The organism is Polynucleobacter sp. UK-Mo-2m-Kol15 (assembly GCF_018881505.1).
Taxonomy (GTDB): domain Bacteria; phylum Pseudomonadota; class Gammaproteobacteria; order Burkholderiales; family Burkholderiaceae; genus Polynucleobacter.
Genome location: NZ_JACVQC010000001.1, coordinates 168,533 through 223,951, shown reverse-complemented (window position 1 = coordinate 223,951; position 55,419 = coordinate 168,533). Strand labels below are relative to the sequence as shown.

General features: G+C 44.5%; 64 protein-coding genes, 1 tRNA gene and 1 riboswitch (2 of these 66 only partly in view). Of the genes, 43 read left to right on the top strand and 22 right to left on the bottom strand.

From position 1 onward, the window contains the following. Positions 1–1,782: the 3' portion of an OsmC domain/YcaO domain-containing protein gene (locus ICN43_RS01205; protein ID WP_216196854.1), read on the top strand. It extends 423 nt beyond the left edge of the window; only the last 1,782 of its 2,205 coding nucleotides appear in the window; the start codon falls outside the window, past its left edge; its stop codon occupies positions 1,780–1,782. A 58-nt stretch (positions 1,783–1,840) separates the two neighbouring features. Here the strand turns inward: ICN43_RS01205 and ICN43_RS01200 are convergent, their stop codons facing one another. Beyond that, complete coding sequence (locus ICN43_RS01200; protein WP_216196853.1) at positions 1,841–3,625, bottom strand: FUSC family protein; 1,785 nt, start codon at positions 3,623–3,625, stop codon at positions 1,841–1,843. 445 nt (positions 3,626–4,070) lie between these two features. Here ICN43_RS01200 and ICN43_RS01195 point away from each other — a divergent pair, with 445 nt between their 5' ends. Together ICN43_RS01195 and ICN43_RS01190 are read left to right on the top strand one after the other, a co-directional pair. Then, positions 4,071–4,301, top strand: a complete 231-nt coding sequence (locus ICN43_RS01195) for a hypothetical protein (protein ID WP_216196852.1) — start codon at positions 4,071–4,073, stop codon at positions 4,299–4,301. A 156-nt stretch (positions 4,302–4,457) separates the two neighbouring features. Then, positions 4,458–4,533 (top strand) — tRNA-Phe (locus tag ICN43_RS01190). Between the two features lie 45 nt (positions 4,534–4,578). Here the strand turns inward: ICN43_RS01190 and ICN43_RS01185 are convergent. Continuing rightward, positions 4,579–4,758, bottom strand: coding sequence for a hypothetical protein (locus ICN43_RS01185; RefSeq protein ID WP_216196851.1), 180 nt, complete (start codon positions 4,756–4,758; stop codon positions 4,579–4,581). 226 nt (positions 4,759–4,984) lie between these two features. Here ICN43_RS01185 and ICN43_RS01180 point away from each other — a divergent pair, with 226 nt between their 5' ends. After that, entirely contained in the window at positions 4,985–5,203 is a 219-nt protein-coding gene (locus ICN43_RS01180) for a hypothetical protein (RefSeq protein ID WP_216196850.1), read from the top strand. Positions 5,204–5,210: 7 nt separating this feature from the next. On the opposite strand, the gene ICN43_RS01175 is transcribed toward ICN43_RS01180, so the two are convergent. After that, on the bottom strand, positions 5,211–5,534 hold the full coding sequence (locus tag ICN43_RS01175) for a helix-turn-helix domain-containing protein (RefSeq protein ID WP_216196849.1): 324 nt from the start codon (positions 5,532–5,534) through the stop codon (positions 5,211–5,213). Between the two features lie 446 nt (positions 5,535–5,980). Between ICN43_RS01175 and ICN43_RS01170 the strand changes: the two genes are divergently transcribed. From ICN43_RS01170 to ICN43_RS01145, 6 genes are all read left to right on the top strand, one after another. Next, positions 5,981–7,435 carry an ATP-binding protein gene (locus ICN43_RS01170; RefSeq protein ID WP_216196848.1) on the top strand — a complete coding sequence of 485 codons (1,455 nt, stop codon included), beginning with the start codon at positions 5,981–5,983 and terminating at the stop codon, positions 7,433–7,435. Positions 7,436–7,582: 147 nt separating this feature from the next. Then, a complete protein-coding gene (locus ICN43_RS01165; RefSeq protein WP_216196847.1) occupies positions 7,583–7,876 on the top strand; it encodes a BrnT family toxin in 294 nt (97 codons plus the stop codon). A 5-nt stretch (positions 7,877–7,881) separates the two neighbouring features. Then, entirely contained in the window at positions 7,882–8,097 is a 216-nt protein-coding gene (locus ICN43_RS01160; protein WP_370623139.1) for a BrnA antitoxin family protein, read from the top strand. A 209-nt stretch (positions 8,098–8,306) separates the two neighbouring features. Next, positions 8,307–9,305 carry a tripartite tricarboxylate transporter substrate binding protein gene (locus tag ICN43_RS01155; RefSeq protein ID WP_216196845.1) on the top strand — a complete coding sequence of 333 codons (999 nt, stop codon included), beginning with the start codon at positions 8,307–8,309 and terminating at the stop codon, positions 9,303–9,305. A 353-nt stretch (positions 9,306–9,658) separates the two neighbouring features. Beyond that, the gene (locus ICN43_RS01150; RefSeq protein WP_216196844.1) at positions 9,659–10,342 is read left to right on the top strand and encodes a haloacid dehalogenase type II; all 684 of its coding nucleotides are present in this window, start codon (positions 9,659–9,661) and stop codon (positions 10,340–10,342) included. Positions 10,343–10,352: 10 nt separating this feature from the next. Then, positions 10,353–10,847: a DM13 domain-containing protein gene (locus tag ICN43_RS01145; protein ID WP_216196843.1), complete on the top strand. Its 495-nt coding sequence runs from the start codon at positions 10,353–10,355 to the stop codon at positions 10,845–10,847. A 213-nt stretch (positions 10,848–11,060) separates the two neighbouring features. Here ICN43_RS01145 and ICN43_RS01140 read toward each other — a convergent pair whose 3' ends face one another. After that, positions 11,061–11,726 carry a cupin domain-containing protein gene (locus ICN43_RS01140; RefSeq protein WP_216196842.1) on the bottom strand — a complete coding sequence of 222 codons (666 nt, stop codon included), beginning with the start codon at positions 11,724–11,726 and terminating at the stop codon, positions 11,061–11,063. 69 nt (positions 11,727–11,795) lie between these two features. On the opposite strand from ICN43_RS01140, the gene ICN43_RS01135 reads away from it, so the two are divergent. The 4 genes from ICN43_RS01135 (at position 11,796) to ICN43_RS01120 (ending at position 15,727) form a co-directional block, all read left to right on the top strand. Next, positions 11,796–11,951 (top strand): carbonic anhydrase family protein, encoded by a 156-nt coding sequence (locus ICN43_RS01135; protein WP_216196841.1) that lies wholly within the window; start codon positions 11,796–11,798, stop codon positions 11,949–11,951. Positions 11,952–12,145: 194 nt separating this feature from the next. Further along, positions 12,146–13,312, top strand: a complete 1,167-nt coding sequence (locus tag ICN43_RS01130; protein ID WP_216196840.1) for an MFS transporter — start codon at positions 12,146–12,148, stop codon at positions 13,310–13,312. A gap of 306 nt (positions 13,313–13,618) precedes the next feature. Beyond that, on the top strand, positions 13,619–14,725 hold the full coding sequence (locus ICN43_RS01125) for a patatin-like phospholipase family protein (protein ID WP_216199805.1): 1,107 nt from the start codon (positions 13,619–13,621) through the stop codon (positions 14,723–14,725). A gap of 159 nt (positions 14,726–14,884) precedes the next feature. Further along, the gene (locus tag ICN43_RS01120) at positions 14,885–15,727 is read left to right on the top strand and encodes an alpha/beta hydrolase (RefSeq protein WP_216196839.1); all 843 of its coding nucleotides are present in this window, start codon (positions 14,885–14,887) and stop codon (positions 15,725–15,727) included. Between the two features lie 129 nt (positions 15,728–15,856). Here the strand turns inward: ICN43_RS01120 and ICN43_RS01115 are convergent, their stop codons facing one another. Further along, entirely contained in the window at positions 15,857–16,843 is a 987-nt protein-coding gene (locus ICN43_RS01115; RefSeq protein ID WP_216196838.1) for a tripartite tricarboxylate transporter substrate binding protein, read from the bottom strand. A 174-nt stretch (positions 16,844–17,017) separates the two neighbouring features. Here ICN43_RS01115 and ICN43_RS01110 point away from each other — a divergent pair, with 174 nt between their 5' ends. The 8 genes from ICN43_RS01110 (at position 17,018) to ICN43_RS01075 (ending at position 22,050) form a co-directional block, all read left to right on the top strand. Next, on the top strand, positions 17,018–17,710 hold the full coding sequence (locus ICN43_RS01110) for a fumarylacetoacetate hydrolase family protein (RefSeq protein ID WP_216196837.1): 693 nt from the start codon (positions 17,018–17,020) through the stop codon (positions 17,708–17,710). 144 nt (positions 17,711–17,854) lie between these two features. Then, positions 17,855–18,370 (top strand): DUF1003 domain-containing protein, encoded by a 516-nt coding sequence (locus ICN43_RS01105; RefSeq protein ID WP_216196836.1) that lies wholly within the window; start codon positions 17,855–17,857, stop codon positions 18,368–18,370. A 29-nt stretch (positions 18,371–18,399) separates the two neighbouring features. After that, on the top strand, positions 18,400–18,966 hold the full coding sequence (locus ICN43_RS01100; RefSeq protein ID WP_216196835.1) for an SRPBCC family protein: 567 nt from the start codon (positions 18,400–18,402) through the stop codon (positions 18,964–18,966). A 30-nt stretch (positions 18,967–18,996) separates the two neighbouring features. Then, positions 18,997–19,557: a peroxiredoxin gene (locus tag ICN43_RS01095; RefSeq protein ID WP_216196834.1), complete on the top strand. Its 561-nt coding sequence runs from the start codon at positions 18,997–18,999 to the stop codon at positions 19,555–19,557. A gap of 228 nt (positions 19,558–19,785) precedes the next feature. Then, entirely contained in the window at positions 19,786–20,343 is a 558-nt protein-coding gene (locus tag ICN43_RS01090; RefSeq protein WP_216196833.1) for a phasin family protein, read from the top strand. A 143-nt stretch (positions 20,344–20,486) separates the two neighbouring features. Further along, on the top strand, positions 20,487–20,852 hold the full coding sequence (panD, locus tag ICN43_RS01085; RefSeq protein WP_216196832.1) for an aspartate 1-decarboxylase: 366 nt from the start codon (positions 20,487–20,489) through the stop codon (positions 20,850–20,852). A gap of 136 nt (positions 20,853–20,988) precedes the next feature. Beyond that, positions 20,989–21,738, top strand: coding sequence for a transporter substrate-binding domain-containing protein (locus ICN43_RS01080; protein WP_370623138.1), 750 nt, complete (start codon positions 20,989–20,991; stop codon positions 21,736–21,738). 72 nt (positions 21,739–21,810) lie between these two features. After that, positions 21,811–22,050: a hypothetical protein gene (locus tag ICN43_RS01075; RefSeq protein WP_216196830.1), complete on the top strand. Its 240-nt coding sequence runs from the start codon at positions 21,811–21,813 to the stop codon at positions 22,048–22,050. Between the two features lie 45 nt (positions 22,051–22,095). Here ICN43_RS01075 and ICN43_RS01070 read toward each other — a convergent pair whose 3' ends face one another. The 3 genes from ICN43_RS01070 to ICN43_RS01060 form a co-directional block, all read right to left on the bottom strand. Continuing rightward, positions 22,096–22,743, bottom strand: a complete 648-nt coding sequence (locus ICN43_RS01070; protein ID WP_216196829.1) for a histidine phosphatase family protein — start codon at positions 22,741–22,743, stop codon at positions 22,096–22,098. 77 nt (positions 22,744–22,820) lie between these two features. Beyond that, entirely contained in the window at positions 22,821–23,258 is a 438-nt protein-coding gene (locus tag ICN43_RS01065; RefSeq protein WP_255533373.1) for an MOSC domain-containing protein, read from the bottom strand. A 53-nt stretch (positions 23,259–23,311) separates the two neighbouring features. Then, positions 23,312–23,518: a hypothetical protein gene (locus ICN43_RS01060; RefSeq protein WP_216196828.1), complete on the bottom strand. Its 207-nt coding sequence runs from the start codon at positions 23,516–23,518 to the stop codon at positions 23,312–23,314. A gap of 126 nt (positions 23,519–23,644) precedes the next feature. Here ICN43_RS01060 and ICN43_RS01055 point away from each other — a divergent pair, with 126 nt between their 5' ends. Both ICN43_RS01055 and ICN43_RS01050 read left to right on the top strand, forming a co-directional pair. Further along, positions 23,645–23,872: a DUF2798 domain-containing protein gene (locus ICN43_RS01055; protein WP_216196827.1), complete on the top strand. Its 228-nt coding sequence runs from the start codon at positions 23,645–23,647 to the stop codon at positions 23,870–23,872. A gap of 35 nt (positions 23,873–23,907) precedes the next feature. Further along, complete coding sequence (locus tag ICN43_RS01050) at positions 23,908–24,156, top strand: hypothetical protein (RefSeq protein ID WP_216196826.1); 249 nt, start codon at positions 23,908–23,910, stop codon at positions 24,154–24,156. 2 nt (positions 24,157–24,158) lie between these two features. Here ICN43_RS01050 and ICN43_RS01045 read toward each other — a convergent pair whose 3' ends face one another. From ICN43_RS01045 to can, 4 genes are read right to left on the bottom strand one after another with little or no spacing between them, the layout of a single operon-like run. Next, a complete protein-coding gene (locus ICN43_RS01045) occupies positions 24,159–25,787 on the bottom strand; it encodes a peptide chain release factor 3 (protein ID WP_370623189.1) in 1,629 nt (542 codons plus the stop codon). 49 nt (positions 25,788–25,836) lie between these two features. After that, positions 25,837–26,574 (bottom strand): pseudouridine synthase, encoded by a 738-nt coding sequence (locus ICN43_RS01040; protein WP_216199802.1) that lies wholly within the window; start codon positions 26,572–26,574, stop codon positions 25,837–25,839. A gap of 45 nt (positions 26,575–26,619) precedes the next feature. After that, complete coding sequence (locus tag ICN43_RS01035) at positions 26,620–27,507, bottom strand: lipid A biosynthesis acyltransferase (protein ID WP_216196825.1); 888 nt, start codon at positions 27,505–27,507, stop codon at positions 26,620–26,622. A gap of 8 nt (positions 27,508–27,515) precedes the next feature. Then, entirely contained in the window at positions 27,516–28,181 is a 666-nt protein-coding gene (gene can, locus ICN43_RS01030) for a carbonate dehydratase (RefSeq protein WP_216196824.1), read from the bottom strand. Between the two features lie 25 nt (positions 28,182–28,206). Between can and ICN43_RS01025 the strand changes: the two genes are divergently transcribed. Next, positions 28,207–28,500 (top strand): DUF167 domain-containing protein, encoded by a 294-nt coding sequence (locus ICN43_RS01025; protein ID WP_216196823.1) that lies wholly within the window; start codon positions 28,207–28,209, stop codon positions 28,498–28,500. A 3-nt stretch (positions 28,501–28,503) separates the two neighbouring features. On the opposite strand, the gene ICN43_RS01020 is transcribed toward ICN43_RS01025, so the two are convergent. Then, positions 28,504–29,406, bottom strand: coding sequence for an aspartyl/asparaginyl beta-hydroxylase domain-containing protein (locus ICN43_RS01020; protein ID WP_216196822.1), 903 nt, complete (start codon positions 29,404–29,406; stop codon positions 28,504–28,506). Positions 29,407–29,569: 163 nt separating this feature from the next. Here ICN43_RS01020 and ICN43_RS01015 point away from each other — a divergent pair, with 163 nt between their 5' ends. Both ICN43_RS01015 and ICN43_RS01010 read left to right on the top strand, forming a co-directional pair. Then, positions 29,570–29,935 (top strand): hypothetical protein, encoded by a 366-nt coding sequence (locus tag ICN43_RS01015; RefSeq protein WP_216196821.1) that lies wholly within the window; start codon positions 29,570–29,572, stop codon positions 29,933–29,935. Positions 29,936–30,046: 111 nt separating this feature from the next. Beyond that, positions 30,047–30,331, top strand: coding sequence for an HU family DNA-binding protein (locus ICN43_RS01010; RefSeq protein ID WP_015422181.1), 285 nt, complete (start codon positions 30,047–30,049; stop codon positions 30,329–30,331). A 91-nt stretch (positions 30,332–30,422) separates the two neighbouring features. Here the strand turns inward: ICN43_RS01010 and rodA are convergent, their stop codons facing one another. Genes rodA through ICN43_RS00985 form a run of 5 tightly spaced genes read right to left on the bottom strand, consistent with a single transcriptional unit; the run spans position 30,423 to position 35,990 of the window. Further along, a complete protein-coding gene (gene rodA / locus ICN43_RS01005) occupies positions 30,423–31,574 on the bottom strand; it encodes a rod shape-determining protein RodA (RefSeq protein ID WP_216196820.1) in 1,152 nt (383 codons plus the stop codon). After that, positions 31,556–33,463, bottom strand: a complete 1,908-nt coding sequence (gene mrdA / locus ICN43_RS01000; protein WP_216196819.1) for a penicillin-binding protein 2 — start codon at positions 33,461–33,463, stop codon at positions 31,556–31,558. The genes rodA and mrdA overlap by 19 nt, the downstream gene beginning before the upstream one ends. Before the next feature lie 8 nt (positions 33,464–33,471). Continuing rightward, a complete protein-coding gene (mreD, locus tag ICN43_RS00995; protein ID WP_216196818.1) occupies positions 33,472–33,996 on the bottom strand; it encodes a rod shape-determining protein MreD in 525 nt (174 codons plus the stop codon). After that, positions 33,993–34,922: a rod shape-determining protein MreC gene (mreC, locus tag ICN43_RS00990; protein WP_216196817.1), complete on the bottom strand. Its 930-nt coding sequence runs from the start codon at positions 34,920–34,922 to the stop codon at positions 33,993–33,995. Before mreC ends, mreD begins: the two co-directional genes overlap by 4 nt. A 24-nt stretch (positions 34,923–34,946) precedes the next feature. After that, a complete protein-coding gene (locus tag ICN43_RS00985; RefSeq protein WP_216196816.1) occupies positions 34,947–35,990 on the bottom strand; it encodes a rod shape-determining protein in 1,044 nt (347 codons plus the stop codon). Positions 35,991–36,052: 62 nt separating this feature from the next. Between ICN43_RS00985 and gatC the strand changes: the two genes are divergently transcribed. The 12 genes from gatC to ICN43_RS00925 all read left to right on the top strand — a co-directional run bounded on the left by gatC (position 36,053) and on the right by ICN43_RS00925 (position 47,391). After that, on the top strand, positions 36,053–36,346 hold the full coding sequence (gene gatC, locus ICN43_RS00980) for an Asp-tRNA(Asn)/Glu-tRNA(Gln) amidotransferase subunit GatC (RefSeq protein WP_216196815.1): 294 nt from the start codon (positions 36,053–36,055) through the stop codon (positions 36,344–36,346). Further along, on the top strand, positions 36,343–37,860 hold the full coding sequence (gene gatA, locus ICN43_RS00975; protein ID WP_216196814.1) for an Asp-tRNA(Asn)/Glu-tRNA(Gln) amidotransferase subunit GatA: 1,518 nt from the start codon (positions 36,343–36,345) through the stop codon (positions 37,858–37,860). The genes gatC and gatA overlap by 4 nt, the downstream gene beginning before the upstream one ends. After that, a complete protein-coding gene (gatB, locus tag ICN43_RS00970; RefSeq protein ID WP_216196813.1) occupies positions 37,857–39,329 on the top strand; it encodes an Asp-tRNA(Asn)/Glu-tRNA(Gln) amidotransferase subunit GatB in 1,473 nt (490 codons plus the stop codon). The genes gatA and gatB overlap by 4 nt, the downstream gene beginning before the upstream one ends. A gap of 25 nt (positions 39,330–39,354) precedes the next feature. Further along, entirely contained in the window at positions 39,355–40,029 is a 675-nt protein-coding gene (locus tag ICN43_RS00965; protein WP_216196812.1) for a DUF484 family protein, read from the top strand. Further along, a complete protein-coding gene (locus tag ICN43_RS00960) occupies positions 40,010–41,011 on the top strand; it encodes a tyrosine recombinase XerC (RefSeq protein ID WP_216196811.1) in 1,002 nt (333 codons plus the stop codon). The genes ICN43_RS00965 and ICN43_RS00960 overlap by 20 nt, the downstream gene beginning before the upstream one ends. A 63-nt stretch (positions 41,012–41,074) precedes the next feature. Further along, a complete protein-coding gene (locus ICN43_RS00955) occupies positions 41,075–42,139 on the top strand; it encodes a GTP-binding protein (RefSeq protein WP_216199799.1) in 1,065 nt (354 codons plus the stop codon). A gap of 225 nt (positions 42,140–42,364) precedes the next feature. Continuing rightward, positions 42,365–42,742: an RNA polymerase-binding protein DksA gene (gene dksA, locus ICN43_RS00950; protein ID WP_216199797.1), complete on the top strand. Its 378-nt coding sequence runs from the start codon at positions 42,365–42,367 to the stop codon at positions 42,740–42,742. Between the two features lie 27 nt (positions 42,743–42,769). After that, positions 42,770–43,672 carry an acetylglutamate kinase gene (gene argB / locus ICN43_RS00945; protein ID WP_216196810.1) on the top strand — a complete coding sequence of 301 codons (903 nt, stop codon included), beginning with the start codon at positions 42,770–42,772 and terminating at the stop codon, positions 43,670–43,672. Between the two features lie 21 nt (positions 43,673–43,693). Then, positions 43,694–44,350, top strand: a complete 657-nt coding sequence (gene slmA, locus ICN43_RS00940) for a nucleoid occlusion factor SlmA (protein ID WP_216196809.1) — start codon at positions 43,694–43,696, stop codon at positions 44,348–44,350. Further along, positions 44,347–45,486, top strand: coding sequence for a homoserine O-acetyltransferase (locus ICN43_RS00935; RefSeq protein ID WP_216196808.1), 1,140 nt, complete (start codon positions 44,347–44,349; stop codon positions 45,484–45,486). The genes slmA and ICN43_RS00935 overlap by 4 nt, the downstream gene beginning before the upstream one ends. Then, positions 45,483–46,064 carry a methionine biosynthesis protein MetW gene (gene metW / locus ICN43_RS00930; RefSeq protein WP_216196807.1) on the top strand — a complete coding sequence of 194 codons (582 nt, stop codon included), beginning with the start codon at positions 45,483–45,485 and terminating at the stop codon, positions 46,062–46,064. Before ICN43_RS00935 ends, metW begins: the two co-directional genes overlap by 4 nt. A 4-nt stretch (positions 46,065–46,068) precedes the next feature. Next, on the top strand, positions 46,069–47,391 hold the full coding sequence (locus tag ICN43_RS00925) for an MFS transporter (RefSeq protein ID WP_216196806.1): 1,323 nt from the start codon (positions 46,069–46,071) through the stop codon (positions 47,389–47,391). Here ICN43_RS00925 and ICN43_RS00920 read toward each other — a convergent pair. After that, complete coding sequence (locus ICN43_RS00920) at positions 47,384–48,166, bottom strand: exodeoxyribonuclease III (protein WP_216196805.1); 783 nt, start codon at positions 48,164–48,166, stop codon at positions 47,384–47,386. The two genes, ICN43_RS00925 and ICN43_RS00920, sit on opposite strands and share 8 nt — an antisense overlap. A gap of 8 nt (positions 48,167–48,174) precedes the next feature. Here ICN43_RS00920 and pyrE point away from each other — a divergent pair, with 8 nt between their 5' ends. Further along, complete coding sequence (gene pyrE / locus ICN43_RS00915) at positions 48,175–48,843, top strand: orotate phosphoribosyltransferase (protein WP_216196804.1); 669 nt, start codon at positions 48,175–48,177, stop codon at positions 48,841–48,843. A gap of 38 nt (positions 48,844–48,881) precedes the next feature. Here the strand turns inward: pyrE and dapF are convergent, their stop codons facing one another. The 3 genes from dapF to ICN43_RS00900 are packed head-to-tail and all read right to left on the bottom strand — an operon-like array spanning position 48,882 to position 51,581. After that, positions 48,882–49,736, bottom strand: a complete 855-nt coding sequence (gene dapF, locus ICN43_RS00910) for a diaminopimelate epimerase (protein ID WP_216199796.1) — start codon at positions 49,734–49,736, stop codon at positions 48,882–48,884. A 59-nt stretch (positions 49,737–49,795) separates the two neighbouring features. Then, positions 49,796–50,695: a lipid A biosynthesis acyltransferase gene (locus tag ICN43_RS00905; protein ID WP_216196803.1), complete on the bottom strand. Its 900-nt coding sequence runs from the start codon at positions 50,693–50,695 to the stop codon at positions 49,796–49,798. A gap of 25 nt (positions 50,696–50,720) precedes the next feature. Beyond that, positions 50,721–51,581 (bottom strand): lysophospholipid acyltransferase family protein, encoded by an 861-nt coding sequence (locus ICN43_RS00900; protein WP_216196802.1) that lies wholly within the window; start codon positions 51,579–51,581, stop codon positions 50,721–50,723. Between the two features lie 204 nt (positions 51,582–51,785). Here ICN43_RS00900 and metK point away from each other — a divergent pair, with 204 nt between their 5' ends. The 3 genes from metK to metF all read left to right on the top strand — a co-directional run. Beyond that, a complete protein-coding gene (gene metK / locus ICN43_RS00895; protein ID WP_216196801.1) occupies positions 51,786–52,952 on the top strand; it encodes a methionine adenosyltransferase in 1,167 nt (388 codons plus the stop codon). 78 nt (positions 52,953–53,030) lie between these two features. Further along, a riboswitch (S-adenosyl-L-homocysteine riboswitch) is annotated at positions 53,031–53,142 on the top strand. 61 nt (positions 53,143–53,203) lie between these two features. Then, positions 53,204–54,649 carry an adenosylhomocysteinase gene (gene ahcY / locus ICN43_RS00890; RefSeq protein WP_216196800.1) on the top strand — a complete coding sequence of 482 codons (1,446 nt, stop codon included), beginning with the start codon at positions 53,204–53,206 and terminating at the stop codon, positions 54,647–54,649. Positions 54,650–54,703: 54 nt separating this feature from the next. Next, on the top strand, positions 54,704–55,419 hold the 5' portion of the coding sequence (gene metF / locus ICN43_RS00885) for a methylenetetrahydrofolate reductase [NAD(P)H] (RefSeq protein WP_216196799.1). 115 nt of this gene lie beyond the right edge of the window; the window shows 716 of its 831 coding nt (coding positions 1–716); it begins with the start codon at positions 54,704–54,706; its stop codon lies beyond the right edge, outside the window.

The window sequence follows — 55,419 nt, the reverse complement described above, 5'->3', positions numbered from 1 at the left end:
TTGAAGCCAGATTCAAATGCCAATACTTTTATTTTGGGAAAGGATCTGCCGCTAGAGCAAACCATTGCTAATATGTCTAGCGTATTGGCCAAGCTAGGAATTAAGATTGAAATTGCTTCTTGGCGTAATTTGATTCCCAATGTGTGGTCCTTGCATGTTCGTGATGCGCATTCACCAATGTGCTTTACGAATGGAAAAGGTGCTACGAAGGAAAGCGCCCTTGCCTCAGCCTTGGGTGAGTATATCGAGCGACTTAGCAATAATCATTTTTATGCAGGTGCATTTTTTGGCGAAGATATCGCCACAGGGGATTTTGTTCATTATCCGAATGAGCGCTGGTTTAGGCCAGGCCCTAAAGACTCGCTACCCGGAGAAATTCTTGATGAGTACTGCCTCAATATTTATAACCCTGATGGTGAGTTACGTGGCTCGAATCTAATTGACACCAATTCTGGAAATAGCGAGCGCGGGATTTGTTCCTTGCCATATGTGCGTAAGTCTGATGGTGAAGTTATTTATTTCCCATCCAACCTCATTGAAAATCTCTATGTCAGCAATGGTATGAGTGCTGGTAATACATTGGCTGAAGCCCAGGTGCAATGTTTATCAGAAATTTTCGAGCGGGCAGTTAAGCGTGAAATTCTTGAAGGTGAAATCGCTTTGCCCGACGTGCCGCATGAGGTTCTCGCAAAATATCCCAGCATTCTGGAGGGCATTCAAACCCTTGAAGAGCAGGGCTTCCCAGTGCTAATAAAAGATGCATCTCTTGGAGGAGTTTACCCAGTTATGTGCGTTACTTTAATGAACCCGCGAACTGGTGGAGTATTTGCATCATTTGGCGCACATCCAAGCTTGGAGGTGGCTCTAGAGCGGAGTTTGACGGAGCTACTGCAGGGCCGCAGCTTCGAAGGATTAAATGATTTACCTACGCCAACTTTCGCAAGTGAGGCGGTCACTGAGCCTAATAACTTTGTTGAACATTTCATTGATTCAAGCGGCATTGTCTCTTGGCGATTCTTTAGCGCAAAGTCAGACTACGATTTTGTCGAATGGGATTTTTCTGGGAAAGGCGAAAACTCGAATACTCAGGAAGCGGCAACTTTATTTAGCATTCTTGAGTCTCTAGGTAAGGAAGCTTACGTCACGGTATATGACCAGCTGGGCGCGATTGCCTGCCGAATTTTGGTACCAGGCTACTCTGAGGTTTATCCAATTGAAGATTTAATTTGGGACAATACCAATAAGGCGCTTTTATTCCGCGCTGATATTGTGAATTTATCCAACTTAGATGATGCAAGCTTACTTAAACTACTTGAGCGCCTTGAGAATAACGAATTAGATGAGTATGGCGACATAGCTACACTAATCGGTATTGAATTTGATGAAAACACACCTTGGGGTCAACTAACAGTTTTAGAGTTGAAGCTCCTTATTCATCTTGCTCTAAAACAATTTGAAGAAACCCAAGAGCTCGTTGAGGCATTTCTCCAATACAACGACAACACAGTCGAGCGCAAATTGTTTTATCAGGCCTTGCATGCAGTATTGGAGACCGTGCTGGATGATGGTTTAGAGCTTGATGACTACATAATCAACTTCCGCAGAATGTTTGGCGCTGAAAAAATGGATGCAGTCATAGGCTCGGTAGAGGGAAGTATCCGCTTTTATGGACTAACTCCAACTAGCATGAAGCTGGAGGGCCTCGACAGGCATCATCGCCTAATCGATAGCTATAGAAAACTACATGCGGCAAGAGCTAAATTTGCAGCTAAGGCTACCTAGGGCTTTGGCCTAGTAGGTCACTCGGTAGAGCAGAGGATTGGTTCACTTTTCTCAGCGTTTATAGAAAAGAGTAAGCGCGCCCTAGACATTGCAATACTGGATTTTGCGAGTTTGTCTCAAGTGCTTTCATGGCTGCATCATCTGGATGGAAATCTTTATTAGAAATCGCTTGAATTTTTTTAATCAATAAATCTAAAGCCATCTTTATATCCGCAGAGTGTGGATCAATCTCTGATTTGGATTTATTAATCAACGCATTAGTTTGCATGCTTGCGACCATATACATTCCCTCTAGCAGCGACATCAGTATTTTTTCGGCGACTTGTGCTGAGAGAGCCCCCTGATCTGGCTCGAGCTTTGCGGCTTCAATAATATTAGTGGCATCTAATCTTGCCGCTCTTACAGCCTGAACATGAAGAATGGCGTGCTCAGGGTCAGAGCTGGCTAGTTCGACATATTTTTTACACTCGTCTAGTAAATGAAGAAGGCTGGGAATAATTTTTTTACTAACAAAGACAGGTTTGATATGCGAAATGATTAGTGCTAATGCTCCGCCGATGAGCGTAGCCCCAATTCGCTCCTCTACAAGGACAAGCTCACCTTCTGGGTTGATAAGTCGAACCAAAAATAATACCAACCCAGTAATAAAAAACACTGTAGCAGCATAATTAACTAGCAGACACGCGTAGACAGCAAATGCTGAACCCAAGACTAGTAGCAAAAGAAGCCAGGGCCCTGGGTATAGGGCAGATATAGTTAGTCCAGCAAAAATTGCACCCAATAATGTACCAATAACCCTAGCAAAAATACGGGGTACCGTTCCAGCATAGTCAGGCTTTGTAATCCATGCGATCGTCAGAGGAATCCAAAATTGATTTTGATCTAGTAGGTGAAATCCTAGAATCCATGCGATCGGCAAAGCTACGGCAAGTCTTGCCCCGTGGAGAAAGAAGGTGTTACTAACGGCTAGATTATTTTTAATTGTCTGGAGTGGGTGCCAGACAAAGCTTGAGGCTTTATCTACTTCGGCATGTTTGCCAATCGGAAAGGTGCAGTCGAGCAACTGGTTCGCGCTGGCGATTGATTTCTCAATCGCGATAATTTCTGTACAAGACCTCGGGTTGAGTGCGCCCATAGGCATTATAGGGGCGGGTATTTTGCTCATCTTTCTTAGGCGACCAGGAAATAGGATGCTTTCGCCTAAGATATGGATCTCGGCCCCCAAATATTGGCAATATATATCAAGCGTTTTTCTATTTTCTTGATTGGTTTCGCGTTCTCTGTGATAGGCAAGCGCAATAAGATTGATGCGCATGATTTCACATTGATCTGCAAGAGCTAGCATCCACTGGGCAGTTTTCCCGCTGGCACCGCTTAACGGAATTCCATTACTTACTAGAAATAATGATGATGCAAGCGTAGGAGAAAATAAGCTCGAGGGCTCTTTTTTCGCCGCATCTCCAAGCATGTAATAGGCATTTGCAAGTTGTCGACGCAATGGATAGAAGGTTCTTAGGGGCCATCCAATGAGTGCGAAGGAAAGCTGCAGAAGTCCGCCAGCAAACAGGGCTTCAGCATGTTCAAATATTTCACTTCCAACGGTATATTTTCCTGCGAATAAGCAAAATACCACCAAACTCAACATTCCAATTAAGGAGGCGTGCGGTCCTAAGACTCCAGCAAAGCCACAAATAGCCGCCACGAAGATTGATGAAGTGATGATTAGGGTGTGTGAGCTAGACACTAGCTCACCCAAAAAACCTGCGGCAGTGATGCAGAGTAGAGAGGCGAGCAAAGATCTGGCCAGTATGGGGTAGGGCTCATCTGGGTTAAATATCCCCACAAAAAGCGCTCCGAAAGCTACGCATATCCCAAAACTTAAATTTTGAAAGTAAATTCCACCGGCTAAGGGCAAAGCTAAGCCCAAGGCAAGAAAAAACGAGTTTTGAAAATGAAATTGATACCTATCAAAGCTAAGGGCAGCCCGAACGTGATCTAGGGTGAGATTAAAAGGGTTGATCAACTTGTAGATTAGCTAAGTAAGCGTAACTTTATTATTTGTAGGTGGACTTAATATATAACGGATCTCTAGCTGGGTAAAATTTTTATCTTTTGTCGTACCGATCTGAGTTGGTGATGAGCTCTATGTGGCCAATAGATGCCCACTAAAACGCTTGCTGTTAATATCCTTTTTTGTCAATCAATGCACAACTTAACGGAAATGAATATGCCTTACTGCATAGTTACTTTTTATCCTGGCGGCACAAAAGCTCAATACGACGCTGAAATTGCAGTCGTACATCCCCAGGGTGGCGCAAGTCTTCCAGCCGGACAGCTTACATGCTGCCGGACCATCGCCTGGAGGATGTTCTGTTGTCGCTGTTCATGACTCAAAAGAATCCTGGGAAAAGTTTTTGGGCGATATCTTGTTGCCAACAATTCAGTCTCAAATAAAAAATGGGTTTACAACAGAGCCACAAGTAACCTGCTTTGAAGTTGACCATTTACAAGAGCCTTGATTGTATTTAATGGCGCCAAAAACGACGGGGTATTTAGCTTAAACATGGCGAATGAAGTGCCCTCATCATCAGAGGATTCCTAATAATCAACAGGATGGGCCACAGCAAGAGCATTTTCTCAGCAAAAACACAGTTTCATTTATAATATCCAATCTTGGCCTGGTAGCTCAGTCGGTAGAGCAGAGGATTGAAAATCCTTGTGTCGGTGGTTCGATTCCGCCCCGGGCCACCAAGAAACACCAAAACCACCTTCGGGTGGTTTTTTCATTTGGATTGTCTATTTTGCTTTGGCTAAATCATTAAAGCGTTTTAAGCCCAATTCAGTAAGCTCCACATATCTAGCCCTGCTGTCAGTAGCCGGTCTAAATTGAATCAGCTTTTTTCTAGTTAATTTTTTGAGGGCTGTATGAATTGTGGCTGGCGAAGCAATGCTAGCAAGGCCCAATAAATCACCCACCTTGCTATCCTTTTTGTCGCACCAAAGAAGGGCTATAGCATTCAAAACTTTAATTTGATTGCTATCTAAGCCATAAAACTCATTTATAGCCTCTTCTTGCCTAAGATATTTTATATAAGCCAGTAGCTTTTTATTAATTGGAATTTGTCCCCTCCAACAAACTTTTCTAGCTTCTAATATACTAATTTCATCTTATAAATTTTATAAATTAATTTGCGATCAACTTATGACTGATGATCACGCAGAAAATGCCGTCAGATTACTAGATATAGTCTATGACTTATACGGCAATGACAAAAGGTATCCTTACGAGTCTCTTCCATTTTCTGTCAAAGCTGATGGTGCGGTTGTTCTAAGCGATGATTTAATGACTGAGTTAGAAAAAGACGGCAACAATGATTTAATTGATTGGGCGCATGAAAACATTGTGGGATTGTTTGAATAGACTCTGCTCAGTCTTCAATAGCTTTACTTAAGATTTCATAGCGCTTGTGGGCAAGTTTGGTTAGCACCACCTCTTTAAGCCTTCCATCAGCTTTATTTGACTTGAGGGTGATGAGTTTGGAGTCAACTAAATGCTTTAGTCTTCCATGTATCGTTGCTTGCGATGCCACCTCTTTTAATGACAACAAATCTTTCACATAAAGTATGCTTCGCGCATCATTGGCTTTGGCAATGGCATTTAAAATCAATACATCAGTATTGTTTAAATCTAGCTGACGATTACTTTTTTCTAGAATCGCAAGGTACTTAAAGTATTTGCTTAGTTCAGTCATCTACGCCTTTAAGGCTTAACAATGCCTTAAGCTAAACCTCTAATGCTTATGAAACATTGATTTATATCAATTTTTGGTAAGAGATTAATTGGTCGCCCCAAAAAAGTAACCAAATAGATGCTTTGGCAGTTGACTGGAGAGGTATGGCAACACAATCTGTGCGCACTGAAAAATAGCCCCCCGCAAGATTCTGATTTCATTACCAAATTCGACCAGCACAAGGACGCACAATTTTTAGACAAGTCAAGACTGGTGACTCAAGCCCTTGAAATCAAAGCGAAAGCGGTCTATCGGAGGATATTTGAAAATCCTTGTGTCGGTGGTTCGATTCCGCCCCGGGCCACCAAGAAACACCAAAACCACCTTCGGGCGGTTTTTTCATTTGGGGGTTTGATGGAGATGTCGTTTAAAACGACATTACAGTCTACTTTCTGTAATATCCAATTATGGAATTGGCGAATCAAATCTTTTTTGTTGTCTTCTCATTAATTGGTCTGGGATTATTTTTTGTTGCCCTATATCAATATCAAGTAAATAAGGGGGATGGATTTAGCATCTACTACCCTTTGAGCTTGGGTATTTTCTCTCTATCCTCTTTTTGTTTTGGCATTGCTTTATGGACCCATAAGTTCTTTCTCACCATAGCTAATACCTCGTTTATTGTCTCCATTCTTTTGTTGGTATTTCTATACCGTTCTTGGAATCAACGCCCGTTTACCAAGTTACAAGCCTTTCTATTGTGGCTTATTCCAGTCGCCATCTTCTTTTACTATGACCACTTGAGGGTATTACCAGAAACCTTTAAACAACGTGTAGCCCTAATCACAATAACTCAAGAGTTGCTTCTGGTGTGGCAAATATGGGAGCTGGTAAAACACTACAAAGCAAACAAAACCAAGGTATTGAAGTGGCTCATTTTTTTATCAGCGTTTACTTTGATTGGAGAAATTTGTAGAACGCTTTGGGTGTTGATTGGAAGTACTCAAACCAATTTCTTTTTATATGCTCACGATGCTCTTGCCTTAACTCTTTTGTGGATTGGTTACGGCAGCACGATATTAATCTATGTAGCCCTCGGTAGTTTTTACTTAGAAAAGCAGATTAAAAAAGAAAACCAAATCGCTAACGTTTTAAAGAACACTCAAGAAGAGAATGAAAAAATTACTGAGCTCTTAAAAGAAAAAGAACGTCTTATCTATGGCTTGATGAAAGCCAATAAGACCGCGGCTACGGGGGCCCTATCCGCATCAATTGCTCATGAGCTTAATCAACCACTTGGTGCCTCTAATCTCAATATCCAGTTTCTTAAGATGAAGCTGGAAAAAGGGGCGCTTAATCCCGAGCTGGGCAGAGAGATTTTGGATTCTTTAGAAGAGGACAACAAGAGGGCGGCAACAATTGTCAAATCTCTCAGGTCAATATTTACTGAAGGCGAGTCGAATGCTCAAGAAGTCCGGTTAAGTGATTTGATAGCAAAAGTTCTAGATATTGTTAAACCTGAGCTTAAGACTAAGAACATTAAAATTCAATTACGGGTTGAAGATAATTTAGTGATTAGAGTTAATTCTTCTGAAATTGAACAAGTCATCTTAAATTTGCTTAATAATGCCGCCCAAGCCTTGGCTAACTCGGGAACACTCCAGCGACGTATTGCTATAGAGGCCGTTAAAACGGGCAATTCAGTCTGCCTTAGTGTTTCTGACAATGGCACAGGTGTGCTGGCTGAATTTAAACCACAACTATTTGAGTTATTGAGCACTACTAAGCAGACTGGTATGGGACTAGGACTATGGCTTTGTAAGCATATCGTCACTAGATATAGTGGTGCGATCCACTATGAAGATGCTGTTGGCGGTGGCGCTAGGTTTGTAGTGAGGTTACCCTCAGCAGTCACGGGATAGAGTCAGACATCCTCAGCTCTGGTTCGATTCTGCTCCGGGACACCAAGAAACACTAAAACCACTTTCGGGTGATTTTTTCGTTTGGGCTATCGGATAAGGTTATATGACTTAGGACTTTTAACCCTAGTTGCTTGCTCCAATTGATATATGTACAATGTACATATAACTTCATTGCGATTTGAATGGGAACCCAAAAAATCTTCAGCCAATCTAAAGAAACACGGCATTTCTTTTGAAGAAGCAAAATCTGTGTTTTATGATGAAGGTGCTAAGTTAATTTCCGATCCGGACCATTCAGAGGATGAAGACAGATTTATCTTGCTGGGAGTGAGCCATTCCCTTCGCGTAATTTTGGTGTGCCATTGCTATCGAAGTGAGGACAATGTCGTTCGAATCATTTCGGCTCGTAAGGCAACCCCTAAAGAGTCAAAAGCTTATTAAAGGTGATGAAGATGCGTAAAGAATATGATTTCTCAAAAGCTCGTAAAAACCCATATGCTTCTATGCTCAAGAAGCCTATAACTATTAGATTGGATGAGGATTCAGTGAGCTACTTCAAATCTATATCAGAAGAGGTAGGCATTCCTTATCAAAGCCTCATTAATCTCTATTTGAGAGATTGTGCCGCTTCGCATAAGAAATTGAACCTTAGCTGGAAGTAGTCTAGGGGTAGGATAAGTATCCCCTGAGGTCCTGGTTCGATTCCATCCCGGGGCGCCAAGAAACACTAAAACCAACTTTAGATGCTTTCACATTTGGATCAGCAGATTTACTTTCAGGGTTTTGGAGTATCGCCGTAGGGGGCAAGTGCTATATGATTAAAATGTATCTAGTCGCAATCTTCACTTGAAGCCAGTTCAAAGGAGCCTTGATGATGTCTAAGATAAATAAATTATGGAGTTTTGTATTTGTACTAAGTAGCGTTTTAACTTTAATCGGATTGCCGGAGAATGCGCAGGCACAAGAATATCCAAATAGGCCGATCAAAATGATCATCCCATTCTCGCCAGGCGGAGCTTCTGATTTAGTGGGTAGGATTTTGCAGACAAAACTAGGAGAAGTTTTAGGCCAGCCCATCATTATTGAAAACAAGCCGGGAGCATCAGGGAATATCGGGATGGAAATGGCAGCAAAATCTGCGCCAGATGGTTACACCTTATTTCTAGGTAATATTGGAACGATGGCAATTAACCCCGCCTTATACCCAAATATTAAGGTGAACCCATTAAAGGATTTTATCCCCATCACAGAGGTGGTTGACGTCCCAAGCGCACTGGTCACAAATGCATCATTTCCGGTAAATACGGTCGCTGAACTCATTACCTATCTAAAAGCAAATCCTGGTAAATTTAATTATGCCTCTCCCGGTTCTGGTAGCGCCAATCGTCTACAAACTGAGCGCTTTATGGGGCTGACTGGAACTAAGTTAGCTCATATTCCTTACAAGGGTGGCGCTGGTCCTGCAACGGTTGGCATGATTGGCGGTGAGACACAAATGATGTTTGTCACCCTATCCTCCGCTCAAGAATTTATTAAGTCAGGTCGATTAAAAGGACTCGCTGTAACTAGCCCAAACCGAATGCCTGAGTTACCCAATGTTCCCACCATCTCTGAGGCTGGATTTAAAGATTTGACTGGCGGTTCCTGGCAAATTTTAGCGGTGCCAGCAGGAACACCTCGGGATATTGTAAATAAGCTTTATACCGCAACAGTTGCCACAATGATGATGCCTGAGATTAGGGATAAGCTAGAAAGGCAAGGCGCTATTGTATTAACAAGCAAATCCCCCGAGGCTGCTCGCGAGTTTTTAAATAACGAAACGCAAAGGTGGGGTAAAGTCGTTAAAGACACAGGTGCAACCCCTGACTAAGAAAGCAAAATCTTTTATTCAGGGTGGGTTAACGTTATTTACCCAAAGAATTTTTACTCTGGATTTGCTTTATCGGCAACCAGAGTAAGAGATCCTTAGTCCTAGTAGATTCCCCCAGGCCACCAAGAAATACTCAAACCACCTTCGGGTGGTTTTTTCATTTAGCACTTAGTTTGTTTAGACGTAATTATTGCCTGATATCACTATCAAGAATCGACCTTGAAAATGACAAATTAATAATTCATCCTCGTGTCGATCAAGCATCGATTTGAGTAACGCTCATCAAGTGCCAGTACTCGCAATGTCGTTTTAAACGACAATATAAATTCATCATAAACAGTAGGAGACAGATCATGTATAAGCTCATTGCTTTTGATGCCTATGGCACATTGTTTGATGTGTACTCCATGGGACAGTTGGCAGAGGAGTTATTTCCAGGGCATGGCCAAGCATTTGCGTTGATGTGGCGTGACCGCCAAATTGAATACACCCGCCTTGTGACCATGAGCGATCCCAACCCGAGCGGCAGTAAACACTATCTTCCATTTTGGGAGTTGACGATTCGTTCTTTACGGTATGTTTGTAAGCGTATGAGCTTAAACCTCACGCCAGAATATGAGAAGCAACTGATGGATCAGTATGCCAAACTCACTGGTTTTGAAGATAGCCTGACTGTTCTAAAAACCATTAAACAAAAAGGCTTATCTACAGCCATACTATCCAATGGAAGCAGGGAGATGCTCGCTACTGTGGTGGAGAGTAATGGACTGAATCCCTACTTAGATGAAGTGGTGACGATTGAAGATGTGCGTTTATTTAAAACAGACCCTCAGGCCTATGAGCTTTTGCTAAAGACCTTTCCAGTCAAGAAAGAAGAAATTCTATTTGTATCTAGTAATGCATGGGATGCTCTAGCGGCAAAGTGGTATGGCTTCGATGTATTTTGGGTCAATCGCCTTGGGCATCCTTTTGAAGAAATTGGTGAAAAGCCGAACTATGAAGGCACTTCGTTGACCAAAGTTTTAAAAGTTATTTGATAAGGCCTTAATGAAGAAATTAAATACCCTCTTATTGAGCGCTTTATTGCTGATCCCATTTTCAGCAAGTGCCCAACTCTTCGATGCTATCCGTGGTCATGTACAAGACCTGAAGGTACGCTTTGATGACCATCAAAAAATTGAAGGTGACATCATTAAGCGAGGACAAATTGATAAAAACGCTAAAGGACAAGATTTGATACACAACTCCTCTGGTGAGTGGTTGTTAGTCAAGGTTGGCGATCAATTATTTTTACAATCAAGCGAAGACTTTAGGTCTAGCCCTGGGCCAGACTATCATATCTATATCAGCAGTAAATCTGCTATTAAAGATAACGATGAGTTTAGCGCTCAACAGATTGAAGTCAGTCGCGTTAAAAAACCCAACGGCGCCGCTTTTTATCTTTTAAAGACACAAAATCCAGAAGATATCAACAGCATGTTGATTTGGTGTAAGCAATTTAAAGAGTACATCGGTTCAGCTGATTTGCGCCCTGTAAAGTAGGTCATATTTCCCCTCTCAAGATTCGGACTTCATTCAAAAAATCAACCGTTATAAGCATGTACAATTTTTTGACAAGTCTAGGCTGGTGACTCAAGCTCTTGAAGGCGAAGCGGTATAGCGGAGGATATTTAAAAATCCTTGTGTCGGTGGTTCGATTCCACTCAAGGCAACCAAGAAACACTCAAACCACCGTCGGGTGGTTTTTTGATTTAATTAAAGTGGATTATTGAGGTGGCCAGTTTTTACATAGATGAGTGCGCCCTCTGATTTGGTGAAGGGTGCGTGTTTACTATATCGAGGGCTTCTTATCCATGTTCCGGCGGGATATGATCCATGCTCATCATGAAATACACCTTTGAGAACAAATATTTCTTCTCCGCCTGGATGAATATGGGGATTAAAAATTATATTTGGCGCCCAGCGAACTAAAGCTGTTCCAACGCCATCAAATTCATGAAGTGGCATTACAGATAGTCCGGGAACTAATCCAAGATGCCATGTGGCTGTTGTTGTATCTATTTTCACTATTGAAGCATCTTGGGCATTAAATTGCCTTAGTTTTACAAATAATATACAACCTTCTTTTGAGTATGGAGTGTGTTTGCTGTTGGGTGGATTGCGAATGTAGGTGCCAGCTGGATAGTCACCATGCTCATCAGAAAATCTACCCTCAAGAACTAGAATTTCTTCCCCGCCGCCGTGAATATGTTCAGTGAAAGAAGATTCGGGGCTGTATTTAACCAATGAACTGGCTCGCGCAAGTTCATTGCCAATTCGATCAAGATATTTTCTTTCGATGCCTGATACAGGCGATAAGCTCCAGCCTAGGTCCAAGGTATTAATCACTGCCTTCTGGGAAAAGTCCGAATTAATATTCATTTATACATTCACATAGAAAGCTATCAGCTTACTGGAAATAGAGTTGAACATCCTAGATCCGGATCCTTAATGACCCCAGGCTGTAATGAGGGAGTTACTTTTTACATTCTCAAAACCCCCGTAGAAATGTCTGCCCCTCAGCTGACACAGTTTAAGAAAATTTTCCCAATGAATGCAAGGCCAGTAATGCCCTTAAACGGTCGCAAGGTGACAGAGGGCAGTTAACGGAGTTAGGCATCTTGGCCCTGTGCAATGCCCCCTTGGGTTAACAAGAATCACCAAAACCACCTTCGGGTGGTTTTTTCGTTTGGGCTAGCGGATAGGCTTAGGCGCCATTAGGACTGGATATCCATCCGCGGTCTATGTAATTAAAACTTCTATACGCTACTATTAGACTATTCATAGTTAATGTTCCAAATATGAGCCAATCTAAAAAGATTATTGCCTACATTAATCTTGCCCACTTCATAGATCATTACGCCATGCTGATCTTTGCGGCGGCAGTAATTGTTATTGCCCCTACTTTTCATATGAAGTACGGAGAATTACTTCCGTACGCTACCCCTGGGTTTATTGCTTTTGGCGCCGGTTCATTGCTTACGGGATGGTTAGGCGATAAGTGGAGTCGACGCAATATGATGGCCATTTTCTTTTTTGGAATGGGGTTAACTCTTCTCGGCGTTTCTTGTATTCAAACACCCCTTCAATTAGGCATCATGCTTTTATTGATTGGAATGATAGCCTCTATTTACCATCCAGTTGGTACTGCGATGCTTGTTTCTAATGCAGAAAAATTAGGAAAAGAAATGGGTATCAATGGTGTCTGGGGAAATGTTGGCGTCGCTTCTTCAGCCCTCATTACCGGCGTTATTACTCAATACTTTGGATGGCGCATCTCATTTCTAGTGCCGGCAGTCATTTGCTTGCTTGTTGGTTTTTTATATTTACGAAGTATTCCACGCTCAGTGGATCAGATTGTTAAAAAATCTTCAGCGGGTTCAGCCCGGGTATCAAAGTCCGTAATGATCTGGGTCGTGGCATCACTTGTCATAACAGTCATCGCCAGCTCTACGACTTTTAATGCAATTACAGTTGCTTTGCCAAAATTGTTTCAAGAGAGACTCTCAAACCTAACAACTAACACCGCAGCCTTGGGAATCATTACTTTTTTTGTGTACTTATTTGGCGCACTTGCCCAATACATCATTGGAAACCTACTAGATAAGTACCCTCTTAAAAATGTATTCCTACCTTTAGCAATTCTGATTGTTCCAATGCTTTATTTAGCTTCCACAATAAGCGATTATTGGTTAATTGTTTTAGCGATAGGTATTATTGTGGCCATCTTTGGGCAAGTGACGGTAAACGATACGATGCTTGGGAAATATACGGCTGATGAGTGGAGGGGTCGTGCTTATGCGGCAAGATACTTTTTAGGTTTTACTGCCGCAGGGCTATCAGTAGGATTGGTTTCTATTCTTTACAACCAAGGCGGTTTCGATTTGATGCTAAAGGCTACTGCTGGGCTGAGCTTGCTTACGGTTATTGGGGCACTTATTTTTCCTAAAGAAGATAAGGCTAGTTAATTAATTTAAGTGCATATTGCTTTATTAAAAATTAATACGCAATTTCAGCATACTGGTAATTTCCTCTCGCAAGATTCTAATTTCACCGCTAAATTTAACCGACGCAAGGATGCACAATTTTTAGGTAAGTTAAGGCTGGTGACCCAAGCCCTTGAGGGCGAAAGTTGGCTTAGGCGGACAATTGAAGGCCCTTCTTCCAGCCTTCGATGCCGCCCCAGACTGCTAAGGGATGCTAAAACCACCTTCGGGTAGTTTTTTTAACTTAGGTATCTGCTATAAATTAATAAAAAGACCTATGGAGTAAATATGACTCAATCTTCACGCCGTAATTTCCTGAAAACTTCCGCAATTAGCACAGTAGCTATTGCCGGCGCATCTGGTGTCATGACAGATTCTGCTGGGGCGCAATCAATGCCCAGAAAGTCTAATATTCAAAGTAGGGCCAATGAAATATCTCATAAATTATTTGATGATGATGGCCTTTCAATACCTATTGCCATCAAGCCTACGCCTTCAAAATTAGCAAAGGGACTTGATCGAGCCATGGTACTCGGCGGCGGCGGAGAATATTACATCGCCTGGTATTGTGGATTTTTTCATGGCCTGTTTGAAGCGGGGCTGGACATGGCCCAACTCCCTGAAATAGTAGTTGGAACTTCTGCTGGGTCGTATATGGGCTCATCACTCCTCTCAGGGCAATTTGCCCGTCTACGAACAGAGTTTGATTTTTTTGGGAAGTTTCCTGAGATTTTTGCAAAGCTCGCACCATTAACAAAACCCAATATTAGTCAGATGAGGGCCGATCAAATTAATATGAGTGCGACTGATGGCAGCATAGAGACTCGCAAAATAATTGGCAATGCTGCTTTAGCGGCTAACAATAAATTGAATGGCGAACGCATTGAAAATTTAGTCGCATTATTAACGGGTGACAGTAAAAAAGATTGGCCAGCTAGCCGAATGTACACAACTGGTATTGATTGCTATACAGGTGAACGGATTGTTGTAGGGCAACAAGTTGCTAGAAAGAATGGCATTCCCTTGACCCATGGCGCTGCTGCAAGTAGCTCTTTACCCGGAGTTGCTGGACCAACATTATTAGGTCAACGCTATGTCATGGATGGTGGAATTTGCTCTAATCCAGCGCACGTTGATTTGGTCGCCGGGTCTAAAAGAGCCCTAATCATTACTCTGACTGATGGGGTGACAGGAGCAATACTAACCACTATTCCTCATCCTGTTGCGCAAAATATTGAAGATATTAAGGCGACTGGTACCAAGGTAAAGTGGATCGTTGCTGGCACACCCAAGGATGTTGACTTACTTGACCCAAGGCAAATAGCTGGAGCATTAAGAATCGGATATGAACGATCAAAAATTGAGGCGCCAAAAATCAAAGAATTTTGGGCATAAGATGAGACGCCTGCAGTCGCAATGATTTCTCTATGGGCCTAAGAAGTAAAAACCATTAGTGGGTATTTTTTTATAGCCGAAATAGTTCATGTTCCAACAATAGTATAGAGTTCTATAGGCGATTAATCCTATTTGAATATATAAGTTTGAGGGTCTGAAATGAAGTGCTTATTCGGTATATGTGCCTTAGTTTTTTTTAATGGTGTGATGGCTCAAACAATGACCCCGGTTCTGATAGAGGTTGATGCTGGTAGAGAGGTGGGAGTTTTTTCAAAATCTCCTGTTATACAGCGAGCCATTCTACTCAAGCCCTCCATTCCATCTGATACAGCGTTACTGTTTTATCGTGGCTGGTCTGGTATTGCTAATATCAAATCCGAAAATGATTGGAAAAGGAATTTGAATTATTTGCGAAACAATACGGAATTATTTTCTCAGGCGGGGATAGCTTTGGTTGTGATGGATTGCCCCAGTGATGAAAATAGTGTTGCCCCAGGAAATACTCCGCTAGCTTGTAACGATGACTATCGTTCTTCCTTGAAACATGCTGAGGACGTCAAAAAAATAATAGCGATCCTAAAAGAAAAGTATGGAATCACTAAGTTTTATATCATGGGCCATAGCTACGGAACCATTTCCTCAAAGTGGCTTGCTAAAAATCTAGGAAATGAAATACAGGGAAGTATTCATTCCGCAGCTATGACGCGAGCTAATGCTCGTAATAGAGCTTATGGCTATTCTGTAGAGTCATTTGATATGAGTGCAATAAAGGCGCCCGTGCTAAATGTTCACCATGGTAATGATCAGTGCGTTAGTACTCCCTACTCAACCGTGTCAGCATATTCAAAGAATAATTTAGTCACCGTAAAAGGCGGAGAAGGTACGGGGGATGTATGCGGTGGAACCCATTTGCATTCAATGGGTGGCATGGAGGAGGACACCTCAAAAGCAGTCATCAAGTGGATTAAAACTGGTCAAGTTCAATCTATTGTTGGGGAGTAGCCCCCATTCAGACTGGCCTTGAATAAAGCAATGCTTTTTAAGTCTTTGACGTAAAAATTAATTTGGGAACAGCATTGCAGGATTATTTCTGCAATGCTGTTTTACCAATGGAGTGCGCAAATCTATTTACTAGTCCAGCTTGATACCTAATTTTTTAGTAATAGCGCCGTATTTAGAGACTTCATTTTGAATTAGGCTCGCAAATTGTTCGGGGCTGTTGCTGGTGGCATCCGCACCATTTTTATCCATTGCTGCCTTGAAGTCTGGTGTTGCTGCAATAGCGACGAGCTCTTTATTCAATCTATCAATAATGGGCTTTGGTGTTCCAGCTGGTGCTAGCACTCCCAACCATAAAGCTGCCTCAAATCCAGGATAACCTAGCTCTGCAACAGTAGGAACGTCTGGGAGGGCTGGTGAGCGTTTAGTCGTGCCTACTGCAAGCGCACGCAGTTTATTCTGTTTGGCATGCTGCAGTAATGCTGGCATGGATCCAAAGAGTACCTGTACCTGATTGGAAAGTATGGCTAAGTCTGCATCAGCATTGCCTTTATAAGGCACGTGAGTCATTTTCATGCCAGTAACATCATTTAGCATTTCCATAGCAAGTTGAGTTGTAGAGCCATTGCCAGCCGAGGCAAAATTGAGCTTACCGGGCTGACTTTTAGCTAGGGTAACTAATTCGGCCAAAGTTTTGGCTGGAAGTTCGGGGTTAACTACCAGCAAGTATGGAGTTACAGCCACAAGAGAGATTGGGGAAAAACTCTTAACTGAATCATAGCCAAGCTTGGAATATGCCCCGGGTGCTACCGCCATTGTGCTGGTTGTTCCCAGTGTAAGCGTGTAACCATCAGGGGCTGCTTTAGCAGCAGCATCGGTACCAATGGTGCCGCCAGCACCGCCTCTATTTTCAACCACAATAGCCTGACCTAAGCGCTCGCTCAATTTTTGAGCAACGATGCGTCCCACAATATCAGTTGAGCCGCCGGCAGGAAAGGCAACGATTAGACGGATTGGTTTATTGGGATAGTCAGACTGAGCATTTGCAACTAAGGGTGAGCTTACTAAAACAGCGGACATTAAAAACGGCTTGATGAGTTGAGATAAGTTGCGTTTCATTCTATAGTCTCCTACTTTGTTATTTTTGGAATATCGCTACGATAAGGTAGCATAAACTTTTAAAAAAAACTATAGAGGTTTGGTATTATCAATTTTGTTTAAGAGTTCTTATCTTTTTCATTTAAATGAGAGTCTTAGTGTAGACATCATCAAATTAACCCCGAAAGGACAGTAATGAGCGCAGAATTTGTGATTGACCCCCCTCAAGTTAACTCAATCCCAGTGGAGGGCGATGCCCGGCGCTTTGCGGTGAATCGCATTTTTTGCGTTGGTAGAAATTATGCAGATCATGCTCGTGAAATGGGACATGACCCAGACCGAGAGCCACCGTTCTTTTTTATGAAGCCAGCTACTACGGTTGTGACAGACGGTAAAGATATGGCTTATCCAAGCTTGTCAAATGATGTGCATCACGAAATTGAAATGGTGGTCGCGATTGGTAAAGGCGGCTCAAATATTTCTCCTGAAAAAGCGCTTGATCATGTTTGGGGTTATGGCGTTGGCTTGGATATGACGCGTCGTGATTTGCAGGGTGAGGCTAAGAAAATGGGCCGTCCATGGGACACTGGAAAGGCATTTGATCAGTCAGCCCCTTGTTCCGCCCTGGTGCCGGTTAGCAAATGCGGCCATCCAAGCAAAGGCGCAGTTCAGCTTTTCGTCAATAATGAGTTGCGTCAAGAAGGTGATTTAAACCAGCTTATTTGGAACGTACCGGATACCATTGCTTACCTTTCAACATTATTTACTCTTGAAGCTGGTGATTTGATTTTCTCTGGTACGCCAGCTGGTGTAGCCGCAGTTAAAAAAGGCGATGTTCTTAAAGGGCATGTTGCAGGATTGCCTGATTTAACCGTAAGGATTGTTTAATATTTAGACTCCAGAGCGACTTATAAATTTTTATATCTCCAAGATTTACAAACCACCTTCGGGTGGTTTTTTATTTCTCGGGCTCGAAAAATAGCCATGTAATCGCTAAGGATAGGCGTACAGTGGTCATATCAGGGAGGGGCCATGAAAGCGATTACACCCACTAACGAAGAGCTACAAATTCTAGAGGTCTTACGGGCTCATAGACGAAAGCATCGCAAGGGTTTTCCAATCAAGATTTCAAGTCACATCGAAGATGATATTTCGGGGCTAACTATTGGCCAAAAAATTTCAGATGTAGTTGCAAAAACCGTGGGCTCTTGGAAATTCGTGATTATTCAAAGCACGATTATTTTTGTTTGGATTGCCTATAGCTCGATAGATGGATCAGATACATGGGATCCCTACCCATTTATCTTACTTAATCTCATGCTTTCATTTCAGGCGGCATATACTGCGCCGGCAATTATGATGAGTCAAAATCGACTCTCAGAAATTGATCGTCAACAGGCTGGTAATGATTTTGAAGTCAATGTGAAGGCGGAATTAGAGATTGAGCTGCTGCACCAAAAAATTGATCTCTTAAAAGAAAAAGAGCTATTTAATTTAACTAAATCAGTTGAGGCTCTCGGTAAAAAATTGGATAACTTTCTTAAGTAGGCCATATTAATGCGCTCTAAAAATCTGGCATGAAGCAGGCCCTCTATTTATTTCTGATTACATTGTCTGGCATTGCCTTCGCTCAAGAGTCGTCGAATCCTTACGGATTAAAGGTGGCCGTCACTAGATTAGGTGATCGCTTTCAGGTGAATGCGAGCTATGAAGTCCCAATTAGCCCATGCGAAGCTTTTGCATTTATTACCGACTATGAGGGTGCCAAAAATTTACCTGGCATAGTAGATTCAAAGGTGCTCTCAAGATCGGGGAATAAAGTGAGGGTCGCCCGTTTACTAGAAGAAAGAGTGCTGTTCATCTCATTTGAGGTACGCTCTGAATTGGAGTACCTAGAGTTTCCTAGCAAGGCATTGCTGTTTGAGCAGGTGAATGGAGACACAAAGTATTACAAGGGAAGTTGGCAACTATTACCCGAGAAGAATTTCACGACGTTTAAATATGATGCGCAAGTTGAGCCAAACTCTTTAGTGCCATCCGTAGTAATTGAATTCTTCATTAAAAATGGACTGCGGCAGCAGTTTGAGGCAATGGCTGAAACAGCCTCTCTAAAGAAGTCGGCATCGGCAAAAGCTTGTAGATAAATTAAGCCTCAGTAGGTTAAGATTTAATTTATGAAAAACCTTAGTCAATTACCTAACGATCTTCCTGTTCCCCAGGATGATGGTGCTGCCGATCATCTGGTGGGCATGGCCTTGCCTGCAATCTCATTGAGCGCAACTACGAGTATCCAATTTCCCCTCAGCAAGGTGAAAGGCCGCTTAGTGATTTACTGCTACCCTATGACGGGCCAGCCTAATGTCGCACTCCCGGATGGATGGGACCAAATCCCAGGAGCCAGGGGATGCACCCCACAGAGCTGCGCATTTAGAGATCACTACCAAGAGCTACGCTCACTGGGTGCGGAAGTTGTAGGCTTGAGTGTGCAATCCACTGAATACCAGCAAGAAATGGCAGATCGTCTCCATTTACCTTTTCCAGTGTTAAGTGATGATAGTTATCTGCTTCAGCGCGCTTTGCAATTGCCTACTTTTGTTGCCGCTGGAATGACCTTGTTAAAGCGCCTCACCCTCATTGTGAATAATGGTGTGATCGAAGTTGTCCATTACCCCATCTTTCCAAGCGACAGCGATCCAGAGTGGGTGGTGAACTATTTAAAAAATAATCCCGCATAATTTTTTTAGCAAACCCCATTCTCCCGGCATTAGGAGTCTAAGACTTGGGGCAAAAGGGCAGCAATCTCAGCCCAAAAACTCTGTAAATGTAATGTAGCGGCGCTTTTTCGCAGTGCATTACTCCGTGTGTAAGCCTATATGTTGCTTTGCAGCAATTTTTCCTTGCTATGCCCAAAATAAACTATTAATATGATGCAGTGCAACAAATAACCTCTTAAAGGAAATACTATGTTCAAAAATCAATTTGCAGAAAATCAAGCTAAATCCGTAGAAAGCGCACGTGCACTGGGTCAAACTGCTCTTGAGAATGCTCAAGAGCTGGGAGAAATTCATTACCAAGCAGCTCAGCAAGCTGTGGCAAATGCCCAGGCGAAAGCCGCTGAGTTATTGAAGGGCAAGGATGCAAAAGCAGCTTTAGACCTTCTGCAAAGCCCAGAAGTCCAAGAAGCTATCGCTGAAGTAGCTGCTTATCAGAAAAAAATAGCAGCAGTGCTGCGACGCGGAAACCAAGAGTTAGTTGAGGCTGTGGAGGCTGCTATTGATCAATCACAGGATGACTTGAAGAGTTTTATCGCCACAGCAACATCAAAGGCGCCAGCTGGATCGGAGGCATATGTGAGCGCATTTACATCTGCATTCAATACAGCAATGCAAAATTTCGATCAGGTGCGTTCAACGACTCAAGATGCCTTTGCAAACTTTGAAAAAAGTGTAGAAACCGTAATGAAGAATGCCCAGGGTCAATTCAGTCAGGCCACCAAGGCAGCAAAAAGCAACGCCAAGTAATTAGTAGATAATAGATATATAGAAGACCCCGTGAAGACGGGGTTTTTTTTGGTGGTGTTACTACAAAAATTTTTGAGAAAATAGCAATATAGTCGCCAAATAATGCTGAAAGAAGGCACACTTTAAATTCTTGAGGAAAACGAATGAATCGCATTATGTTGTTAGGAAAAATTCACAGAGCAACTGTGACAGAGGCAGACTTACACTATGAGGGCTCGTGTGGAATCGATGAGGACTTGCTTGATGCTGCCGATATGCGCGAGTTTGAAAAGATCGAGCTCTACAACATTAATAATGGCGAACGTTTCTCAACATACATCATTAAAGCAAAGCGCGGCTCTGGGATTATTTCTTTGAATGGCGCTGCTGCTCGCAAGGCACATGTTGGCGACCACCTTATTATTTGTACATATGGCCAAGTAAGCCACGATGAGCTTGCAAAGCATGTTCCCAAGATTGTTTTGTTAGGTGAAGGCAATACCATCAAAGAAATTAAGAAAGTCAATTAATGTCTGACTAATCCTATAAATATTAGATATCAGCATATTGGTAAGTAAGAATAAAAAAACTAAAGACCACCTTCGGGTGGTTTTTTATATTTAATTCTTGATAATATGATCCATCTAATTTACTTTGAAAAACACCATGAAAATTGCCCGCCATACTCTTATCTTATTGGTATCCTTATTGATGCTTGGTGCTTGCTCTAAGCAGGAGTCTAGCGTGATAAGGGTGGCCGTATCCCCTGCAGTACCCCCAATGCTCTTTGAAAAAGATGGTAATTACACGGGCATAGACTTAGAGATATTTGAAGGCTACTGTAAGTCAAGGGCTTGCACATTTAAAATGACTGCGTACGATTGGCTGGGCATGCTAGGTGCGGTAACCAGCGGACAAGCCGATGTAGCATTCTCAGGAATCTCCATTACCGATAAGCGTAAAGAGGTAATGGATTTTTCTAAGCCCTACTTCACCAGCACATGGGATTTAATAGGTTTAAAAAACCGAAATATTAAGATTACCGATTTATCGCAGTTAAAAAAATATAGCATTGCCTACCCAACTGGCAGCGTCTTTGATGATTATGTAAAAAATGTGTTGCAGCCAAAAGGCTACTATTCAGTTGAACGGGTAAAGTTATATCCATCGCCAACAGAAGCATTAATTGCCTTACAAAATGGTAATGTGGACTTGGTATTTGTTGACAGTGTTATGCTAGCCAATTATCAAAAATCCTTAAATCTTCCGGTTAGTAGTAGCTACCAAGTGGTGGGATTTGATAATCTAGGATTTGCTTTCAAAAAAGGCTCTAAGCTACGCGATGACTTTAACCTTTATCTTACTGAGCTAGGCCCAGAAAAATTAAAAGAGATTATTAATCGCTGGACTCAATAAATTTGAGCGATTCCAATAGATTGGGTTAAAGTGTTCTCAAGTCGATTATTTTAATAATTTATAAGGAAAAATATGTCCCATCATGACAAGTTAATTGCTGCTTTCGAAACATACCAATCAGAGAATGAGAAGTTTCAGGGAAAAGGAATTAAGGCTTCTGCAGCCAGAGCGCGTAAGGCTTTGCAAGAGATTGCCGGTTCGTGCAAAGAGCGCCGCAAAGAGATTACTGCTGAAAAAGAGGCGATTGAAGGCAAGCCAAAAGGTGAGGGTATGTCACAAGATGCTGCTCGTCACGCACATATCAGAAGATAAGTTTTTTCTGAAAGTATTAAAGTCACCCAAGGGTGACTTTAATACTTAGGCATCAACGTTTTCTAGGGCGGGGCCATCAAGGTGGCGGGTATCCGCCCATTGCCCAACAGCCCAGCCATCAACTTCGCTATGGGTAATCCAATTTAATGAAGCGTTGGGTACCGAAACTATCCTATCAGTATTTAAGGCTTGTTTGCTCGCAAGCCGGTACATCATGTCAAGTGTGCCACCATGACTCACTATCAAAATAGTTTTACCTCTGTGCCGAGATTGGATTTTTTCTAGAGCATTTTCTACGCGCAATGCAAATTGCCGAATGCTTTCACCGCCCTCGAGATCATGTTCTAAGTCGCGGGCAATATGAGCTTGCCAAATATCCGGACGCAGTGCTGGTGCCTCGGGAATGGAGAGTCCTTGTAGTGCGCCAAAATGTCGCTCACGTAAAGCGCTATCTACCTTTGCCTCAATCCCGAATAATTCAACAACCGCATTTGCAGTATCAGCTGCCCTCTTAAGATCGCTGGTATATAAAAAATCAAAAGTAAGTTTGATATCTTTAAGCGCTTGTGCCATTTGGCGCGCTTGTAACGCACCATTGGCATTAAGGGGTATATCGGTGTGGCCCTGGAGACGCCTTTCGGTATTCCAGGTAGTTTCGCCATGGCGAATAAGGCAGAGTTTTGTAGTGGCCATATGGCTATTTTAGGTTGAATTACTTTTCTTTGGATTCTGTAAAGAGTAGAAGGTCGCCTAAAACAAGGGATCCAGACTCAAGTGCTTCCGCCCCTACCTTCAAAGCTATCCATAAAGTCTGGTCTTTTCAATAGATTGGCTGGTCGCTGGCAAGGTTCGCATAATTCAGTGCCCTTAAAGGCGAGCCCCCCTAAATGAAAATGTTTGCCGACCAGGCTATTGAGCTCATCCTCAGAAATACCGCTGATGACAAGATTTCTACGTGTATCGCCTTGCCCAAAAATTGCCTCTTGCTTAGCAACGAGATGGCGATTGGCATACTCGATACCAGAGAGTGCAATGAGAGAAACATGGCGGATCTTCAGATTGGTTTTCGAGAATGCACCCCGCCCTAGCGCATAGCGATCCCCAGCAATACCTTGGCCAGCAATAATCTCAGCCTCTGTAAGTCGCACCATGGGCTCACCTGCCAGAGAGGCAATATAGATGGAGTGAATTTGGGGGGATGATTTCATGATGAGAGCATATTACATAAGAAAAAAGCCCCGGTAATTTCGGGGCTTAGTGCTTAGGCTGCAACGACTTCAGGGCTAGGTGTCGAGGCCGGAGGGCGCTTATTCAGAGCCCTTTGAATCTTTGCCTTCTCTTTGGGTTTGGTACTTGATTCAAGTAGCTTACTGAGTTGAGCGACGGTAAGCGGACCCAATTTAGCTTTTCCAGTTTTGCTAACCATGGGGTCGTTTTTTCTATTTCTTTGATTTTGGCCAACTGCCATATATTTTCCTAGAGTCTTGAAATGATGAACCCCTGAGCTTGCTCAGTAGACTCCCCTAAGTAGGGCGCGGAATAGTGATCACAAATCAGAATAACAGTTATGCTGGCTAGGCGCTATGATTAGATCATGATGAATATTTCTAATTTAATCTTTGCTGCCATCATGAGTGGGCTGATGTCATTGAGCATTACTTTGGCCACCACTTTGGTAAGAGTCGGCATTGAACAGAATTTCTTTTCGGCGTGCTTAGAAGCTTGGGCAGTTGCTTACCCAGTTGCGTTTTTTTGCATTTTGATCTATCGTCCGCTTTCCATCAAACTCACGGATAGTTTGGTGAAGAAGCTTCATTTATAGGTAAGCGAAAACGCTTACTAAATAAGAGTATTGATATGATGAATCTTAGGAGCTTTTTATTGGTATGGGTGGTGAGCTTGAATGCTTGTGCTGCGGTTTATACCAACGCATCAGATTCGAATCACGTCACCTTTTTAAATAGTGACGGTGAGTCTATCGCCTCACTCACGACAAAGGCTAGCGCGTATTGCGCGCAATACGGTAAGACCGCTTCTTTTAGAGAGAGCGATACGCAGTTAGTGACGATATTCGATTGCAGGTGGCCGCAATCAAGCCCACGTTAGATTTAACCAGCAAGATCTGATTGATAGATCAAGCCTGCATGCTCTCTCAAGGCATGAAATTGAATGGATTCCCAGCGCTGTTGAGCAACATCCAATTCAGATTTGTGGCTAGCTAAAAATACCGAAGCCCCAACAACATCCTCCGCCATGCGGTGAATATTTTCTTGTATAAATTTCTTGAGTGCCACAGGATCCTCTGAGCTTACCCAGCGAGCTAAGTTATAGCGCGCAGGAAGTAAGCGTACTTCAGCGCCGTACTCAGTTTGCAGGCGATGACTTACTACCTCAAACTGAAGCTGTCCAAATGCGCCGAGTAGCATGGTGCCACCCATCATCGGACGAAATACCTGAATCGCACCCTCTTCGCCAAGCTGCATTAAGCCTGTACGTAATTGTTTAGAGCGCAATGGATCGGCAGACTCCACCATGCGGAAAATTTCTGGCGCAAAAAATGGTAAGCCAGTGAATTGCAATTGCTCGCCTTCAGTAAGTGTGTCACCAAGCCTAAGTAGCCCATGATTTGGTAGGCCAATAATGTCGCCAGGGAATGCTTCATCCAAAATATCGCGGCGTTGTGACAAGAAGGATAAGGCATTATTAGTACGCACTTCTTTGCCATTGCGACAAATCTTGAGCTTCATACCGCGCTCGAAATGTCCAGAGCAGATGCGCAAGAAGGCAACGCGATCTCGATGCGCTGGATCCATATTTGCTTGAATTTTAAAGACCACTGCTGAGAATTTATTTTCCGCCGGACTGACTTCTCGCTGTAATGCTTTGCGTGATCCTGGTGATGGTGCAAGCTCCACTAAGGTATTAAGAATTTCACGCACACCAAAATTATTAATGGCTGAGCCAAAGAATACCGGCGACTGACGACCCGCTAAAAAAGCTTCTCGATCAAATGTCGGCATTGCATTTTTTATCAAATCAACTTCTGCAATTGCATTTTCAAGATCGCTGCCCAAGCGCTCTTTCAAAGCGGGGTCATTGACATCAACAATTGCATGCGAATCTTCAGTTACACGATCTTCCCCAGCCTTAAACATGCGCATTTGAGAATTGGCAATATCAAGCACGCCAGCAAATGATTTACCCATGCCCACTGGCCAAGTAAAAGGAACCACTTCAATGCCAAGGGCAGTTTCAATCTCATCCATCAATTCCATGGGTGGCTTTACTTCGCGATCCATTTTATTGATGAAGGTGAGGATTGGCGTATTCCGAGCACGACAGACCTCAAGTAGGCGTAAGGTTTGTGATTCCACGCCATTGGCAGCATCTATTACCATGAGTGCAGAATCTACAGCGGTCAACACGCGATAGGTGTCTTCTGAAAAATCCTGGTGGCCCGGTGTATCTAAAAGATTAATAATGCAATCTCGATATTCCATTTGCATTACCGAGCTAGCTACAGAAATTCCGCGCTGTTTCTCAATTTCCATCCAGTCGGAAGTGGCATGCCGACTTGCTTTGCGCGCCTTTACGCTACCAGCAATCTGAATTGCTCCTGCGTATAACAATAGTTTTTCGGTGAGCGTGGTCTTGCCAGCATCTGGGTGAGAGATGATGGCGAAGCTGCGACGTCTTAAAACTTCTACGCCGGGGGTGCTGGAGGTGATGGTGTCGATGGTAATTCTGCGCTTAATCTAATTGACAGATTATAAGCGGGTGCGGCTCTTAGAATTGCTCTTCAGGCCTTACAAAGCGCCATTTCCCCGGAGGAAGGGCGCCTAGAGAAATCCTACCCATGCGAACGCGCTTAAGACCTAAAACTCTTAGTCCAACCATTTCGCACATACGACGAATTTGACGCTTGCGACCCTCTCTCAGAACAAAGCGAAGCTGATCTTCGTTCTGCCAGCTAACTTGGGCAGGTTTTAAAACAACGCCGTCCAATTCCAGGCCATGTTTGAGCCGGTCTAAATTGTCAAAAGAGAGTGCGCCCTCAACTCGAACCAAATACTCTTTTTCAATTGGGCTGTTTTCACCAATCAGTAGCTTCGCAATACGACCGTCCTGAGTCAGCACCAACATGCCTGTGGAGTCAATGTCAAGGCGACCAGCAGGCGCTAGGCCGCGGGTATTAAAGCGTGGGTTACGCCCCTTATCAAGAGGGCTAGCAAAGTAATTATCTGGAGTAATGAGCGAGGCAGCAGGTTGATATTCTTGCTCGTCATCATAGTGAGAGATGAACCCAACTGGCTTGTTGAGAATGACGGTAATTCGTGATGCTTGCTGCGCTTTGGCGCCAGACTGAAGCTCAATCTTCTGATGGCGAAAAGCCCGAGAGCCCAATTCATTGACCACTTCGCCATCAACGGTGACTAAGCCTTGCTCAATATATGAGTCTGCCTCGCGTCGGGAGCATAGGCCTAGCTCAGAGAGCAGCTTAGATACACGAATTTTTTCTTCCATGCTGACATTATCTGACAATTGCCTAAGCAAAGACTAGGTTTTCTGCTAATAGGGGCTCGCCTCATTAGGCGGCCTGTTTTTAAAGCGCTTATGAACCCAATAGTATTCGGCGGGTCTCAAGCTTATTTCTTTTTCAAAAATTTGATTTAGCCTAGCGGTATCAGCCTCTGGATTTTCGGTCGGAAAATTCTCTAGTGGCTTGCTAACATTGCAAATATAGCCAGCCTCATTTTTTTTGAGGGTCGTGATCATCATGCAGACCTCAGCCCCAGTGATTTTGGCAAGACGCGATACGGCTGTAATTGTATTGGTTTGAATATTAAAGAAGGGCGCAAAAGTTGAATCCTTCAGTCCCAAATCAATATCGGGAGCAATGATGATGAAGCTGCCCTTACGAATTTCTCGAATAAGCTCAAGAGAGTTTCCTTGCCGGTCAATTGAGTTCCCACCAAAGCGATTGCGCCATTCAATAATTTTTTTATTGAAGAAGGGGCTTTTCATTCTTTGGAAAAAGCCAGAGGTACGCGGCCAGCCTTTTTCTTGAGCAAGTGCACTCAAGATAATGCTACCTTCAATGCCAATAAAATGCATGTTTACTAAGATTCGTGGCTGCCTGTCATTTAAGTCAACCTCGGAACGAACTTCAATCATATCGGCAAGCTGTTTTTTGCTGCCAAGCCAAATGATGCTTTTTTCAACCAAGCTACGACCTAGTAAGCGCCAATGATCTTTTCTGAGTTGGTTGATTTCCTGCGGGCTCAATTCAGGGAAGCAGAGCTCTAGATTTTTTTGAACGACACGATTTCGGGAGCTGGGTATGTGAGCAGCAAGAATACCTAAACCATAACCAGTGGTGACTAGAACGTTATATGGAAGCGATGCTAGAAGTTTAAGAAGCGCTACCCCAGAATAGTTTAATAATTTGTTAAACAAAACTGAATTTATTCGGCGCTGTAGCGAGATAAGGATTTAGCGTATCGCACAGGCATTTCTTCGCTAGAGCTGATAGACATACCTAAATCATTTACTAGGCCAGTCTCGAGTCGATAAGCCCACCCATGTACTGTAAGGTCTTGCCCTCTTGCCCATGCATCCTGAACAATGGTCGTCTCGCATACGTTAACTACTTGCTCGATGACATTGAGTTCGCATAGGCGATCTTGACGTTTTGGGCTGGGGATGACTTCACCGAGATAGCGTTCATGTTTTTGATGCACATCCTTTACATGACGTAACCAATTGTCAGCAAGTCCAACACGTTTATCGGTAAGTGCGGCATGCACACCAGAGCAACCATAGTGGCCAACTACCAAAATGTGTTTGACCTTTAATAGATCAATCGCAAATTGAATCACGGATAAGCAATTCAAATCAGTGTGAACCACAACGTTTGCAACATTACGGTGTACAAAAAGCTCGCCTGGAAGTAGGTTGACAATGTCGTTTGCAGGTACACGACTGTCTGAGCAGCCAATCCATAGATATTCTGGGGCTTGTTGAGAAACTAGACGCTTAAAAAAATTAGCATCCTTGGCAACCATCGCTTGCGCCCATTCGCGATTATTGTTAAATAGCTGGTCTAAGGCGTTGGAATTCTTCATAATCATGCTTTGAGTTTAAAGTACTTTAATAATGCCCATTTGGTTAAAACAAACCCCCACTGGGATTGTTCTTAATTTACATTGCCAGCCAGGAGCAAGGCTTACCAAAGTGGTTGGGCTACACGATGGCTGTCTTAAGATCTCTCTACAAGCCCCTGCACTCGAAAATAAAGCGAACGAGATGCTCCTGTCTTGGCTATCTAAGCGATTGCGGGTGCCGCAAAAACAAATTCAGCTTTTATCAGGGCAAAGTAGCCGGGTTAAGCGTGTTGAAATTTGGGGTTCGATTACTCCAGAACAAATTACTGAGGCGCTCAGTCCTTAGGGCTTACCAAAATATTGCCCACAGAATTCCCAAAATCAGAACCCATTTTCCGATGTAGTAAGTACGACGATGTTTAGCTTTGAGTTTCTTTGCCTGTGCCCGGAGGTGATAAAAGTACTTAAAGAGAATGTTTACAAATCCCACTTTCTCCCCCTCAACATTCTGGGAAGAGGTGGCGCTCATGACATAGCGCCCAAACCAGCGGTTCAATAATTGCATCAATTTGGTATGAACGGGTCGCTCCACATCGCAAAATAAGACGATACGCTGGTGATCTGTTTCATTTCCGGCGTAGTGAATGTAGGTCTCATCAAATATTACCGACTCGCCATCTTTCCAGAAATAGCGCTCTCCATCCACATCGATAAAGCATTTAGGGTCGTTTGGAGTGAATAGGCCAATGTGATATCTCAATGAGCCTGCATAGGGGTCTCGGTGCCTTACCAGCGTTGCTCCGGGGGGTAGTGAGGCAAACACAGCCGCCTTGATGGTAGGGATTGATTTGAGGAGGGCAACGGTTTTGGGGCACAGAAGTTGTGCAGATGGTATTTCTTTGCCATACCAATAGAGGTGAAAGCGCTTCCAGCCCGTTCTAAAAAAAGAATTAAACCCAATATCGTTGTATCCGGTAGCGGCTGCAATGGCGCCATCTGCATTTAAGGCGAGCGCTTCATCGCGGATGATTTCCCAATTATCTTGAATGGGTTTCATTTCCGGAAATTCGGCGACCGGAATAAATGCCCCGGCCTTAGTTTTTGAGAATAAGTAAAGAAGGCTATTGATTGGCGCCAAAAGCACTTGGTAGTCTGTTAGTGAGCGCACTAAGCCAAATCGTACTTTGCCCCTAAAGTAGACATAAATTGCAGAGGTAACAAAGATCAGAAAAATAGCGTGCCGAAGTTCCATGGGGATTACCAGTTAGCGTTAATACTAGTATTTTAATTTAGATGGAGCGCTATTTCATACCTATTTTAGTAATGGATATGCTCAAATGTTAGTTAGGGTCATAAGGGGTTGTGGTGAATGCACCCATTTAGGGCTGCAAGGATGATTTGTTAAGGAAAATCACATGAATGGATTCGTAAAGTGGCTTTTAAGCCTTATATTGATTGGCTTGGTAGGTTTAGCAGCCTATACTTGGATTATGCTTAATTGGAGCTATGGCAGTGGTGAGCGCGCAGGTTACGTCCAGAAATTCTCCAATCGAGGCTATGTATGCAAAACTTGGGAAGGTGAATTGGCTATGGTCTCGATGCCGGGAACTATGTCAGAAAAATTCCTTTTTACAGTGCGTGAAGATGCTGTAGCGCAAAAAATTAATGCCAATTTGGGTAAAAAAGTTGCCCTTAAATATGATCAGCATATTGGATTGCCTACTAGCTGTTTTGGGGATACTGAGTATTTTGTATCGGACGTGACAGTTATAGAAGAGTAAAAAAGAGGCAATAAAAAAAATTGCTGTGACGCAGCTTTATTTTTGTAATTTTTTGTGGTTAAAATCATGTAAGCGCAAGGTGCGCTGACATCAAAATATAAGGAGCTTCACTTGAACAAAGCAGAACTAATCGCAGCGATTGCTGACGACGCTGAGATCTCAAAAGCCAAAGCTGAATTTGCATTAAATTCTGCTATTGAGCAAATTATTAAGGCTGTTACTAAAGGCGACTCAGTACAACTGATCGGTTTCGGTACTTTTGCTTCTGGTAAGCGCGCTGCACGTATGGGCCGTAACCCAAAAACTGGCGAGCCACTCAAAATCGCGGCTGCTAAAACTGTTAAGTTTTCTGCTGGTAAAGCATTTAAAGATTCAGTTAACAAGCGTAAGAAGTAATTCTTACTTTGTTGATGAAAAAGCCCGGCATGCCGGGCTTTTTTGTTTCTGGCGATAACGCAATCCCTTGTGTCTATCCTTTGCCTGACTTTTAGCTCTGTACTAGACGTCGATGACGGTGAATGCTCATCAATATGCCAGCACCAAATCCTAAGGTGACTAGAGCAGTTCCTCCATAGCTGATGAATGGCAATGGAACTCCTACAACAGGTAGTAAGCCACTGACCATGCCAATATTGACAAAGGCATAGGTAAAGAAAATCAGCGTAACTGAAGCACCAAGTAGGCGCGTGAATAGATTGGGCGCGCTAGCAGAGATTGCAAGCCCCCTTTTAATCAAGGCATAGAAAAGTGCTAATAAGATTAAATTACCCAGCAAGCCAAATTCTTCAGAGAAAACAGCAAAGACAAAGTCGGTATGTTTTTCTGGAATAAATTCAAGGTGGGATTGTGTTCCCTGAAACCAGCCCTTCCCAAAAAATCCACCAGAGCCAATTGCAATCATGGATTGAATTGTATGAAAACCTTTTCCGAGAGGATCGCTAGTGGGGTCGAGTAAAGTACAGACTCGATATTTTTGGTAGTTATGGACAAATGGCCACACAACATCATGCGCGCAAATAGTATTGCCAAAAATCACAATGAGAATAATTCCGACAGCGCCGATTCCTATGAAAGGCAAGATCCATTTCCACGGTAGTCCTGCAAGAATGATGACGTACATGCCTGCGGCAAAAACCAATAGGGAGGTCCCCAAATCCGGCTGGCGCGCAATCAGTAGTACGGGGATACCAAGAATGATTGCCGCCACTCCATAATCCCAAGATTTTTGGATACCTTCGCGCTTTTGAAAATACCAAGCCAGCATTAGTGGCATTGCAATTTTCATGAGCTCTGAAGGTTGGATTACAAAGCCAATATTGAGCCATCGTCTGGCACCTTTTTTAATTAAGCCAAATACGGCAACTGCGATAAGCAGCGCAACTCCAATCCCATAAACCCATACTGCAGCCATCTCTAACCATTTAGGTGGAATACGAGAAACGATCCACATGACTGCAAATGAAAGAGCTAGGTTTCGTAGCTCATCTCCAAAACGAACGGGTGTATTTTGACCTGCTGATAAAAATATAAAAAATCCAATACCCGCTAAACCAAGCAGAATAAGGCCTAACTGGCGATCAAGCCCACTAAAAATACTTAGAAATATTTTTTTTGCTTTGCTTATGGCGCTCTTTTCCATTCTGGAATCTCCTTTGGCCACTTGCCCTCAATATAAAAATCTAGTGCTTTACGTGCAATTGGTGCAGCATGTTGTGCTCCGAACCCAGCGTTCTCAACTACCATTGCAATCACGATGGTTGGTTTATCTGCGGGAGCAAAGGCAACATATAAAGCATGGTCACGTAAAAATTCGGCTGTAGCTCCATGGTTATATTCTTTAGAATTTAAACTAAATACTTGCGCTGTTCCAGTCTTGCCGCCAACTTGATAAGCTGTGCCTTTGAAAACAGAAGCTGAAGTTCCAGAATTGTTAACCTCAACCATTGCCTTCTTAATGATCTCGATATTTTCAGGAACGAGATCAATGCGATAACTTTCTTTGGGTGTAGTCAGAGTGCGATTTCTTGTAAATGGATCTTCAATTGCCTTTACCAAGTGTGGCTTCATCACAATACCGTTATTTGCCAAGTTTGCCATGGCATGAGCTAGTTGCAAAATAGTGAATGCGTTATAGCCTTGACCAATGCCAAGTGAAATAGTTTCGCCTTCATACCATTTTTGCTGCTCTGGTTTTTTGAAAGTATTTTTTTTCCATTCAGTTGATGGGAGTACGCCTCTAGATTCGCCTTGCAAATCAATGCCAGTAATTTGACCAAAACCAAATGGCTTCATGAAGTCATGCATCATATTCACGCCCATGTCGCGTGCTAGCAAGTAGTAGTAGGTATCGCAAGATTCAACGATAGACTTTTGCATATCAACAATGCCATGCCCACCTTTTTTATCATCGCGGAAGGTATGATTGCCAAATTCAAAGTAACCTGGATCTGAAATCGACTGTGATGGCGTACGTTTTTTAGTTTCTAAAGCTGCTAGCGCCATAAATGGTTTGTATGTTGATCCTGGTGGATAAATTCCTTTTAGTGGGCGGTTGTAGAGCGGCTTTTGTGGGGACTCATTCAACTCTTTCCAGGTAACTGAATCAATACCTTCAACAAAGTCATTGGGATTAAAGTTGGGCTTGGATACAAATGCCAAGATATCTCCAGTCTCCGGCTCAATTGCTACGAATGCGCCACGAAACTTTCCGTACAGCTGCTCAACTAAGTATTGCAGTTTGATATCAACCGACAACACTACATTTTTTCCAGGTATTGAGGGTGAGCTTGAGAGTGTTCGTACCGGCTTACCGCCCGCAGTAATTTCTACTTGGTCATATCCTGGTACTCCACGAAGAACAGATTCATAACTTTGTTCTAAGCCAATCTTGCCCACATATTGAATGCCCGGCAAAAAAGAAGTCTGCAACGCATCAGGATCATCCGCTTTGGAATTCTCAATTTCAGCCTGCATTTTCTCTTTATCTTTTTGAGAAACACGTCCGATATAGCCAATTAAATGAGAGGCTAGCTCGTTGTAGGGATACTCTCGAAAGCTGCGTGCACGGATCTCCACCCCGGGAAATCTGTAGCGATTTGCCATAAAACGGGCTGTTTCGGCCTCAGTCAGCATCGATCTGAGCGGGAAGGTGCCCATTTTTCGAGAATCTTCTAAGGATCGCTTGAAATTTCTGCGATCTCTTGGCGAAATCAGCACAATTTTCGATAGCTCATCGATTAATTCATCAATATTGCCCTTAACCTCCTCCGCATTGATATCTAGAGTCAGTGCAGAGTAGTTTCTGCCAATCACAATGCCGTTGCGGTCTATAAGGAGGCCGCGGTTAGCTGGTGCGGGTACCAATGCAATGCGATTATTTTCTGCCTGCAGGGCGTATTTTCCATGGCTCACGAGTTGCAGCCACACCAATCTGGTAATTAATATCAAGAAGCAGAAGGTGACAAATATAGTCGCAATATGGATGCGCTCTTGAAACGAGTCGAGGTCTGGTTTTTTAAAAGAAACCATACCGCTCTTTAAATTGGACGATTGTGATCAACGTCAATGGGGCGACGTTGGGGTGATAGCAAGATGCGTGTTGCGATTGGCCATAACAATGCCTCGACCAGCGCTTGAATGCCGCCAGTTAAAGCCCACCAATAAATCTCACCACTCAATAGCCAATGCGCTAGCACCGGAAACAGTGACACCAACAAGAAGATTGGCAAAAGATGCAGGGCTTGCGTTAGAACCGTTAAGGCGATAATCCGGCGATGCCAAGAGATGGCAAGGTAAGCGACCAATGAGTAACTAAATGCATGAAGGCCCAACAAATCAGCGTTATGGACATCCATCAATAAGCCAAGAATAAATGCAGTGATGACGCCGACGTAGCGATGCTGATGAATATTCCAGAACACGATACAAATAATGAGCCAGTCAGGAACCCAGCCGTAATTACCTATAGGTACAAGATTTAACAGCAGTGCACAAAATAAGCTGAAGTAGATGAAAACCGGGCTTACGGGACGCAGAATGTAGCCGCTTTGAAAATCAATCATTGCATCCCTCGCGAACGAGTTTGGCGGCGACCTGGAGTATTGGTCAGTGGCGCGCCAGGATTATTGGTTGATGAAGATACTTTGGCATCCCATTGTGGATCGTAAAGTAGGGCTAAAGCCTGACGGTAGCGATTGACAGGTGTCATTGGTGTACAAAATACGTTTGAGGAGTTTTTATCGGCATTGCGTTCAATCCTGCTGATCACAGCTACTGCAAATCCGGGCGGGTAAACACCATCGATGCCTGAGGTAATTAATACATCGCCTACTTCTAAATCACTGGCCACTGGCAGGTAGCGAAGCTCAAGTGGGTTACCCCGCCCCGCCCCAAATACAGCGGCTCGCAAGCCATTACGGGCAACTTGTACCGGTACTGCAAAGTCCCGATCTTCTAGCAATGACACTTCTGCGGAGTGATCATAGATGCGCACAACTTGACCTAAGATGCCAGAGTCATTTGCGATGGGATTGCCTATCTTGAGACCATCATTGCTTCCGCGATTAATTACGATCCGCTGAGAAATTGCGTTAGGTGGGTTGAATAAAATTTCGACCGGTAATGTTTTGAATGGAATTTGCTTTTGTAAATCCATTAGTTGGCGTAGATTTTGATTTTCTACGAGAAGAAATTCTGATTGATTGGCAAGCAAAGAAAGTTCTGCTTGACGCACTTTCATTTCTTGATTTTCTTTATCTAGGGTTCCGCGGCTAGTGAGGTATTCCGATGAAGCCTCAAATACATTGCGCGGCATCATCATCACATACTCTAGTGGACGTAATAACCAATTTACGTTATTGCGAATCGGATCAAGTGCTTTAAAGCGAAAATCGATCAACATCAATGCGATGCTGATCGATAGACAGACAATCAGTTTGACTAAAGCCGGAACGCCTTGTCTGAAAAGAGGAGGAGCGCTATGTTGCAATTCCCTAATCGACGCTTAGGTCAATTACTCTTGAGAGAACACGCCGCCCAACTTATCCATGCGCTCTAAAGCAATGCCGCAACCACGAGCGACGCAAGTGAGGGGGTCTTCTGCAACATGAATAGGAAGGCCAGTTTCTTCAAGCAATAAGCGATCGAGGTCACGCAATAGCGCGCCACCACCGGTCAACATCATGCCGCGTTCTGCGATGTCAGAAGCAAGCTCAGGCGGGATTTGTTCCAAGGCTGCTTTGACTGCAGTCACGATTTGATTCAATGGATCAGTCAAGGCTTCGAGAACTTCATTGCTTGTTACAGTAAAGCTACGTGGAATGCCTTCTGAAAGATTCCGACCCTTTACTTCCATTTCGCGTACTTCTTGTCCTGGGAATGCAGAGCCGATAGTTTTCTTAATTAACTCAGCAGTTTGTTCGCCAATCAACATGCCGTAGTTGCGACGAATGTAATTGGTAATAGCTTCATCAAACTTATCCCCGCCAACACGAACAGAGCCTTTGTAAACCATGCCGCCTAATGACATTACGCCGACTTCGGTTGTGCCGCCGCCGATGTCAACAACCATCGAGCCAGCTGCTTCAGAAACTGGCAGGCCTGCACCAATTGCAGCAGCCATTGGTTCTTCAATCAAAAATACTTGTGATGCGCCTGCGCCTAATGCAGATTCGCGAATGGCTCGGCGCTCAACTTGCGTGGAGCCACAAGGAACGCAAATAATGATGCGTGGACTTGGCTTTAGCAGCTTGCTCTCATGCACCATTTTGATAAATTGCTTGAGCATTTGCTCGGTAATGGTGAAATCGGCAATAACGCCGTCTTTCATTGGGCGAATGGCCTCAATATTCCCAGGAACGCGCCCTAACATCGCTTTTGCTTCTTTTCCGACGGCTAAAATGGTTTTTTTGCCACTTGGGCCCCCTTCAGTGCGAATTGCCACAACTGACGGTTCATCAAGCACAATACCCCGTTCACGCATATAAATTAAGGTGTTAGCGGTACCTAGGTCGATGGCCAGGTCGTTAGAAAAGTAGCTGCGGAAAAAACCAAACATGATGTAGTGGGAAAATAAGTAAGTGTTAAAAAATATATATAGGAATGATACTCTAGCGCCCCATGAAACTTAATGATGTTCAGCGCATTGCGCACCTTTCCAGCCTTGAGTTAAGTCAGGCAGAAGCTGAGGCAGTATTGCCCCAATTGCAGGCAGTATTTGCCTTGGTTGAGGAGATGCAGGCTGTCGATACCACTGGCCTCGCTCCTTTAGCTCACCCCATCCTCTTTTTGCGTGATTTAGCTCAACCCCTGCGTACTGATTTGGTTACTGAAGATGACCATCGCAGTGAAAACATGCAATCTGCCCCTGCTGTGCAAGATGGCTACTTTTTAGTCCCGCGGGTGATCGAATGAGTTGGCACCAAACACCAATTGCTTTAATGGCAAAAGCATTGGCTGCTAAAGAGGTCTCTAGTGCCGAGCTGACAAAGTACTTTCTAGATCGTATCGAAGCCGGAAAGCACTGGAATGCATATCTAGATGTAAGTGCTCACTTAAGTTTAGATCAAGCTTCTAAAGCAGATAAAATTATTGCCTCTGGAAAAGCTGGGAAGCTAACCGGTATTCCAGTTGCCCACAAAGATGTCTTTGTCACGCGCGGCTGGAAGTCGACTGCCGCATCAAAAATGCTTGAAGGCTACCTCAGCCCATTTGATGCTACGGTTGTCTCTAACCTCGGAATACCGGACGAACTCAATCCTAATGGTGCCGGCATGGTTTGCCTTGGTAAGACCAATATGGATGAGTTTGCAATGGGCTCCTCCAATGAAAACTCAGCATATGGCCCTGTCTTAAACCCCTGGAATTCAGAATATGTTGCGGGTGGTTCTTCTGGAGGCTCTGCAGCAGCGGTAGCAGCAGGTTTGGCACCAATAGCGACTGGTACAGACACTGGAGGCTCGATACGTCAGCCAGCCGCCTTTTGCGGCTTAACTGGAATTAAACCTAGCTACGGGCGCGTATCTCGTTACGGGATGATTGCTTATGCCTCATCATTAGATCAAGCAGGCCCTATGGGTAAAACGGCTGAGGACTGCGCTTTATTGCTTACAGCCATGTCATCACATGATCCACGAGACTCCACCTCCCTACCTGATTCTGGAGAGGATTACGGCCGTTATCTCACGCAGTCTTGGAAAGAGGGTGGCTCTAATTCAGTGAAACCACTTGAGGGATTGCGAGTTGGTTTGCCAAAAGAATTCTTTGCAGAGGGTCTGGCGCCAGAGGTAGCCAATGCAGTCAATGCTGCTGCAAATGCTTTACAAGATTTAGGCGCAGAGTTACTTGAAGTGAGTTTGCCAAAAACCAAGCTATCCATTCCGGTGTATTACGTTTTAGCGCCAGCCGAAGCCTCAAGTAATTTGAGTCGCTTTGATGGTGTACGTTACGGACATCGTGCAAATGAATATCGTGATTTATCTGACATGTATAAGAAATCACGTACAGAAGGGTTTGGTGCGGAAGTGAAGCGTCGCATCTTGGTTGGTACCTATGTGCTCTGTCATGGTTATTACGACGCTTATTATTTGCAGGCTCAAAAAATTCGCCGCATTATTGCTGCTGACTTTCAAGCAGTATTCGAAAAGTGTGATGTGATCTTAGGGCCTGTTGCTCCTGATGTTGCATGGCGCTTAGGTGAAAAATCAAAAGATCCAGTGCAAATGTATCTAGAGGATATATACACCCTTTCTACTAACTTAGCGGGTCTGCCAGCCATGAGTGTTCCTTGCGGATTTAATTCAAGCAAGCTACCTATCGGTATGCAGTTAATTGGCAATTATTTTTCTGAGGCACGCTTACTTCAAGTGGCGCATCAATATCAGCAAAATAGTGACTGGCATTTGCGTCAAGCAAGCGAGGTGGCATGATGCAATGGGAAATCGTAATTGGTCTAGAGACCCATGCGCAGTTACAAACACAATCAAAAATTTTTAGCGGTGCCAGCACGCGCTTTGGCGCTGGCCCCAATACTCAGGCATGCGCAGTTGACTTAGCCTTGCCCGGTGTTTTGCCCGTCCTCAATCGCCAAGCAGTTGAACATGCAATTCGTTTTGGTTTGGCGGTCAATGCCAAGATTACGCCAGCAAGTATTTTTGCGCGCAAGAATTACTTCTATCCAGACTTACCAAAGGGCTACCAGATTAGCCAGATGGATCTCCCGGTAGTTGTTGGCGGCTATTTAGAAATACTGGTTGGCGATCAAGTGAAGGTGGTTGAGCTAACACGCGCCCACATGGAAGAGGATGCAGGCAAGTCGGTTCATGAGGAGGGCTTCTTAGGCCCACATGGCGAAGCGTCTAGCGGTATTGATCTGAATCGTGCTGGCACACCATTATTGGAGATTGTGACTGAGCCAGTCATGCGAAGTGCGGCTGAGGCAGTTGCGTATGCAAAAGCGCTTCATACCCTGGTTGTTTGGCTTGGGGTGTGTGATGGCAATATGCAAGAAGGTTCTTTCCGTTGTGATGCCAACGTATCTGTCCGACCTGAAGGCCAAAAAGAATTTGGCACCCGTTGCGAAATTAAGAACTTAAATTCCTTCCGTTTTTTAGAAGAAGCGATTCAATACGAAGTACGTCGCCAGATTGAATTAATTGAAGATGGTGGCACAGTCGTTCAAGAAACTCGCCTATATGATCCTGATCGTCAAGAGACTCGTAGCATGCGCAGCAAAGAAGATGCAAATGACTATCGCTATTTCCCAGATCCGGATTTGTTGCCAGTAGTGATTGATGATGCATGGATTGCTGATGTACGCAGCAAAATGCCGGCCTTACCAGCACAGCTTCGTCAAGAGTGGCAGAGCGAATTCGGCTTGAGTGCTTACGATACGCAATTGCTCACGCAAGATCGCGATACGGCCAAGATATTTGAGGAGCTACTTGCGATTGTTGGTAAGTCTTTGGCAAAGGCTGCTGCTAATCTGATTGCTGGTGAGTTTGCTTCATCGCTCAACCGCGCTGGCATCGCTACTGCAGCTGCGCCATTAAAAGCTGAAAATTTAGCTCCACTATTAACTCGTGTAGCAGACGGCACGATCTCCAACAAGATTGCAAAAGATATTTTTGCGATTCTATGGGAGGAGGCTATTGCAGGTAAAGTCATTAGCACCGTTGATCAGGTGATTGATGCTAAAGGCTTAAAACAGATTAGCGATAGTGGTGAGCTTGAGGCTATGATTGATAAGGTATTGGCAGCTAACGAGAAGTCGGTTGAAGAGTTCCGTTCTGGTAAAGAAAAAGCATTTAATGCTTTAGTTGGCCAGATTATGAAGGCCTCGCAAGGAAAAGCCAATCCAGGCCAAGTGAATGAGCTGCTGCGTAGAAAGTTAAGCTAGTAAAAATTAAACAAGAAAGACATTGATGAGCGCAATCGATCCGAAGCAAGCCGAACAAGAAGAATTGGTAGCAGAGTGGCTGCGTGCAACCCCAGGTTTCTTTGAGCGCTATGCTAATCTTTTAAATGAAATTCGTTTAAAGCATCCGCATGAGGATCGTGCAATTTCATTGCAAGAGCGTCAGATGACTTTGTTGCGAACTCAGAACCAAGAGCTCAATCGACGTCTCAGTGAGATGTTGCATTTTGGTAGTCGTAATGACAAGACTCAGCAGGGTCTTGTTGCCTGGTTGTTGCAGTTGATGCGCGCTAATACAAAGGTAGATGTTGAGTCTGCTGTGACTACAGGTTTAGCGGAGGTGTTTGAGGTTGAGTCAGCGCAACTCCTGGCACCTAATTCAGCATTTGGTCCTTGGATTGATACCCCTCTCTGTGGTTCTGCCAAAGAGCTGACTTCGGCTAGCGTAGATTTGTTGGCAACTCAAGTTCACATTGATCCTGAATGGCAAAGTATGGTGGCTATTGGCTTGCCAATAGGCAGGAGTATTGGAGTAGTGCAATCCCCGGCAGTACTCTTATTGGCTAGCAAAGATGAATCTCGTTTTACTGCAGACATGGGCGCATTCTATTTGCGTCAGATTGCCGAACTCACTGCTGCAGCTTTGGATCGCATCCAGGCTTATGAGCCAAGCGCTAGCTGATCTTCATCCTTTAATGCAAGAGTATTTGCACGAACTGCATATATTGAGGCAGCTCTCACCGCATACGCTTAAAGCTTACCGCATGGATCTTAGTGAACTGCAGGCAATAGCAACAGATGATGCTATTGAGTTGTTAAAAGTTACTAATGCCCATGTGCGTCGCTGGGCTGGTCGCTTGCATTCTAAAGGTAAGTCCTCTCGCACTATTGCTAGGGCGCTGTCTGCTTGGCGCGGTTGGTATGACTGGCTGACTGAGAAAGATGCGCGTCGTGATGCGCAGGCAGGCAGGGTGACTGCAAATCTAGTGGCTAATCCCGTTGATGATGTAAAGGCCCCTAAGCGTTTAAAGTCTTTGCCTAAGGCGCTTTCAGTTGAGCAGGCGCTTGCCTTGGTCAATCAAGCCCTTAAAGAAGCTGATGTAAAGAAAGACCTAGAGACGGTGCGTGACGCCGCTATTCTTGATTTGCTGTATTCCTCCGGGCTGCGTTTATCAGAGCTGCTGGGTATTGATGTGACGCAAAGTAAAGATCGCCAGCATGAGTCTGCTGGTTGGTTAGACTGGGATGCTGCAGAAGTGACTGTTTTGGGTAAGGGTGGTAAACGGCGCTCAGTTCCCATTGGTGAGCCAGCTATGCGATCCCTCAGACTTTGGCGGGAGACTAGGGATCTATTGGAGCAAGCAGATGTATCGATGGCTTTATTTATCTCTGCTACTGGCGCTCGTTTGTCTCCTAGGACTGTTCAGGCCCGCCTGCGGACTTTGGCAATGCGGGCAGGCCTGCCAACCCATGTGCATCCACATATGATGCGTCATAGCTTTGCCAGTCATGTATTGCAGTCTTCTCAGGATTTGAGGGCGGTGCAGGAGATGTTGGGTCATGCCAGCATTGCCAGTACCCAGATTTATACCTCCTTAGATTTTCAGCACCTAGCGCAGGCATACGATAAAGCCCATCCTCGCGCAAAGGCTGGCAAAGCCTGAGGAACTCGTTAAGATAGATGATTTCCCGCTTGCGGAATGTATTAATAGATTTTGATAGGATCACTGATGGCTTTAATTCCAGTAACAATTCTCACAGGCTTTTTGGGTAGCGGCAAAACAACTTTGCTCAAACATATTCTCACAGAAGAGCATGGCAAAAAAATCGCCGTGATTGAAAATGAGTTCGGCGAAGAGAATATCGATAACGACATCTTGGTTCAAGACAATCAAGAGAATATCGTGCAAATGAGCAATGGCTGTATTTGCTGCACGATTCGTGGTGACCTAGTTGAGGCTCTCAATTCATTATGGGAGCAGCGTAAAGATAAAAAGATTAGCTTTGATCGCGTAGTTATTGAGACTACTGGCGTGGCTAACCCAGGCCCAGTCGCACAAACATTCTTTATGGATGATGATGTTGCGGACCACTATGTATTGGATGCGGTGGTTACGCTTGTGGATGCCAAGCATGGTCCACAACAATTGACTGAGCATGAAGAGGCACAGCGTCAGGTAGGCTTCGCCGACCAAATCTTCATTACTAAGACCGATTTGGTGGCGCCTGCCGAAGTGGATGCGCTTCGTAATCGTTTGATGCATATGAATCCTCGTGCGCCGATTCAGGGTATTTCTAAAGGCGTAGTTCCTTTGGATGCCGTTTTGGATCTCAAAGGCTTCAATTTGAATGCCAAGCTCGACATAGATCCGCACTTTTTAGGCCAAGAAGATCATGACCATGCTACTTGCGGTCATGATCATAGTCACGATCACCATGATCACAGCACCTGCGGTCATGACCATAGCCACGATCACCATGACCATTCGGGCCATACAGACCGCATCCAATCCTTCGTTTTTCGTAGTGATAAACCCTTTGATCATAAAAAATTAGAGGACTTTCTGGGAGGTATTTTGGAGGTCTTTGGGGAGAAGATGTTGCGCTATAAAGGCGTTCTCTATGTGAAGGGTAGCAACCGAAAAGTTGTGTTCCAGGGCGTCCACCAGATGATGGGCAGCGATATGGCTGGATTATGGGGGGCAGAGCCCAAGCAAACCCGCATGGTCTTTATAGGGATAGATTTGCCTAAGGACACCCTGCTGGCTGGCCTTGAGGGCTGTTTGGTCTAGGAAAATATAAAGTACAATCCTGCGCCACAGTCAATATTGATAAATATTGGCAAAAGCGTAATAAAACTTTGGCAGAATGAAGCAATAATGGTTTAGATCCATGGAAAGAATGAAATGACGGTAAAAACACCAACGAAATCTTCAGCAACAGCAAAAGCACCTGCTAAGACTGCAAGCGCAAAGGCTGTAAAAGGTGCCCCCTTAACAGAGGTTGAATTGCTCAAGATGTCCGAAAAGGACTATATGAGTGCGGCTCAGCTAGATTTTTTCCGTCAAAAGCTTTTAACCTTAAAAGACGATATTTTGAAAAATGCTTCTGAGACTACAGAGCATTTACGTGAAAATATTTTGGTTCCTGATCCTGCGGACCGTGCAACGATCGAAGAAGAGCATGCTCTAGAATTGCGAACACGTGATCGTGAGCGCAAGCTATTGAAAAAAGTAGAGCAGGCTTTAGCTCGTATTGAGTCTGGTGACTACGGTTGGTGTGAAGAGACTGGGGAGCCAATCGGCCTAAACCGCTTGATTGCACGACCAACAGCTAACCTTTCTCTCGAGGCGCAAGAGCGTCGTGAGCTTCGTCAAAAGTTGTTTGGCGATTAATTTACTAGATCGAATATAAAAGTAGTGATGACTAAGCAATCCCCAACTATTAGCGAAATCTCTCCTTTACTTAAGGCGGAGATTTTGGCTGAGGCATTACCTTACATTCGCGCATATCACGGCAAGACCATTGTCATTAAGTACGGTGGAAATGCGATGGTAGAGGAGCGCCTTAAGGAAAGTTTTGCACGCGATGTGATTTTGCTTAAGTTAGTTGGTATGAATCCAGTTGTAGTGCATGGTGGTGGGCCGCAAATTGATGAGGCACTTAAGAAGATTGGCAAGACCGGCACCTTTATTCAAGGCATGCGCGTAACCGATGAAGAAACCATGGAAGTGGTGGAGTGGGTTCTCGGAGGCGAGGTGCAGCAAGATATCGTGATGTTGATCAACCATTTTGGTGGGCAGGCAGTTGGCTTGACCGGCAAAGACGGCGGCTTAATTCGCGCAAAAAAGATGTTCGTTAACGATGAAATGAATGCTGGTGGAACCATTGATTTAGGTTTTGTTGGTGAGATCGAAGCAATTAATCCAGCGGTTGTAAAAGCATTGCAAGATGATGCCTTTATTCCAGTGATTTCCCCGATTGGGTTTAGCGAGGAAGGTCAGGCATACAACATCAATGCTGACCTGGTAGCTGGCAAGATGGCGGAAATCTTGCATGCTGAGAAACTGGTCATGATGACTAATATTCCTGGTGTGATGGATAAAAATGGCACACTCCTAACAGACCTTACCGCACGTGAGATTGACGGCCTTTTTGCTGATGGCACGATTTCTGGCGGTATGTTGCCGAAGATTTCTTCTGCATTAGATGCGGCCAAGAGTGGTGTAAATTCAGTTCATATCATCGACGGACGAATCGAGCACTCTTTGTTACTGGAAATTCTGACAGAGCAGGCTTTTGGAACAATGATTCGCTCTCGCTAAGGGTGGACAAGAGATATAACCATGCGTGATTCCTTAGACCCTACTGCATCAGAGATCGAAGCGATAGTTGCTGAAGAGGGAAAGACGCGTAAGCGCCCCCGACCTGGCGAGCGTCGTCTACAGATCTTGCAGGTCTTGGCTGAGATGTTGCAAAACCCTAAAGGTGAGCGTGTTACTACTGCGGCCTTAGCGGCAAAAATTGAAGTTTCAGAAGCGGCGCTCTATCGACATTTCGCCAGCAAGGCTCAGATGTTTGAGGGCTTGATCTCCTTTATTGAGCAAACTGTTTTTGGTTTGATTAATCAGATCAACCAAAAAGAAGAATCTGGCCTAGCCCAAGCGCGTGGAATTTTACAAATGCTTCTATTCTTTGCAGAAAAAAATCCCGGAATGACCCGCGTTCTTTTGGGCGATGCTTTATTACAAGAGGATGATCGTTTGCAGCAGCGGATTACCCAAGTGCTTGATCGCGTGGAAGCATCCCTTAAACAGGCGCTGCGTATTGCTCAAACTCAGGGTGGTACATGGGCAAGTGTGTCACAAGATGAAGTGGGTATTCGTGCGGCGATGTTAATGAGTTATGTTTTAGGTCGCTGGCATCGTTTTGCCCGAAGTGGCTTTAAGAAGCTTCCAACCGAAGCATCTGATATCAGTCTTCGCATTCTTCTCTCCGAATGAGCGAGCTACACCTCTCTAGAAACACTATCCACTTTGCCGAGCCCTTGCCTTTGCAAAGTGGCGCCATCTTATCGGGCTACGATTTAGTTATTGAAACTTACGGCAAACTCAATGCTGATAAAAGTAATGCGGTACTTGTTTGTCATGCATTGAATGCATCACACCATGTAGCCGGACCCAATCCAGATGATGCAAGTGATATTGGCTGGTGGGACAACATGATTGGTCCGGGCAAGCCGGTTGATACCAATCACTTCTTTGTGATTGGTGTTAATAACCTAGGCTCTTGTTTTGGATCAACGGGTCCAATGAGTATCAATCCAGCTACTAGCAAGCCCTACGGCGCAGACTTTCCGGTAATTACGGTCGAGGATTGGGTGAATACTCAGGCACGCTTGGCTGATAAGTTGGGTATTCGCCGCTTTGCTGCGGTCATGGGTGGTAGCCTGGGTGGTATGCAGGCATTAGCCTGGTCAATTCAGTTTCCAAAACGTCTTGCTCACTGCTTAGTAATTGCCTCAACACCAAAACTCAGCGCACAGAACATTGCTTTTAATGAAGTGGCGCGTAATGCTATTTTGTCTGATCCAGATTTTCATGGTGGTAATTACTATGAGTACGGTGTCGTGCCAAAGCGCGGTCTTAAACTTGCACGCATGGTCGGCCATATTACCTATCTGTCTGATGATGATATGGCAGAAAAGTTTGGGCGCGAGTTGCAAAGGCCTCATGGCGAATCTCAAGACTATCGCTTTAGCTTTGATGTTGAATTTGAGGTTGAAAGTTACTTGCGCCATCAAGGCGATAAGTTCTCTACTTACTTTGATGCGAATACCTATTTGCTTATTACTAGGGCACTAGATTATTTCGATCCTTCTCGTCGTTATGAGGGTAGCTTGAATCGCGCCCTCGCCGAAGTGCAAGCCAAGTTCTTAGTCGTGAGCTTCTCTACGGACTGGCGTTTTCCGCCTAATCGAAGCCGTGAGATTGTAGAGTCTTTACTCAGCAACAAGAGTGAGGTTAGCTATGCAGAAATCGATGCGCCTCATGGCCATGATGCCTTTCTACTAGATGACTCGCGTTATCACAATCTGATTCGTGCTTATTTTGAGCAAATGTTAAAGGCCAAATCATGAAGCGCGCAGACTTTGCAGCAATAGCGAGTTGGATTGCACCTAATAGTGAAGTGCTGGATCTCGGTTGTGGTGATGGTAGCTTCTTGGATTTCCTGCAAAAGCAAAAACCGGTACATGCTTATGGTGTAGAGATTGATGATGCGCGCGTACTTTCTTGTGTGCAAAAAGGTTTGAACGTCATTCAGCAAAATCTTGAAGGGGGCCTAGCACTTTTTGAGAACAATAGTTTTGATACAGTAGTACTTTCTCAAACACTGCAAACAATTCACGAAACTGAAAAGATTTTGCGTGAAGTGGTTCGAGTTGGCATGGAGTCGATTGTCTCCTTCCCCAATTTTGGCCACTGGTCGCACCGATTATCAGTTAGTTTTGGTCGTATGCCTGTTTCTAAAAGTTTGCCATACCAGTGGTACAACACCCCCAATGTGCGCGTTCTAACGGTAACTGACTTTGAAAAGTTAGCTTCGAGCTTGGGGCTAAAGATTCTGGATCAATGCATCTTGCATGAGGGGCGGCAAGTCACCTTGATGCCCAATCTTTTTGGAAGCCTAGCGCTGTTCCGCGTTCGACGTGCTTAGTAGCATGCAGTCCTGGCTGAAAGATTTTCGGATATATCTCGAATGGCCTTGCCTCAGAATGCTTTTTTTGGGCTTCTCTGCAGGACTACCGTTATTACTCATTTTAGGGACGCTGAGCTTTTGGCTAAGAGAGGCTGGAATTGATCGCAGCACTATCGGTTATCTCACTTGGGTTGGTCTAATCTACGCATTTAAGTGGGTGTGGGCCCCTTTGGTAGATAGAGTGTCTATTCCCTTATTGTCTAAACTATTTGGCAGAAGGCGTAGCTGGCTGATTTTTGCGCAGCTGTTAATCATTCTCGGCCTAGTTGGCATGGCTAGCATTGATCCAAAAGTGCAGCTCACACCAATTGTGTGGTGTGCTCTGCTCGTTGCTTTTGGATCTGCCACTCAAGATATTGCATTGGATGCTTTTCGAATTGAGTCTGCAGATAGTGATCATCAAGCGGCTCTAGCAGCTACATATCAAACTGGTTATCGACTAGCCTTAATTTGGTCTGGTGCTGGTGTTCTCTGGTTGGCTGCCCGCGCTGAATCTGGTGTTGCTGGCTACGACCCAGCCGCCTGGCAATTTGCCTATCTTTGTATGGCGCTCTCTATCGGTGTGGGTGTAGTCACTACCTTGTTTAGTAAAGAGCCCATTCGCATTGAGCTTGCTAAAGCTCGTAATGCAAAAGCATGGCTACATCAAACTTTGATTGAGCCATTTTCAGATTTTATTCAGCGCTATGGATGGCACGCTATTTTGATTTTGTCTTTAATTGCCATCTATCGTATTAGCGATGTGGTCATGGGTATTATGGCCAACCCGTTTTATGTAGATATGGGTTACACCAAAGATGAGGTTGCAGCTGTAAGTAAGGTATTTGGCGTGGTGATGACATTGGTTGGTGCCTTCGTTGGCGGTGTACTCACCCTGCGATTTGGAGTAATGCGCATTCTATTTCTGGGTGCGATTTTGTCAGCTGTCAGCAATTTATTATTTGCTTGGCTTGCCACCCAGGGCCATGATCTGCATGGCTTAATCTGGGTAATTTCTGCTGACAATCTAAGTTCCGGAATTGCTACAGCAGCGTTCATTGCATTTTTATCAGCACTGACAAATATTCAGTACTCAGCAACGCAGTACGCATTGTTTAGCTCGATGATGCTTCTATTGCCAAAGTGGCTCGCTGGATTTTCAGGCGTCTTTGTAAATGCGTTTGGCTACTCAAGCTTTTTTATCAGCACTGCTGTTATTGGTGCGCCAGTCTTGATTTTGATTTGGCTCACCATTCACTTTAAAGTAGTTGAATTTAAAAAACACGACTTACAAGTCGCTAAATAGACCAGTCGTAATCTATCGTGAGAGGCGCATGATCGGAGAAGCGCTCATCTTTATACACAACAGTATTTTTAGCGCTAGCTGCAATGCCTGGTGTGGTGATGTGATAGTCGATCCGCCAGCCCACATTCTTTGCATAAGCTTGGCCGCGATTGCTCCACCAGGTGTAGCAGGCATCAGTAGTATCTGGCTCTAATCTCCTGTAGACATCGACATAACCAACTTTTGTAAAAAGGTTTGTCAGCCATGCTCGCTCTTCAGGTAAAAACCCCGAGTTCTTAAGATTGCCTTTCCAGTTCTTGAGATCAATCTCATTGTGGGCAATATTGACGTCGCCACACAGCACAATCTCTCGTCCTGATTTTTTAAGTTTAACTAGGTGTGGCAAGAAGGAGTCGAGATAACGATATTTGGCCTCCTGTCTTTCTGGTGAGCTTGAGCCTGAGGGCATATATACCGAGATTACGGATAGTTTTTTAAATCGGGCTTCGACATAACGCCCCTCAGCATCAAACTCTTCGTTGCCATAGCCATAGAGCACTTCATCGGGTTTATGAGGGGTATAGATGCCACAACCGCTATAGCCCTTCTTCTCGGCATGATGAAAGAAGCCGTGTAGGCCATCTGGATTGAGTATGGCATCCTCTAGATCGTCCTGCTGAGCCTTGAGCTCCTGCATACAGATAAAGTCTGCTTTTTGTTTTAGGGCCCAAGGTAGAAAGCCTTTTTTGACCGCCGAGCGGATACCGTTGAGGTTGGCAGAAATGATGCGTAACATATAGGCCTATGAGCTCAAAAAATTCTAATCAAGATAACTTTATTCAATTTGCCCTTGAGGCAAATGTTTTGTCGTTTGGGGAGTTTAAAACTAAAGCCGGACGCCTTTCTCCTTATTTCTTTAATGCGGGTGATTTTAACGATGGCATTCGTTTAAGGGCGCTGGGCCACTATTACGCTAATGCTTTGCAAGAGTCTGGTCTGCGGTTCGACATGCTGTATGGGCCCGCCTATAAAGGTATTACATTGGCAGCCGCCACTGCTATTGCTTTAGCTGATACTGGACGAAATGTGCCTTATGCCTACAATCGTAAAGAAGCCAAAGATCATGGAGAGGGTGGTTCACTGGTGGGCGCTCCAGTGAGGGGTAAGGTGGTCATTATTGATGATGTCATTTCTGCTGGGACTTCTGTGAGGGAGTCTGTGAAGTTGATTCGGGATGCAGGTGCGGAGCCAGTGGCAGTATTAATCGCCTTGGATCGCATGGAAAAATCAGGTACAGCGACTGAAATTGGCGACAAGTCAGCAGTGCAAGCAGTAGAGCAAGAATTTGGCTTGCCAGTGGTAGCTATTGCCAGTCTAGCTGATCTGATGGCTTTCTTATCAGCCTCCAGTAGTGCTGAGTTAACAAACCACCTTCCAGCAGTAAAGACTTATCGCGAGAAGTATGGCATTTAAACAAATTGGCGGCTGCGGTAGTACAGCCGCTGCGCCACTTAGATCTTTGTTTCGCCTTCGAACACAGTGATTGCTGGGCCTGTCATGATGACGGCCTGTGTAATTTCATTGACTATGCCGCCCCAGGAAATTTGTAAATCTCCACCACGGGTGTGCACTGTGACTGGCGAGTCGAGTAGTCCGCGACGAATGCCTGAAACCACCGCAGCACAAGCACCGGTGCCGCAAGCAAGCGTCTCACCAGCGCCTCGTTCGTAGACGCGCAACTTAATTTCCTTGCGATTAAGAATTTGCATATAACCCGCATTCACTTTTTTTGGAAATGCAGCATCTTTTTCAATTGATGAACCCTCTTCGAGTACGGGTGCGCTATCAACATCGCCTACTACTTGTACCGCATGGGGATTGCCCATTGACAAGACGCTAATCCAGCTATCGTGGGCGGCGGGCGTAGCAATTGGCAGCGCATAGAGCATTTCATGAAATTCTTGTTTAGTAGCTAGGCCTCTAGCATTAAAGGGAATTTTGCTGTGATCAAAAATGGGTGCGCCCATATTCACTTCCACCAGGCCATCATCACGTGAGCTGAGGGTGAGAATAGTATGCGCCACTTCAACACGCAATGGATTCTTTGTGGATAGGCCTTGATCAAGAACAAAGCGGACAAAACAACGCGATCCATTGCCGCACTGCTCCACTTCACCACCATCCGCATTGAAAATGCGATAACGGAAGTCAGCATCGGGGCGAGTGGCTTTTTCAATCAGCAGTATTTGATCGGCACCAATGCCAAACTGACGATGAGCTAGTTTTTGCCATTGCTCACGAGTGATATTGCTAAGGTCTTGATCAAGACCGTTAAGCACAATAAAATCATTGCCAGCACCATGCATTTTGGTGAAGCGCAGTGTGCGTCCAGGCTTATTTAATTTTGTGCCCAAAATAATTCCAATTAGTTGTAAAGACTTGGCTCGCCAGGTGGACGATGCTTAAAGCGTTTGTGAACCCAATAGTACTCTGCCGGCCTTTCTCGAACAAGGTCTTCAATATATTTGTTTAAGCGTGCAGTATCCGCTTCAACATCATCCGTTGGGAAATTGGGAATTGGCTCGCTGATATTGCAGATATAGGCTTTGCGCTCAGGGTTTAGGGTCGTGGTCATGAGGCAGACTTCTGCACCGCTAAGCCTAGCTAAGCGAGAGACTGAGGTGATCGTATTCGTCTGAATGCCAAAGAAGGGAACAAAAACAGAGTCCCGTGGGCCGAGATCAATATCAGGGGCAATAAAAATAAAGTTCCCCGTTTGAATTTCTCGAATTAAATCACGTAAGCGACTTTGTCTCTCAATGGATTTCCCCCCAAAACGATTTCTCCATTCAATCATTTTTTGATTGAAGAAGGGATTCTTCATATTTTGATAAAGGCCAGCACCGCGTGGCCAGTTATGCTTGCTTGCTAAAACAGAGAGTGCCATGAAGCCGCCCTCAAGCCCTACAAAGTGAGGGTTGATTAAGAGGCGCGGCTTGCGATCACCAAGCGTAATTGCAGAGTTGATAGTGACAATGTCGGTGATCTGTTTTCCACTGCCAAGCCAAATACGACTTCTTTCAATGACGCTGCGTCCGAATAATTTCCAGTGCTCTAGCGCAAGCGTATTAATTTCTTTTTCGCTTAGATTGGGGAAGCATAGACGCAAGTTAGTTTTAACAACCTTTGCACGCTCATTGGGTATGTGTGCCGCCAACCAACCGAGACCATAGCCTATATAAATAGTGAGTGTATATGGCAAAAATGCAAAAAGACGCAGTAGGCTCAGCGCTAGAAAATTGAAGAGGTTGTGTAACCAGATCATGTTGAATAAATTATAAATTTATTAACTAATTGCTTGGTGGTAATTCAGCTCCGCTCGGATGTTTGTAGCGGTTATAGGCCCAAATAAATTGGTTAGGTGCAACGAGAATTGCATTCTCAATAGCAATATTGAGTTCAGCGGCTGCAAGAGTGGAATCTTCAGACAGCGGTTCTAGCCTATTGGCCTGCATAAGCCAGCCTTTGCCCAGACCTTTACGTTTGGCAGTAAACATCACAACAGGCGTGTTATTACGATTCGCTAGGCGTGCAGGAAGTGGGGTTGTATAAGCGAGGCGCCCAAAGAAGGGTACCCAAACACCTTCACCGCCGCTAGGGACTTGATCTGGAAGAATGCCAATCGCTTCACCGCGTGTAAGTGCCCTCGTCATTTGACGAACGCCATTCAAGTTGGTGGGCACAAAATGCATATTGGGATAGGCGCGACCTTCCTCCACTACTTCGTTGAGCCATTCTTGGCGGGATGGGCGATAGAGGATGGTGGCAGGGAAGTGCTGAGCTAATACGCGCGGAATAATCTCAAAGCCGCCTAGGTGTGGCGTGAGCATCACCAAGCCATGACCCTCTTTAATGGCCGCCTCTACTAAATCCCAATTTTGTACTTCAACCAGCTCTAGGGCTTTAGCTGGGTTTCGCCAAATCCACAGGCTGTCTGAAAACAGCTGGCCTGAGGCTGCTGCGGCAGTCCAGATTTGTAGAGGTAAATGATGACTTTTTACAACCGCCTCATATTGAGGGCGAAAAAGTGATCGGTATTGCTTGGACCCCGCATAAGCCAGTATCCCTAAAGCTGCGCCAATTACCTGCACTAGGAATAAGGGCAAGGCTGCTATTACAGCAAGAGTTAGCTTTAGGAAGATTTTGCGCACCCTCTAATGATATTCAATGCTAGCCCTAGGGCCAAATTTCTGATGTTGCTTGATAGATATGGCGTTTTTCATATAGAATTGCATCATCGCTGAGTTAAGGCAACTTGCAGGGCGATTCATAAATTCTGCTAAAGCGTCGCCGTTGAAGTTCCTGGCACGTCGAGTTGTCCAAAAGATCGTGTTAATTTTTTAAAGGAATATGCAATGGCAAATGATTACTTCTTTACCTCAGAATCAGTTTCTGAAGGTCACCCCGACAAAGTCTCAGATCAAATCTCCGATGCGGTCCTTGATGCCATTTTGGCACAAGACCCGACTGCACGAGTTGGTGCTGAAACATTATGTAATACCGGCTTAGTAGTTTTGGCTGGTGAGATCTCTACTCATGCGAACGTAGATTACATCCAAGTAGCTCGCAATACTTTGCGTGAGATTGGTTACGACAATACCGATTACGGTATTGATTACAAGGGTTGTGCAGTACTGGTTGCATATGACAAGCAGAGCCCAGATATTGCTCAAGGGGTTAATAACGCCCATGATGACGAGCTGGAATTAGGCGCTGGAGATCAGGGTCTCATGTTTGGTTATGCCTGTGACGAAACTGCAGAGCTGATGCCTTTGCCAATTCATTTATCCCACCGTTTAGTGGAGCGTCAATCTCAGTTGCGTCGTGATGGCCGTTTGAACTGGTTGCGTCCAGATGCAAAGTCTCAAGTGACCTTGCGCTACGTGGATGGTAAGCCCGACTCAATCGACACAGTTGTTCTCTCTACCCAACATAATGAAGATATTTCTCTCGAGAAGTTGCGTGAAGCAGTCATTGAAGAAATCATCAAGCCAGTATTGCCAAAGCACTTGATTAAGGGTGCAATCAACTACTTAGTAAATCCAACGGGTCGATTTGTGATCGGCGGCCCACAAGGCGATTGCGGTCTCACGGGGCGCAAGATTGTTGTTGATACCTATGGTGGTTCAGCCCCTCACGGCGGCGGTGCATTCTCTGGCAAGGATCCATCCAAGGTTGATCGCTCTGCCGCTTATGCGGCTCGCTATGTGGCTAAAAACGTAGTCGCTGCAGGCCTAGCCACCAAGTGCCTAGTGCAGGTTTCTTATGCAATTGGCGTTGCTAAGCCAACATCTGTCATGGTGAGCACTTACGGCACTGGCAAGATCTCGGATGAAAAGATATCTCAATTGGTTTCGGAGCATTTTGATCTACGTCCGAAGGGCATTATTAAATCTCTGAATCTCTCACGTCCAATTTATCGTAAGACTGCCGCTTATGGTCACTTTGGTCGTGAAGAGCCAGAATTTACTTGGGAGCAGTGCGATAAGGCACCTGCATTACGAGCAGCAGCTGGCTTGTAATCTGCTTTCCAGGCCGTAAATTTGCAGTATGTTTCGTATTGAGGCGAAATATGGCGAAATTGATTACAATTTCGCCATACCTTCAAGGAGCGTTGCAAGGAATACTGAGAACCAGTGTTTCCCCAGGCTTGAAGGGAGTGGACTCCTAGGTAACCCCAGAGTTTGCTAATTGCAACTGCGCTCGCTAACCCATGATTCAATGGCTAGCGAGTTTCTACTCCAGCATTGGATCGTATTTAGCTGGAGCATTGATGAATACCGTTTCCGATTTAAACAACTTTGTAGCAACTCGTTGCGCTATTGCCGATATTTCTTTGGCTGACTTTGGTCGCAAAGAAATCGCTATTGCCGAAACTGAAATGCCAGGTCTCATTGCGATTCGCGATGAGTTTGCAGCACAGCAGCCATTGCGTGGCGCACGTATTACTGGTTCATTGCATATGACCATTCAAACCGCAGTATTGATCGAGACGCTAGAAGCGCTCGGCGCTGAAGTACAGTGGGCCTCTTGCAATATTTTTTCTACACAAGATCACGCCGCTGCAGCGATTGCTGCTAATGGCACTCCTGTGTTTGCCATCAAAGGCGAGACCCTTGAGCAATACTGGGATTACACCCACCGTATTTTTGAGTGGGCAGATGGCGGCTTCACCAATATGATTTTGGATGACGGTGGTGATGCAACTTTGCTGTTACACCTCGGTGCACGTGCTGAAAAAGATCAAGCTTGCTTGAATCACCCAACTAGTGAAGAAGAAACCATTTTGTTTTCGGCCATTAAAAAGAAATTGGTACAAGATCCCACTTGGTATTCCACACGCTTAGAAAAAGTTAAAGGTGTTACCGAAGAAACTACTACTGGTGTACATCGTCTGTATCAAATGTTTGCTAAAGGTGACTTGAAGTTTCCAGCTATTAACGTGAACGACTCTGTTACGAAAAGCAAGTTCGACAACCTCTATGGTTGCCGTGAATCTTTAGTTGATGCGATCAAGCGCGCTACTGATGTGATGGTTGCTGGTAAGGTTGCCGTGGTCTGTGGTTACGGCGATGTAGGTAAGGGCTCGGCTCAAGCTTTGCGAGCTTTATCAGCTCAGGTTTGGGTAACTGAAGTAGATCCAATCTGTGCATTGCAAGCTGCGATGGAAGGTTACCGTGTCGTCACAATGGACTACGCTGCAGATAAGGCAGACATTTTTGTTTCAGCAACAGGTAACTACCATGTCATTACACATGACCACATGGTAAAAATGAAGAACCAAGCAATTGTTTGTAACATCGGCCACTTCGATAATGAGATTGACGTTGCGGGCATCGAGAAATACAAATGGGAAGAAATCAAGCCACAAGTAGATCATGTGATTTTCCCAGCTACTAATGGAAACCCTGAGAAGCGCATCATCATCTTAGCCAAAGGTCGCTTAGTTAACCTTGGTTGCGGTACAGGTCACCCATCCTATGTAATGAGCTCTTCATTTGCAAACCAAGTGATTGCGCAGATCGAATTGTGGAATGCGGTCGGTACAGATAAATACCCAGTAGGTGTTTATACCTTGCCAAAGCATTTGGATGAGAAGGTTGCCCGTTTGCAGCTCAAGACCTTAAATGCACAGCTAACTGTATTGTCAGATCAGCAAGCTTCTTATATTGGTGTAACGAAGGAAGGCCCATACAAGGCTGACCACTATCGTTATTAAGCTGCTCTTTGCAGATATTGTTCAATAGAGAAATAGAGATACAGGCCCAAAATCATGGAATTAAGCGTTGAATTCTTTCCTCCAAAAACACCTGAAGGTGAGAATAAGTTACATCTCGTGCGCGAGCGTTTTAGTGAAACGCTCAAGCCCGCTTTTTATTCTGTGACTTTTGGCGCCGGCGGCTCTACACAATCCGGTACATTAAAAGTCGTAAGTGATATACATGCTGCAGGAGCTGTTGTTGCCCCCCACTTATCCTGTGTTGGTAGCTCACGTGAGAGCGTGCGCGAGATGTTGAAGCAATACCAAGTTTTAGGCGTTAAACGTATTGTTGCATTACGTGGTGACTTACCATCTGGCATGGGCCAGTATGGTGAGTTCCACCATGCTAACGAATTGGTTGAATTTATTCGTGCAGAAACTGGTGATTGGTTTCATATTGATGTAGCCGCCTATCCAGAAAGTCATCCTCAGGCGAAGTCCCCAGCAGCAGATGTAGATTTCTTTGTGCAGAAGATGAAGGCAGGAGCCAATTCAGCAGTAACCCAGTATTTCTATAACAGTGACGCCTACTTCCGCTTTGTTGATGAGGCCTATGACTTGGGCGTGACTGAGCCAGTCATTGCGGGGATCATGCCAATTACCAATAGCACTCAGTTGCTGCGTTTTTCAGATGCTTGTGGCGCAGAAATCCCCCGTTGGATTCGTCTGCGTTTGCAGTCGTATGGTGATGACACTGCTTCGATTCGTGCGTTTGGTGAAGAGGTGGT

What these genes read in the sequence shown, in the direction of transcription:
- ICN43_RS00985 (WP_216196816.1), bottom strand. Translation starts at nt 35,990, where the DNA reads ATGTTTGGTTTTTTCCGCAGCTACTTTTCTAACGACCTGGCCATCGAC.
- gatC (WP_216196815.1), top strand. Translation starts at nt 36,053, where the DNA reads ATGAAACTTAATGATGTTCAGCGCATTGCGCACCTTTCCAGCCTTGAG.
- ICN43_RS01015 (WP_216196821.1), top strand. Translation starts at nt 29,570, where the DNA reads ATGAATGGATTCGTAAAGTGGCTTTTAAGCCTTATATTGATTGGCTTG.
- ICN43_RS01025 (WP_216196823.1), top strand. Translation starts at nt 28,207, where the DNA reads ATGCCCATTTGGTTAAAACAAACCCCCACTGGGATTGTTCTTAATTTA.
- mreD (WP_216196818.1), bottom strand. Translation starts at nt 33,996, where the DNA reads ATGATTGATTTTCAAAGCGGCTACATTCTGCGTCCCGTAAGCCCGGTT.
- ICN43_RS00935 (WP_216196808.1), top strand. Translation starts at nt 44,347, where the DNA reads ATGAGCGAGCTACACCTCTCTAGAAACACTATCCACTTTGCCGAGCCC.
- ICN43_RS01075 (WP_216196830.1), top strand. Translation starts at nt 21,811, where the DNA reads ATGTCCCATCATGACAAGTTAATTGCTGCTTTCGAAACATACCAATCA.
- ICN43_RS01115 (WP_216196838.1), bottom strand. Translation starts at nt 16,843, where the DNA reads ATGAAACGCAACTTATCTCAACTCATCAAGCCGTTTTTAATGTCCGCT.
- ICN43_RS01080 (WP_370623138.1), top strand. Translation starts at nt 20,989, where the DNA reads ATGAAAATTGCCCGCCATACTCTTATCTTATTGGTATCCTTATTGATG.
- ICN43_RS01095 (WP_216196834.1), top strand. Translation starts at nt 18,997, where the DNA reads ATGAAAAACCTTAGTCAATTACCTAACGATCTTCCTGTTCCCCAGGAT.
- panD (WP_216196832.1), top strand. Translation starts at nt 20,487, where the DNA reads ATGAATCGCATTATGTTGTTAGGAAAAATTCACAGAGCAACTGTGACA.
- metK (WP_216196801.1), top strand. Translation starts at nt 51,786, where the DNA reads ATGGCAAATGATTACTTCTTTACCTCAGAATCAGTTTCTGAAGGTCAC.
- ICN43_RS01135 (WP_216196841.1), top strand. Translation starts at nt 11,796, where the DNA reads ATGACCCCAGGCTGTAATGAGGGAGTTACTTTTTACATTCTCAAAACC.
- ICN43_RS01175 (WP_216196849.1), bottom strand. Translation starts at nt 5,534, where the DNA reads ATGACTGAACTAAGCAAATACTTTAAGTACCTTGCGATTCTAGAAAAA.
- ICN43_RS00925 (WP_216196806.1), top strand. Translation starts at nt 46,069, where the DNA reads ATGCAGTCCTGGCTGAAAGATTTTCGGATATATCTCGAATGGCCTTGC.
- mrdA (WP_216196819.1), bottom strand. Translation starts at nt 33,463, where the DNA reads ATGGTTTCTTTTAAAAAACCAGACCTCGACTCGTTTCAAGAGCGCATC.
- ICN43_RS00905 (WP_216196803.1), bottom strand. Translation starts at nt 50,695, where the DNA reads ATGATCTGGTTACACAACCTCTTCAATTTTCTAGCGCTGAGCCTACTG.
- ICN43_RS01020 (WP_216196822.1), bottom strand. Translation starts at nt 29,406, where the DNA reads ATGGAACTTCGGCACGCTATTTTTCTGATCTTTGTTACCTCTGCAATT.
- ICN43_RS01170 (WP_216196848.1), top strand. Translation starts at nt 5,981, where the DNA reads ATGGAATTGGCGAATCAAATCTTTTTTGTTGTCTTCTCATTAATTGGT.
- gatA (WP_216196814.1), top strand. Translation starts at nt 36,343, where the DNA reads ATGAGTTGGCACCAAACACCAATTGCTTTAATGGCAAAAGCATTGGCT.
- ICN43_RS01125 (WP_216199805.1), top strand. Translation starts at nt 13,619, where the DNA reads ATGACTCAATCTTCACGCCGTAATTTCCTGAAAACTTCCGCAATTAGC.
- metW (WP_216196807.1), top strand. Translation starts at nt 45,483, where the DNA reads ATGAAGCGCGCAGACTTTGCAGCAATAGCGAGTTGGATTGCACCTAAT.
- ICN43_RS01040 (WP_216199802.1), bottom strand. Translation starts at nt 26,574, where the DNA reads ATGGAAGAAAAAATTCGTGTATCTAAGCTGCTCTCTGAGCTAGGCCTA.
- ICN43_RS01105 (WP_216196836.1), top strand. Translation starts at nt 17,855, where the DNA reads ATGAAAGCGATTACACCCACTAACGAAGAGCTACAAATTCTAGAGGTC.
- ICN43_RS01140 (WP_216196842.1), bottom strand. Translation starts at nt 11,726, where the DNA reads ATGAATATTAATTCGGACTTTTCCCAGAAGGCAGTGATTAATACCTTG.
- can (WP_216196824.1), bottom strand. Translation starts at nt 28,181, where the DNA reads ATGATTATGAAGAATTCCAACGCCTTAGACCAGCTATTTAACAATAAT.
- ICN43_RS01155 (WP_216196845.1), top strand. Translation starts at nt 8,307, where the DNA reads ATGATGTCTAAGATAAATAAATTATGGAGTTTTGTATTTGTACTAAGT.
- ICN43_RS00920 (WP_216196805.1), bottom strand. Translation starts at nt 48,166, where the DNA reads ATGTTACGCATCATTTCTGCCAACCTCAACGGTATCCGCTCGGCGGTC.
- gatB (WP_216196813.1), top strand. Translation starts at nt 37,857, where the DNA reads ATGATGCAATGGGAAATCGTAATTGGTCTAGAGACCCATGCGCAGTTA.
- ICN43_RS01070 (WP_216196829.1), bottom strand. Translation starts at nt 22,743, where the DNA reads ATGGCCACTACAAAACTCTGCCTTATTCGCCATGGCGAAACTACCTGG.
- slmA (WP_216196809.1), top strand. Translation starts at nt 43,694, where the DNA reads ATGCGTGATTCCTTAGACCCTACTGCATCAGAGATCGAAGCGATAGTT.
- ICN43_RS01165 (WP_216196847.1), top strand. Translation starts at nt 7,583, where the DNA reads ATGTACAATGTACATATAACTTCATTGCGATTTGAATGGGAACCCAAA.
- ICN43_RS01100 (WP_216196835.1), top strand. Translation starts at nt 18,400, where the DNA reads ATGAAGCAGGCCCTCTATTTATTTCTGATTACATTGTCTGGCATTGCC.
- ICN43_RS01055 (WP_216196827.1), top strand. Translation starts at nt 23,645, where the DNA reads ATGATGAATATTTCTAATTTAATCTTTGCTGCCATCATGAGTGGGCTG.
- dksA (WP_216199797.1), top strand. Translation starts at nt 42,365, where the DNA reads ATGTCCGAAAAGGACTATATGAGTGCGGCTCAGCTAGATTTTTTCCGT.
- ICN43_RS01145 (WP_216196843.1), top strand. Translation starts at nt 10,353, where the DNA reads ATGAAGAAATTAAATACCCTCTTATTGAGCGCTTTATTGCTGATCCCA.
- rodA (WP_216196820.1), bottom strand. Translation starts at nt 31,574, where the DNA reads ATGGAAAAGAGCGCCATAAGCAAAGCAAAAAAAATATTTCTAAGTATT.
- ICN43_RS01180 (WP_216196850.1), top strand. Translation starts at nt 4,985, where the DNA reads ATGACTGATGATCACGCAGAAAATGCCGTCAGATTACTAGATATAGTC.
- ICN43_RS01120 (WP_216196839.1), top strand. Translation starts at nt 14,885, where the DNA reads ATGAAGTGCTTATTCGGTATATGTGCCTTAGTTTTTTTTAATGGTGTG.
- ICN43_RS01065 (WP_255533373.1), bottom strand. Translation starts at nt 23,258, where the DNA reads ATGAAATCATCCCCCCAAATTCACTCCATCTATATTGCCTCTCTGGCA.
- dapF (WP_216199796.1), bottom strand. Translation starts at nt 49,736, where the DNA reads ATGCATGGTGCTGGCAATGATTTTATTGTGCTTAACGGTCTTGATCAA.
- ICN43_RS00965 (WP_216196812.1), top strand. Translation starts at nt 39,355, where the DNA reads ATGAGCGCAATCGATCCGAAGCAAGCCGAACAAGAAGAATTGGTAGCA.
- ICN43_RS01160 (WP_370623139.1), top strand. Translation starts at nt 7,882, where the DNA reads ATGAAGATGCGTAAAGAATATGATTTCTCAAAAGCTCGTAAAAACCCA.
- ahcY (WP_216196800.1), top strand. Translation starts at nt 53,204, where the DNA reads ATGAATACCGTTTCCGATTTAAACAACTTTGTAGCAACTCGTTGCGCT.
- pyrE (WP_216196804.1), top strand. Translation starts at nt 48,175, where the DNA reads ATGAGCTCAAAAAATTCTAATCAAGATAACTTTATTCAATTTGCCCTT.
- ICN43_RS01130 (WP_216196840.1), top strand. Translation starts at nt 12,146, where the DNA reads ATGAGCCAATCTAAAAAGATTATTGCCTACATTAATCTTGCCCACTTC.
- ICN43_RS01090 (WP_216196833.1), top strand. Translation starts at nt 19,786, where the DNA reads ATGTTCAAAAATCAATTTGCAGAAAATCAAGCTAAATCCGTAGAAAGC.
- ICN43_RS01150 (WP_216196844.1), top strand. Translation starts at nt 9,659, where the DNA reads ATGTATAAGCTCATTGCTTTTGATGCCTATGGCACATTGTTTGATGTG.
- ICN43_RS01050 (WP_216196826.1), top strand. Translation starts at nt 23,908, where the DNA reads ATGATGAATCTTAGGAGCTTTTTATTGGTATGGGTGGTGAGCTTGAAT.
- ICN43_RS01110 (WP_216196837.1), top strand. Translation starts at nt 17,018, where the DNA reads ATGAGCGCAGAATTTGTGATTGACCCCCCTCAAGTTAACTCAATCCCA.
- argB (WP_216196810.1), top strand. Translation starts at nt 42,770, where the DNA reads ATGACTAAGCAATCCCCAACTATTAGCGAAATCTCTCCTTTACTTAAG.
- ICN43_RS00960 (WP_216196811.1), top strand. Translation starts at nt 40,010, where the DNA reads ATGAGCCAAGCGCTAGCTGATCTTCATCCTTTAATGCAAGAGTATTTG.
- ICN43_RS01060 (WP_216196828.1), bottom strand. Translation starts at nt 23,518, where the DNA reads ATGGCAGTTGGCCAAAATCAAAGAAATAGAAAAAACGACCCCATGGTT.